At 55.8% G+C, this 56,380-nt stretch carries 59 protein-coding genes (2 of these 59 only partly in view); 37 read left to right on the forward strand and 22 right to left on the reverse strand.

What is annotated here, in order from left to right; genetic code table 11:
- From GW579_RS16340 to GW579_RS16370, 7 genes are all read left to right on the forward strand, one after another.
- On the forward strand, positions 1-365 hold the final stretch of the coding sequence (locus GW579_RS16340) for an efflux RND transporter permease subunit (protein ID WP_165060220.1). The gene continues 2,716 nt to the left of window position 1, outside the view; 365 of the gene's 3,081 nt are visible here — the last part of the coding sequence; its start codon lies off the left edge, out of view; it ends in the stop codon at positions 363-365.
- A 155-nt stretch (positions 366-520) separates the two neighbouring features.
- Positions 521-958, forward strand: coding sequence for a translesion error-prone DNA polymerase V autoproteolytic subunit (umuD, locus tag GW579_RS16345; RefSeq protein WP_152323814.1), 438 nt, complete (start codon positions 521-523; stop codon positions 956-958).
- Positions 942-2,207: a translesion error-prone DNA polymerase V subunit UmuC gene (gene umuC, locus GW579_RS16350; RefSeq protein WP_165060237.1), complete on the forward strand. Its 1,266-nt coding sequence runs from the start codon at positions 942-944 to the stop codon at positions 2,205-2,207. Before umuD ends, umuC begins: the two co-directional genes overlap by 17 nt.
- 117 nt (positions 2,208-2,324) lie before the next feature.
- Positions 2,325-2,690, forward strand: coding sequence for a copper resistance protein (locus GW579_RS16355; protein WP_152323816.1), 366 nt, complete (start codon positions 2,325-2,327; stop codon positions 2,688-2,690).
- 67 nt (positions 2,691-2,757) lie between these two features.
- Entirely contained in the window at positions 2,758-4,803 is a 2,046-nt protein-coding gene (locus GW579_RS16360; protein ID WP_165060240.1) for a protein-disulfide reductase DsbD family protein, read from the forward strand.
- The gene (locus tag GW579_RS16365) at positions 4,803-5,387 is read left to right on the forward strand and encodes a DsbA family protein (RefSeq protein ID WP_165060243.1); all 585 of its coding nucleotides are present in this window, start codon (positions 4,803-4,805) and stop codon (positions 5,385-5,387) included. The genes GW579_RS16360 and GW579_RS16365 overlap by 1 nt, the downstream gene beginning before the upstream one ends.
- Positions 5,374-5,880 carry a protein disulfide oxidoreductase gene (locus tag GW579_RS16370; RefSeq protein ID WP_165060246.1) on the forward strand — a complete coding sequence of 169 codons (507 nt, stop codon included), beginning with the start codon at positions 5,374-5,376 and terminating at the stop codon, positions 5,878-5,880. The genes GW579_RS16365 and GW579_RS16370 overlap by 14 nt, the downstream gene beginning before the upstream one ends.
- 146 nt (positions 5,881-6,026) lie before the next feature.
- Here the strand turns inward: GW579_RS16370 and GW579_RS16375 are convergent, their stop codons facing one another.
- Positions 6,027-6,914, reverse strand: coding sequence for a MurR/RpiR family transcriptional regulator (locus GW579_RS16375; RefSeq protein ID WP_152323820.1), 888 nt, complete (start codon positions 6,912-6,914; stop codon positions 6,027-6,029).
- Positions 6,915-7,368: 454 nt separating this feature from the next.
- Between GW579_RS16375 and GW579_RS16380 the strand changes: the two genes are divergently transcribed.
- The 3 genes from GW579_RS16380 (at position 7,369) to GW579_RS16390 (ending at position 11,774) form a co-directional block, all read left to right on the forward strand.
- On the forward strand, positions 7,369-9,498 hold the full coding sequence (locus GW579_RS16380; RefSeq protein ID WP_165060248.1) for a TonB-dependent siderophore receptor: 2,130 nt from the start codon (positions 7,369-7,371) through the stop codon (positions 9,496-9,498).
- 82 nt (positions 9,499-9,580) lie between these two features.
- Positions 9,581-10,645, forward strand: coding sequence for an ABC transporter substrate-binding protein (locus GW579_RS16385; protein WP_165060574.1), 1,065 nt, complete (start codon positions 9,581-9,583; stop codon positions 10,643-10,645).
- Between the two features lie 214 nt (positions 10,646-10,859).
- A complete protein-coding gene (locus GW579_RS16390; RefSeq protein WP_307803460.1) occupies positions 10,860-11,774 on the forward strand; it encodes a LysR family transcriptional regulator in 915 nt (304 codons plus the stop codon).
- 6 nt (positions 11,775-11,780) lie between these two features.
- Here GW579_RS16390 and GW579_RS16395 read toward each other — a convergent pair whose 3' ends face one another.
- Complete coding sequence (locus tag GW579_RS16395; RefSeq protein ID WP_152323822.1) at positions 11,781-12,266, reverse strand: universal stress protein; 486 nt, start codon at positions 12,264-12,266, stop codon at positions 11,781-11,783.
- Between the two features lie 179 nt (positions 12,267-12,445).
- On the opposite strand from GW579_RS16395, the gene GW579_RS16400 reads away from it, so the two are divergent.
- The 5 genes from GW579_RS16400 (at position 12,446) to GW579_RS16420 (ending at position 18,201) form a co-directional block, all read left to right on the forward strand.
- Positions 12,446-13,996, forward strand: a complete 1,551-nt coding sequence (locus GW579_RS16400; RefSeq protein WP_165060251.1) for an MFS transporter — start codon at positions 12,446-12,448, stop codon at positions 13,994-13,996.
- Positions 13,997-14,017: 21 nt separating this feature from the next.
- On the forward strand, positions 14,018-15,058 hold the full coding sequence (locus tag GW579_RS16405; protein ID WP_165060254.1) for an HlyD family secretion protein: 1,041 nt from the start codon (positions 14,018-14,020) through the stop codon (positions 15,056-15,058).
- Positions 15,055-16,482 (forward strand): efflux transporter outer membrane subunit, encoded by a 1,428-nt coding sequence (locus GW579_RS16410; protein ID WP_165060257.1) that lies wholly within the window; start codon positions 15,055-15,057, stop codon positions 16,480-16,482. Before GW579_RS16405 ends, GW579_RS16410 begins: the two co-directional genes overlap by 4 nt.
- 421 nt (positions 16,483-16,903) lie before the next feature.
- Positions 16,904-17,290: a winged helix-turn-helix transcriptional regulator gene (locus GW579_RS16415; protein ID WP_165060259.1), complete on the forward strand. Its 387-nt coding sequence runs from the start codon at positions 16,904-16,906 to the stop codon at positions 17,288-17,290.
- Positions 17,290-18,201, forward strand: coding sequence for a LysR family transcriptional regulator (locus GW579_RS16420; RefSeq protein ID WP_165060261.1), 912 nt, complete (start codon positions 17,290-17,292; stop codon positions 18,199-18,201). The genes GW579_RS16415 and GW579_RS16420 overlap by 1 nt, the downstream gene beginning before the upstream one ends.
- 54 nt (positions 18,202-18,255) lie before the next feature.
- On the opposite strand, the gene GW579_RS16425 is transcribed toward GW579_RS16420, so the two are convergent.
- Entirely contained in the window at positions 18,256-19,461 is a 1,206-nt protein-coding gene (locus GW579_RS16425) for an MFS transporter (protein ID WP_165060263.1), read from the reverse strand.
- 326 nt (positions 19,462-19,787) lie between these two features.
- Between GW579_RS16425 and GW579_RS16430 the strand changes: the two genes are divergently transcribed.
- Positions 19,788-20,804 carry a sensor domain-containing diguanylate cyclase gene (locus GW579_RS16430; RefSeq protein ID WP_165060265.1) on the forward strand — a complete coding sequence of 339 codons (1,017 nt, stop codon included), beginning with the start codon at positions 19,788-19,790 and terminating at the stop codon, positions 20,802-20,804.
- Positions 20,805-20,854: 50 nt separating this feature from the next.
- Here the strand turns inward: GW579_RS16430 and GW579_RS16435 are convergent, their stop codons facing one another.
- The 7 genes from GW579_RS16435 to nac form a co-directional block, all read right to left on the reverse strand.
- Positions 20,855-21,592 carry an amino acid ABC transporter ATP-binding protein gene (locus tag GW579_RS16435; protein WP_152323830.1) on the reverse strand — a complete coding sequence of 246 codons (738 nt, stop codon included), beginning with the start codon at positions 21,590-21,592 and terminating at the stop codon, positions 20,855-20,857.
- 9 nt (positions 21,593-21,601) lie between these two features.
- The gene (locus GW579_RS16440) at positions 21,602-22,357 is read right to left on the reverse strand and encodes an amino acid ABC transporter permease (RefSeq protein WP_152323831.1); all 756 of its coding nucleotides are present in this window, start codon (positions 22,355-22,357) and stop codon (positions 21,602-21,604) included.
- Positions 22,358-22,361: 4 nt separating this feature from the next.
- Positions 22,362-23,057, reverse strand: a complete 696-nt coding sequence (locus tag GW579_RS16445) for an amino acid ABC transporter permease (RefSeq protein WP_101077553.1) — start codon at positions 23,055-23,057, stop codon at positions 22,362-22,364.
- 65 nt (positions 23,058-23,122) lie between these two features.
- Positions 23,123-23,872, reverse strand: coding sequence for an SDR family oxidoreductase (locus GW579_RS16450; protein ID WP_152323832.1), 750 nt, complete (start codon positions 23,870-23,872; stop codon positions 23,123-23,125).
- Positions 23,873-23,989: 117 nt separating this feature from the next.
- Entirely contained in the window at positions 23,990-24,787 is a 798-nt protein-coding gene (locus tag GW579_RS16455; RefSeq protein WP_152323833.1) for a LamB/YcsF family protein, read from the reverse strand.
- Positions 24,784-25,224 (reverse strand): acetyl-CoA carboxylase biotin carboxyl carrier protein, encoded by a 441-nt coding sequence (locus tag GW579_RS16460; protein ID WP_165060267.1) that lies wholly within the window; start codon positions 25,222-25,224, stop codon positions 24,784-24,786. The genes GW579_RS16455 and GW579_RS16460 overlap by 4 nt, the downstream gene beginning before the upstream one ends.
- 140 nt (positions 25,225-25,364) lie before the next feature.
- A complete protein-coding gene (gene nac / locus GW579_RS16465; protein ID WP_152323835.1) occupies positions 25,365-26,288 on the reverse strand; it encodes a nitrogen assimilation transcriptional regulator NAC in 924 nt (307 codons plus the stop codon).
- A 60-nt stretch (positions 26,289-26,348) separates the two neighbouring features.
- Between nac and GW579_RS23910 the strand changes: the two genes are divergently transcribed.
- Together GW579_RS23910 and GW579_RS16470 are read left to right on the forward strand one after the other, a co-directional pair.
- Positions 26,349-26,471, forward strand: coding sequence for a hypothetical protein (locus GW579_RS23910; RefSeq protein ID WP_259229799.1), 123 nt, complete (start codon positions 26,349-26,351; stop codon positions 26,469-26,471).
- 186 nt (positions 26,472-26,657) lie between these two features.
- On the forward strand, positions 26,658-27,860 hold the full coding sequence (locus GW579_RS16470; protein ID WP_165060269.1) for a pyridoxal phosphate-dependent aminotransferase: 1,203 nt from the start codon (positions 26,658-26,660) through the stop codon (positions 27,858-27,860).
- A 71-nt stretch (positions 27,861-27,931) separates the two neighbouring features.
- On the opposite strand, the gene GW579_RS16475 is transcribed toward GW579_RS16470, so the two are convergent.
- The 3 genes from GW579_RS16475 to GW579_RS16485 are packed head-to-tail and all read right to left on the reverse strand — an operon-like array spanning position 27,932 to position 30,483.
- Positions 27,932-28,918 carry a 5-oxoprolinase subunit C family protein gene (locus tag GW579_RS16475; protein WP_275859032.1) on the reverse strand — a complete coding sequence of 329 codons (987 nt, stop codon included), beginning with the start codon at positions 28,916-28,918 and terminating at the stop codon, positions 27,932-27,934.
- Positions 28,919-28,929: 11 nt separating this feature from the next.
- Positions 28,930-29,640: a 5-oxoprolinase subunit PxpB gene (pxpB, locus tag GW579_RS16480; protein WP_165060284.1), complete on the reverse strand. Its 711-nt coding sequence runs from the start codon at positions 29,638-29,640 to the stop codon at positions 28,930-28,932.
- A gap of 3 nt (positions 29,641-29,643) precedes the next feature.
- Entirely contained in the window at positions 29,644-30,483 is an 840-nt protein-coding gene (locus tag GW579_RS16485; protein WP_165060578.1) for a transporter substrate-binding domain-containing protein, read from the reverse strand.
- Between the two features lie 240 nt (positions 30,484-30,723).
- Here GW579_RS16485 and GW579_RS16490 point away from each other — a divergent pair, with 240 nt between their 5' ends.
- From GW579_RS16490 to GW579_RS16510, 5 genes are all read left to right on the forward strand, one after another.
- Positions 30,724-31,650: a DMT family transporter gene (locus GW579_RS16490; protein WP_165060286.1), complete on the forward strand. Its 927-nt coding sequence runs from the start codon at positions 30,724-30,726 to the stop codon at positions 31,648-31,650.
- A gap of 238 nt (positions 31,651-31,888) precedes the next feature.
- Complete coding sequence (gene trpS, locus GW579_RS16495; protein WP_165060288.1) at positions 31,889-32,896, forward strand: tryptophan--tRNA ligase; 1,008 nt, start codon at positions 31,889-31,891, stop codon at positions 32,894-32,896.
- 189 nt (positions 32,897-33,085) lie between these two features.
- Positions 33,086-33,226, forward strand: a complete 141-nt coding sequence (locus tag GW579_RS16500) for a hypothetical protein (RefSeq protein ID WP_226790127.1) — start codon at positions 33,086-33,088, stop codon at positions 33,224-33,226.
- A 53-nt stretch (positions 33,227-33,279) separates the two neighbouring features.
- Positions 33,280-34,137 carry an MBL fold metallo-hydrolase gene (locus GW579_RS16505; protein ID WP_165060290.1) on the forward strand — a complete coding sequence of 286 codons (858 nt, stop codon included), beginning with the start codon at positions 33,280-33,282 and terminating at the stop codon, positions 34,135-34,137.
- Positions 34,138-34,531: 394 nt separating this feature from the next.
- The gene (locus GW579_RS16510) at positions 34,532-35,440 is read left to right on the forward strand and encodes an SDR family oxidoreductase (protein WP_165060292.1); all 909 of its coding nucleotides are present in this window, start codon (positions 34,532-34,534) and stop codon (positions 35,438-35,440) included.
- Positions 35,441-35,530: 90 nt separating this feature from the next.
- On the opposite strand, the gene pptA is transcribed toward GW579_RS16510, so the two are convergent.
- The 3 genes from pptA to GW579_RS16525 form a co-directional block, all read right to left on the reverse strand.
- Positions 35,531-35,761 carry a tautomerase PptA gene (gene pptA / locus GW579_RS16515; RefSeq protein ID WP_152323843.1) on the reverse strand — a complete coding sequence of 77 codons (231 nt, stop codon included), beginning with the start codon at positions 35,759-35,761 and terminating at the stop codon, positions 35,531-35,533.
- A 57-nt stretch (positions 35,762-35,818) separates the two neighbouring features.
- The gene (gene mntP / locus GW579_RS16520) at positions 35,819-36,391 is read right to left on the reverse strand and encodes a manganese efflux pump MntP (protein ID WP_152323844.1); all 573 of its coding nucleotides are present in this window, start codon (positions 36,389-36,391) and stop codon (positions 35,819-35,821) included.
- A gap of 346 nt (positions 36,392-36,737) precedes the next feature.
- Positions 36,738-37,742 carry a nitrilase family protein gene (locus GW579_RS16525; RefSeq protein ID WP_165060294.1) on the reverse strand — a complete coding sequence of 335 codons (1,005 nt, stop codon included), beginning with the start codon at positions 37,740-37,742 and terminating at the stop codon, positions 36,738-36,740.
- A gap of 115 nt (positions 37,743-37,857) precedes the next feature.
- Here GW579_RS16525 and GW579_RS16530 point away from each other — a divergent pair, with 115 nt between their 5' ends.
- Both GW579_RS16530 and kup read left to right on the forward strand, forming a co-directional pair.
- Positions 37,858-38,718 carry a LysR family transcriptional regulator gene (locus tag GW579_RS16530; protein WP_165060296.1) on the forward strand — a complete coding sequence of 287 codons (861 nt, stop codon included), beginning with the start codon at positions 37,858-37,860 and terminating at the stop codon, positions 38,716-38,718.
- A 113-nt stretch (positions 38,719-38,831) separates the two neighbouring features.
- Positions 38,832-40,706: a low affinity potassium transporter Kup gene (gene kup, locus GW579_RS16535; protein ID WP_165060298.1), complete on the forward strand. Its 1,875-nt coding sequence runs from the start codon at positions 38,832-38,834 to the stop codon at positions 40,704-40,706.
- A gap of 62 nt (positions 40,707-40,768) precedes the next feature.
- On the opposite strand, the gene GW579_RS23765 is transcribed toward kup, so the two are convergent.
- The gene (locus GW579_RS23765) at positions 40,769-41,548 is read right to left on the reverse strand and encodes a hypothetical protein (RefSeq protein WP_235937407.1); all 780 of its coding nucleotides are present in this window, start codon (positions 41,546-41,548) and stop codon (positions 40,769-40,771) included.
- 207 nt (positions 41,549-41,755) lie between these two features.
- On the opposite strand from GW579_RS23765, the gene GW579_RS16545 reads away from it, so the two are divergent.
- The 6 genes from GW579_RS16545 to GW579_RS16570 all read left to right on the forward strand — a co-directional run bounded on the left by GW579_RS16545 (position 41,756) and on the right by GW579_RS16570 (position 47,389).
- A complete protein-coding gene (locus GW579_RS16545) occupies positions 41,756-42,523 on the forward strand; it encodes a basic amino acid ABC transporter substrate-binding protein (RefSeq protein WP_165060300.1) in 768 nt (255 codons plus the stop codon).
- A 60-nt stretch (positions 42,524-42,583) separates the two neighbouring features.
- Complete coding sequence (locus GW579_RS16550; protein ID WP_152323849.1) at positions 42,584-43,348, forward strand: amino acid ABC transporter permease; 765 nt, start codon at positions 42,584-42,586, stop codon at positions 43,346-43,348.
- On the forward strand, positions 43,335-44,057 hold the full coding sequence (locus GW579_RS16555; RefSeq protein ID WP_165060580.1) for an amino acid ABC transporter ATP-binding protein: 723 nt from the start codon (positions 43,335-43,337) through the stop codon (positions 44,055-44,057). The genes GW579_RS16550 and GW579_RS16555 overlap by 14 nt, the downstream gene beginning before the upstream one ends.
- 135 nt (positions 44,058-44,192) lie before the next feature.
- Positions 44,193-45,191: an ROK family protein gene (locus tag GW579_RS16560; RefSeq protein ID WP_165060303.1), complete on the forward strand. Its 999-nt coding sequence runs from the start codon at positions 44,193-44,195 to the stop codon at positions 45,189-45,191.
- Positions 45,192-45,289: 98 nt separating this feature from the next.
- On the forward strand, positions 45,290-46,471 hold the full coding sequence (locus GW579_RS16565; RefSeq protein ID WP_420821547.1) for an MFS transporter: 1,182 nt from the start codon (positions 45,290-45,292) through the stop codon (positions 46,469-46,471).
- 105 nt (positions 46,472-46,576) lie between these two features.
- A complete protein-coding gene (locus GW579_RS16570; RefSeq protein WP_165060305.1) occupies positions 46,577-47,389 on the forward strand; it encodes a Cof-type HAD-IIB family hydrolase in 813 nt (270 codons plus the stop codon).
- Between the two features lie 90 nt (positions 47,390-47,479).
- Here the strand turns inward: GW579_RS16570 and GW579_RS16575 are convergent, their stop codons facing one another.
- The 3 genes from GW579_RS16575 to mntR all read right to left on the reverse strand — a co-directional run bounded on the left by GW579_RS16575 (position 47,480) and on the right by mntR (position 49,031).
- The gene (locus GW579_RS16575; RefSeq protein WP_165060308.1) at positions 47,480-48,019 is read right to left on the reverse strand and encodes a glycine zipper family protein; all 540 of its coding nucleotides are present in this window, start codon (positions 48,017-48,019) and stop codon (positions 47,480-47,482) included.
- A 14-nt stretch (positions 48,020-48,033) separates the two neighbouring features.
- On the reverse strand, positions 48,034-48,369 hold the full coding sequence (locus GW579_RS16580) for a hypothetical protein (protein WP_165060311.1): 336 nt from the start codon (positions 48,367-48,369) through the stop codon (positions 48,034-48,036).
- Between the two features lie 206 nt (positions 48,370-48,575).
- Positions 48,576-49,031 (reverse strand): manganese-binding transcriptional regulator MntR, encoded by a 456-nt coding sequence (gene mntR, locus GW579_RS16585; RefSeq protein WP_152323961.1) that lies wholly within the window; start codon positions 49,029-49,031, stop codon positions 48,576-48,578.
- Positions 49,032-49,219: 188 nt separating this feature from the next.
- Between mntR and GW579_RS16590 the strand changes: the two genes are divergently transcribed.
- The 6 genes from GW579_RS16590 to GW579_RS16615 all read left to right on the forward strand — a co-directional run bounded on the left by GW579_RS16590 (position 49,220) and on the right by GW579_RS16615 (position 53,978).
- On the forward strand, positions 49,220-50,161 hold the full coding sequence (locus GW579_RS16590; protein WP_152323854.1) for a metal ABC transporter substrate-binding protein: 942 nt from the start codon (positions 49,220-49,222) through the stop codon (positions 50,159-50,161).
- Positions 50,158-50,952 carry a metal ABC transporter ATP-binding protein gene (locus GW579_RS16595; RefSeq protein WP_152323855.1) on the forward strand — a complete coding sequence of 265 codons (795 nt, stop codon included), beginning with the start codon at positions 50,158-50,160 and terminating at the stop codon, positions 50,950-50,952. Before GW579_RS16590 ends, GW579_RS16595 begins: the two co-directional genes overlap by 4 nt.
- Positions 50,949-51,800, forward strand: coding sequence for a metal ABC transporter permease (locus GW579_RS16600; RefSeq protein ID WP_165060313.1), 852 nt, complete (start codon positions 50,949-50,951; stop codon positions 51,798-51,800). Before GW579_RS16595 ends, GW579_RS16600 begins: the two co-directional genes overlap by 4 nt.
- Positions 51,797-52,651, forward strand: coding sequence for a metal ABC transporter permease (locus GW579_RS16605; protein WP_152323857.1), 855 nt, complete (start codon positions 51,797-51,799; stop codon positions 52,649-52,651). Before GW579_RS16600 ends, GW579_RS16605 begins: the two co-directional genes overlap by 4 nt.
- A 57-nt stretch (positions 52,652-52,708) precedes the next feature.
- Complete coding sequence (locus GW579_RS16610; RefSeq protein WP_152323858.1) at positions 52,709-53,296, forward strand: flavin reductase family protein; 588 nt, start codon at positions 52,709-52,711, stop codon at positions 53,294-53,296.
- A gap of 109 nt (positions 53,297-53,405) precedes the next feature.
- Positions 53,406-53,978 carry a hypothetical protein gene (locus tag GW579_RS16615; protein ID WP_152323859.1) on the forward strand — a complete coding sequence of 191 codons (573 nt, stop codon included), beginning with the start codon at positions 53,406-53,408 and terminating at the stop codon, positions 53,976-53,978.
- Positions 53,979-53,984: 6 nt separating this feature from the next.
- Here GW579_RS16615 and norW read toward each other — a convergent pair whose 3' ends face one another.
- The gene (gene norW, locus GW579_RS16620) at positions 53,985-55,118 is read right to left on the reverse strand and encodes an NADH:flavorubredoxin reductase NorW (protein ID WP_165060316.1); all 1,134 of its coding nucleotides are present in this window, start codon (positions 55,116-55,118) and stop codon (positions 53,985-53,987) included.
- 11 nt (positions 55,119-55,129) lie between these two features.
- A protein-coding gene (gene norV, locus GW579_RS16625; RefSeq protein WP_165060318.1) for an anaerobic nitric oxide reductase flavorubredoxin crosses the window boundary here: on the reverse strand, positions 55,130-56,380 show its 3' portion. The gene runs 183 nt beyond the window's last position; the window shows 1,251 of its 1,434 coding nt (coding positions 184-1,434); its start codon lies off the right edge, out of view; the stop codon is at positions 55,130-55,132.

The following is a 56,380-nucleotide window of genomic DNA, read 5'->3' on the forward strand; positions in this document are numbered from 1 at the left end:
CCACCGGCACGCCGATGGGTTTTGTCGCCCTGCTGGGGATTATCGCGCTGGCGGGAATGATTATCCGCAACGCGGTGATCCTGATCAGCGAAGTGGATAATAACGTTATCGCCGGGATGGGCCGTGATGACGCCATCAAGACCGCCGCCGGGCACCGTTCAAGACCTATATTGCTGACGGCCTGCGCGGCAATACTGGGGATGCTGCCGATCGCCGAACAGGTATTTTGGGGGCCGATGGCTTACGCGATTATCGGCGGGTTAATTGTCGCCACTTTCGTCACGCTTACGCTGCTTCCGGCTGCGCTGAGCCTGATTATGCAGCGGGAGAAGGTGAGGGCGGCCGCTTGCGGAAATTCCATCTGACGCATTTAAAATCGCCAAAATTTCTTCTCTGCGAGATCAACACGATAGTCGCGCAGGCGGCGCGGGGCCTGCTGATCTGTGCTGGCAGCCATTGATCTGAGCACCTGATTAACTATACTGTATATAAATACAGTATGTTTGCAGGAACTCCACTCATGATGCTTTACAAAATCGCCGCACGGCAGCAAAAAACGGATATCCCGTTGTATTTAAACCCTATTGCAGCGGGTTTCCCCAGCCCGGCGGCGGACTATGTGGAGAAGGGTATCGATCTGGTGGCGCACCTGATTGCGCATCCTTCTTCTACCTATGTGCTTAAAGTCTCCGGCGATTCCATGCGGGACGCGGCGATCATCGATGGCTCAATGTTGCTGGTCGATTTCAGCCTGAAACCGGCTCACAACGATATCGTTGTCGCCAGTCTGGACGGAGAATTTACGGTGAAACGACTGATGCTCCATCCGTATCCTCATCTGCGGGCTGAAAACCCGTCCTACGCGCCTATTCCGCTGAATGAAGACCGGCAAGTCGAGATTGTCGGCGTTGTCACCACCGTTATCAGCACGATGCATCGCAATGTACGCACTCGCTGATGTGAACTCGTTCTACGCCAGTTGTGAAGTCGCCTGGCGCCCTGACCTGCAAGGCAAACCGGTCGTGGTGTTGTCCAATAATGATGGCTGCGTGATTGCGCTTTCGGCGGAAGCGAAGAAGCTCAAAATCAAAATGGGCGCGCCGTACTTCAAACAAAGGGCACTTTTTCAGCAACATAACGTGGTGGTTTTCAGCAGCAATTATGAACTTTACGGCGATATGAGCCACAGGGTGATGGAGACGCTGGGCGCGTTATGTCCGAAAATCGAAATCTATAGCATCGATGAGGCCTTTCTCGATCTCAGCCGGTTGCCGGGGGATCTCGATTTAGAAAGCTTCGGCAAGGAAATCAGGGACACGGTGAAACAACATACGCGGCTGACCCTTGGCGTCGGCATTGCGCCGACGAAAACGCTGGCAAAACTCGCCAATTTCGCGGCAAAAAAATGGACAAAAAGTCAGGGCGTTATCGATCTCTCTGATCCGGTTCGTCAGAAAAAGCTGATGTCGTATGTACCGGTCGAAGAGGTCTGGGGCGTGGGGCGGCGGATATCGAAAAAACTGAATGACGCCGGGATTAAAACGGCGCTCCAGCTTGCCGAATGCGACCTGTGGTTTATCCGGAAGAATTTTAATGTAGTGATGGAACGCACCGTGCGCGAGCTGCGCGGCGAACCTTGTTTAGGCTTTGACGAATTTGCGCCCGCCAAACAGGAAATTGTTTGCTCGCGGTCTTTCGGCACGCGGGTGACGGCGTATCAGGAAATGCGTGAAGCCATCTGTTATTACGCCACGCGGGCTTCTGAAAAGCTGCGCGCAGAGCATCAGTTTTGCCGGCAGATTTCCGTCTTTGTCAAAACCAGCCCGTTCGCGGAAGGGGAGATTTACTATGGAAATCTGGCGAGTACCCGGCTGATTACGCCCACTCAGGACACCCGCGACATTATCTTCGCTGCAACAAAGTGTCTGGATGATATCTGGAAAGAAGGGCACCGGTATCAGAAAGCGGGCGTAATGCTGGGGGATTTTTTCAGTCAGGGCGTGTCCCAGTTGCACTTATTTGATGAGCGCGCGCCGCGTGCCAACAGCGATGCGCTAATGACGCTCTTCGATAAAATCAATGATAAAGGAAAAGGGACGCTGTGGTTCGCCGGGCAGGGGATCTCGCGGGACTGGCAGATGAAGCGCGAGATGTTATCCCCTGCATGGACTACCCGTCTGAGCGATGTCCCGGTGGCACGTGCCTGACGGCTAAACGAGTCACGCAGCGCAGATTATTGAGCGTAAATTCTTGTAATTCATGATTCATACATCTTGTGAATGTTTGAGTGGCCGTTAGAATGGCGGCCTGCTTGCGAGGGAAATGTGAATAAACAACGGCGTTCAGCACTGCTCTATTTTTGCCTGGCCTGTCTGGTCATACTGACGTGTATGACGCAGCGCATCGCCGGGCTGAATGCGCTGTCCGCAATCGTGCATCAGGAAACGGCGACGGCGCAGGCGTCATCCACGACTTCTGAAATCGCTAAAATTCCCGCTCCCTGCGAGCTCAGCAGCAAATCGCTGCTTTCTGTTCCTCCTCTCCTCTTAGAATTTGCGTTTCTGGCGCTGAGCCTGTTGCTGGCCTTTTTGTCACGCGGCAATCTGGCGGCGATCCGCCTGCTTGTGCCGGAGGCCGTCCCCGTGCCGCGCCTGCGGGTGCATTTGCGGCTCTGTGTATTTCGGGAATAAAAACTCCGGGAATAAAACACGCCTGTTTTTCATCAGGATGTGACTTTTTTATTTTTGGAGAAAATCGATGCGAAATTTATTCAGGGTGGCCGCTGGCTGCTTACTGATGCTCTGGCTGCATACCGGATATGCTGCCGACACCGGCTGGCTGCAAAGCCCGCAAAATACCCACGCGAAAGTGCGCTTACAGGCGCAGTCTGCCGATTCTTCTGAAGAAGAAACCCGGTTGCTGATTTCTGTCAGCCTCGAAAAAGGCTGGAAAACCTACTGGCGTTCGCCGGGGGAAGGCGGCATTTCACCGTCTGTCGAATGGCAAAAACCGGTCACGGCGCAACAGGCTACAGGGTACTGGCCGACGCCCGCACGTTTTGATGTCGCGGGCATCACCACCCAGGGCTATCACGATGAAGTCACGCTGCCCGTCATCCTCAGCGGTGAAGTGCCGGGCACAATTGCCGGAACGCTGACACTGCCGGTGTGCAGCAACGTGTGCATTCTCACCGACTATCCTTTCAGTCTGGATCTCAGTTCCAGTACGGACAGCGCAGAATTCGCACGCGAGTTCGCCGCGGCAATGGGTAAAGTGCCGATAGCTGAAGGGCTGACAGACAGCGTGACGGCGGGATATCGCCCCGGCGTATTGCAGATCATCGCTCACCGCGGGCAGGGCTGGCAAAATCCGCAAGTGTTTACCGACACGCTGGAAGGCAGTTCGCTGGGCAAGCCGGTGGTGAAAGTGGACGGGCAACTGGCGCGGTTCACGCTGCCCGTGACCGACGAATGGGGCGATAAGGCGGCGGATATCACGGGCAAAACGCTGAGTATCGTGTTGAGTGACAATGGTCTGGCGCAGCAAAATTACCTGAAAGTGAGCCCGCTTTCTGCCGGCGCGCCGGGCGTTATCGCACTCTGGCAGGTGGCGCTGATGGCACTGGCCGGTGGTTTCATTCTCAATCTTATGCCCTGCGTTCTGCCGGTGCTGGGCATGAAACTCGGCAGTATTTTGCAGGTGGAACAGCGCAACCGGAAAAGCATTCGCGTGCAGTTTCTGGCGTCATCGGGCGGGATTATCACCTCGTTTCTGGCGCTGGCGTTGCTGATGACGCTGCTCCGTTACACCCATCAGACGCTGGGCTGGGGCATTCAGTTTCAGAGTCCGTGGTTTATCGGGCTGATGGTGCTGGTCACGGCCGTATTTACCGCCAATCTGCTGGGGTTGTTTGAAATTAATCTGCCCTCAAAGATGACCACCCGTCTGGCGACGCATCAGCGTTCCGGTCTCAGCGGACACTTCGCTGAAGGCGCTTTTGCCACGCTGCTGGCGACGCCCTGTTCCGCGCCGTTTCTCGGCACGGCGGTGGCATTCGCGCTGGCCGCACCGCTGCCGGTTCTGTGGGGGCTGTTCCTGATGCTGGGCATCGGCATGAGTCTGCCGTGGCTGATGATTGCCCTGTGGCCGGGGCTGGCGATGTGTCTGCCGCGGCCGGGGCGCTGGATGCTAAGGCTGCGGCTTTTCCTCGGCGCGCTGATGCTGTCGGCCTGTCTCTGGTTGCTCAGTCTGATGCAAAACCATTTCTCTGCGCTGACGGTCGCCGTGCTGGCGGGTGTCTTGCTGGTGATGCTGTTCGCCTTCTCCCTGCGCCGCTATGGCTTGCGTAATTCGGCGTTAACTGCGGGGGCGGGCGCGCTTCTGGCCGGTGCCGTGATCGTCATGGCCTCGCACTTTTCAGGCACAGGCGGGAAGCCACTGCGCGATGATATTGCCTGGCAACCCTTGTCCGAAGAGGCGATTCAGACCGCGCTGGCGGCAAATAAAGTGGTCTTTGTGGATGTCACCGCCGACTGGTGTGTGACCTGTAAAGCCAACAAATACAACGTACTGATGCGCGAAGATGTGCAGAAAGCCCTGACGGAAAACGACGTTGTGGCCCTGCGCGGTGACTGGACGTTGCCGTCAAAACCGATCAATGACTTCCTGCAAAAACGCGGCAGCGTCGCCGTGCCGTTTAATCAAATTTATGGTCCGCACAATCCTGCCGGTGAAATCTTATCGCCGTTGCTTACCCGTGACGCCGTATTACAGGGGCTGGAAGATGCCCGTGGAGCCCGATAATGAAAACGTTAATGCTGATTATGATGATGGTGATTTCTCCGGTGGTTCTGGCGATGACGCCGGAAGATACGCTGTTTAACAACCCGGCCTCGCCGTGGTTTGGCGCGAAAAACCCCCGGCTGACCATTGTGTCCTTCACCGATTACAACTGTCCTTACTGCAAGCAGTTTGATCCGATGCTGGAAAAAGTCGCGAAAGAAAATCCAGATATCAAAGTGGTGATTAAACTGCTGCCTTTTCGCGGCGCGAGCTCCATTATTGCCGGTCGTGCGGCGATGACGGTCTGGGAGCAGCATCCGGAAAAGTTTCTGGTGGTACACCAGCGGCTGATGTCTAAAAAAGGGCAGCATGATGAAGCCAGTGCGCTCGAGGCGGTGAAATATGCCGGACTGGAACCCATCCGCGTGACGCCCGCCAGTTATCTTGAACTGAAAACCAATGTGGAAATCGCCGAGGTATTGGGCATTCAGGGAACGCCTGCGACGATCATTGGCGATCAGCTGATTGCGGGTGCCATCTCCCGGGAGGATTTGCAGAAAGTCGTGAAGGAACAACTGGCGAAGGCAAAACATGATCAGGCTTAAACGCGGGGTGCGCGAAGGGGCGATTTTCGTCGTGCTGATTTTGGTCGTGATGCTGGGAATGGATTTTCTGCGCGCGCCGCAGGCACCGGCCAGTTTTGGCAGCCAGCCGTTGCAGACCCTCAGCAATCAGTCCGTGACGCTCAGCCAACAAAGTCAGAAGCGCCCGCTGCTGGTTTATTTCTGGGCAACGTGGTGCGGCGTGTGCAAAATGACCACACCTTCTGTTTCCCGGCTGGCAGAAGAAGGGGAGAACGTCCTGACCGTGGCATTACGTTCAGGGGATAACGCCACGCTGGAGCGTTATCTGCACGGGAAGGGCATTCACATGCCGGTGATTAACGATGCCCGCGGCGATTTGTCGGCACAGTGGGATATTGGCGTCACCCCGACGTTCGTTGTCATTGATAAAGGGCAGGTGATTGCCACAACGACCGGCTGGACTTCTTACCGGGGAATGAAAGCGCGGCTGTGGTGGGCGCAAATCCGTACCTGATTTGCCGTTGCTGCTATCGTCCGAAACACAAGGCCTTCACCGTGGTGAAGGCCTTTCTACTCGTTAAGCCAGGCGGCGGTGACCAGCGCGCTGCAAATAGTGTCACTGTCCGGGTTGAGATGGCCAAAAACGCCGATCATAACGCCTCACTTCTTGTTTGACGGTTTCAGTGTCCGGTATAAATCCTGAATGCGGGTCATGGTTTTGACCGTGCGGGAGGATGTGGCGGATGCGACCGATAATATCAGCATTTCCAGACAAACCAGCACGGTGCCATGCAGCGGCATCCGGCCATTTTCGCCGCCGCGTGGCACGTTGATCACGAGAGTCGCTTCTTTGGCGAAGAAAGATTCCGTGGCGTGCGTCAGCAAAATGATCGGGATCCCCAGACGTTTTGCCTCGCGAACCGTGGTCGTTCCTTCTTTGTGCGCGTTTTTTTGCGCCATCATAATCAGCACATCGCCACGTTGCAGGCTGATCAGCTGTTCCGCCAGCGCGACGCCGGAACGGTTAAGCGAAACGGCCGGAATGCCAATGCGGTTGAAAAGCCGCGCGCTGTAATCCGCCAGAATTCCCGAGGCATTAATGCCAAAAAGCCCCACCTGACGCGCGCCAATCAGCAACGCGACGGCTTCAGACATCGCCTGCCGGTTGCCGGGTTCCGAAAGCGTATCGCACGCACGTTTATGGCCATCGAGAACGAAATCGATACCGGAATTAATATCGCAGGCCAGCTCGCTGACCGTCGTGATCATCTTTTCTTCTGAATTAATCGCCGTGCCGAGCCACGCTTCCAGCGTTTTTTTCATATCACGCAAACCGGCAAACCCTAATGCCTGAATTGCGCGGATCACGGTGGCATCCGAGGTTTCCGTTGCGGCAGCAATTTCTAATGCTGTGGATTCCAGAACAGTCTCACGATTGTCATAGATATATCTCACCACGGCCTGTAAGCGTGGTGAAAGTGCGGGTGCCCGCGCACGATAACGTTCACCAAATACATCAATACGTTTTTTTAACGGAGTGGCGGCCATGGAATGAACCCGATCCCTTTGCTTTAAAAGTGTATGGGTAAGCGTCAGTGCTTCTGAGAGGAATTTTATCTTATCAAATGTAGTGATTTGTCCGCTATGAAAACGGTTCAATTCACAAGATTCAGGGCGAAAGGGTTCAGGTTGTGGAAGGTGTTTTTTGAAGTTTAATTATTTTAAATCAGTTCGTTATATTTTATTTTCAACCCGGTAACTGTGTGAGTTTTTTTAACGATTAATGTAGTAGAGAAATAAAATTGTTCATTTACTACTACGTTTTCACATGTTGGAATGATTATCAATTGCATTACAGCGGTTTTTTTTGACCCGATGAACGTGCAGGAAATAACCCATGGGGAAGTTGCGGGAATAGTTCCCTGCGAAATCGGGTGGTTTCTTAAAATATCCGGAATGAATTTACGGAAATAATAAAATAATAAACATCAGGCGTAATGAAATGAATAATAACAGGACAATTTCTTTTAAACGGAATTGCCATCCGGCAATTATGGCCGCTATTTATGGTGTTGCGTTGCTGACACCGGGGATCAGTTATTCTGCGTGGGACAGCAATACGCTCACGGTGTCCGGACAGGAAACAGACGGGCAGGGTTACAGCGCCAGCGAGACTTCCGTGGCCAGCAAAACGCCGACTTCGCGGCTCAATGAAGCGCAGTCGGTCAGCGTAGTGACGCAGCAACAATTGGAGGATTATCAGGCTTCCAGTTTGTCGGACGCGATGCGTTTTGTCAGCGGCGTCACCGAAGGCAATACGCTGGCGGGCACTGAGGACGGGTTTGTCCGCCGCGGATTTGGTTCGAACTCCGACGGTTCGATTTACCGCGACGGCGTGCGCAGCAGTCAGGGGCTGAATTTTGATGCTACCACCGAGCGCGTCGAAGTGCTGAAAGGCTCGGCATCGCTGCTGTACGGTATTCAGAATCCGGGCGGCGTGATCAACGTCGTCAGCAAAAAGCCGCAATACGACTGGCACACCAAAATCAGCGGGCGTTCCTCCAGCGAAGGTGGCGGCGCGGGCACGATTGACGTCACCGGCCCGCTCGGCAACGGTTTTGCATTCCGCCTGATTGCGGAAAAACAAAATCAGGATTACTGGCGCAATTTTGGCAGCGATAAACACACGCTGGTTGCGCCGTCGTTGCAATGGTATGGCGAAAAATCCAGCTTCCTGATCAGCTATTCCGATTACCGCTACGACATTCCTTACGATCGCGGCACGGCATTTATCAACGGCAAACCGATTGATATCAACTATAAAGACCGTCTGGACGACAAAGCAAACCGCGCCTGGGGCCATAATAAAACGCTGAACGCCCATTATGACTGGCAGTTCAGCGATGACTGGAGCACCCGCCTGACGCTCGGCTGGAACCAGCGCCGCTACAACAATGATGAAGTCAGGGTGACGGCGGTCAACACGACCACCGGCGCAGTGACGCGGCGCGCCGACGCCAACCGCGGCTTTAACCACAAAACCAAATACGTTTCGTGGGACTTGCTGGGCTCTCAGGATATTCTGGGGATGAATCACGATATCGTGCTGGGCACGGATTATGAGATGAATCAGACCTATCGCGCACACCAGTATCAGGGCAAGGCGAACAGCAGCTTCAATTACTTTGATCCGCAATACGACATCCTCTCGCCGGTCACTGACAGCACCACGGAAAACACCGCCAACGGCAATAACCTGAACCGTATTCACAGCCGTTCGGTCTATGCCAAAGACAGCATTTCGCTGACGTCGGACTGGATTGCCGTGGTCGGCGGGCGTTATCAGCATTACGAACAGCGCGCGTCGAAAGGCTTTGATCCGGTGGTTCAGACGCTCGACAGTGAAGGCAACAAATTCCTGCCGCAGGCCGGGCTTATCTACAAACTGACGCCAGATGTTTCGCTTTACAGCAGTGTCAGCAAATCCTTTACGCCGTCAACCGACGTGGATGATGACGGCAATGTCGGTAAACCGGAGCAGGGCACCAACTGGGAAGTGGGCAGCAAATGGCAGATTTCCCCGCGCCTGTTTGCCAGCGTGGCACTGTACCGGATTGACGAACGCGACATGTCGCTCAGCATTAACGGCACAACGCGGGCGATTGATAAAGCGCGTTCCACCGGCGCTGAATTTGAACTGAATGGCGAAGTGCTGCCGGACTGGGATGTGAGCGCCAATTACAGTTATGACAATGCCGAAATTGTGAATGACGGCGTGAACTCCGCCAATAACGGCAACCGCCTGCAAAATGCGCCACGCCATTCCGGCGCGTTGTATCTGAGCCATAATCTGACGTTCAGCGGCATTCCGGGTGATTTCCGCGTGGGCGGCGGGGCGCGTTATGTCGGCACGCGGGCAGGCGATCCGGAGAACAGTTTCACGATGCCGGACTATGTGGTGGCCGACAGTTTTATCGCGTGGAACAACCCGCTGTTCGGCGAGAAAACGCAGTTGAAACTTAACCTCAACAACCTGTTTAACAAACACTATTACACCTCCAGCGGCGGTAATCTGCGCGTGCGTGAAGGCGAAACCCGTAATCTGATGGTACAGGCCAGTGTTGAATTCTGATCGTGATAATCAAAAAGGCGCGCTGCGCGTGCCGGTATTTTTCAGACCGGCGCTTATCGCGCTGGTGCTGCTGAGTGCGGTGATGAGCGTGGCGGTGCAGGCGCGAACGGTAACGGATATCGACGGGAATCAGGTTGAAATCCCCGATAATCCGCAGCGTATTGTGCTGGGCGAAAGCCGGATGTTGTATACGCTGGCAATGCTCGAAACCGGCGACCCGGTGAAACGCATTGTCGGCTGGCCGCTGGATTTAAAGCGGTACGACAGCCAGACCTGGACGATATTTACGCAAAAATTCCCGCAGATGCTGAAAATTCCGGTGCTGGGCGGCGGCGGGCCTGATGAAATGAACCCCGAGAAAGTGCTGGCGCTGAAACCTGACGTGGTGATTTTGCCGAGCCTGGCGCGCTACGACGATGCGGATTTACGGCTGCTCCGGATGCTGAAAGCGGCGCACATTCCGGTGGTGAGAATCGATCTGCGTGTCCATCTGCTGAAAAATACCGCCCGCAGCGTGGAGATTCTCGGTGAAGTGTTTAACCAGACTGAACGCGCGAAGGCGTTCACGCAGTTTTATCGCTCGCATATGCAGGTGATACACGACCGGCTGGCAGCCTACCAGGGCCCCAAACCCACGGTGTTGCTCCAGCTGCATCTGGGGCGCCGCAATGAATGCTGTGTGACAGCGGTGAAAGGCAGTCTCGGCGAATTGCTGACGTTTGCCGGTGGCGACAACATTGCCAGTAAAACCGTCGGCGGAGTATTTGGTCGTCTGAATGAAGAATACGTGATCATGGCGCAGCCGGAATTTTACATCGCGACCGGTGCGGGCGACGTTAACGACAAAGACGATCTGAAACTCGGTCCGGCCATTTCCCCCGAAATGGTACAGCAAAGTCTGGCGCAATTAACCGCGCAGCAGAACGGATTGCGCATGCTGAAAGCCCTGCATAACGGCCACACGGCGGTGATATGGCAGAACTTTTACCTCAGCCCGTGGCACGTTGCGGCCACCGAGTTTATGGCGAAAACGCTGTATCCGGATCTTTTCGCCGATATCGAACCTGAGCAAACCCTCCGACAACTCTTTCACGATTACCTGCCCGTTCCGTACAGCGGAACGTATTTCGGCAAGGGCAAAGACTAAAAGTAAGATCCGGGGCTTCCGGCTAACGCTGCCTGACGGCACCCGGAGATTTTCATCTCCTCCTGAGGTTAATGGCAATTGCGTGCCACGCACGGCTCGGGTGATTGAAAGTCAGTTATCAGGCCGCACGGCGTCTTTATAATGCTTTTACGTTTTTCACTTTGCGGCCAGCGCCTTTCTGGCTATGTTATGTAACGGCTTGTTTCCAATATGAATGATGATGAAAACCCCTGATTTAAATCTGATTATTGCTCTTGATGCCCTGCTGGACGAAGGCTCGGTGATTGGTGCGGCGCGCAGAATGAATTTAAGCGCGCCCGCGATGAGCCGGACGCTGACCCGTATCCGTCATCAGCTTGGCGATCCGATCCTGGTCAAGGCCGGGCGAAAAATGGTGCCAACCCCGCGGGCGCTGGCCCTCAGGGAAGAAGTACATCAGATAATGGGCGAGGCCGTCCGGCTGTTGCAGCCGCAGTCGGTTGTGGATTTATCGCAGCTGGAACGCACGTTTACGCTGCACGCCAACGACGTTTTTATCAGCGCGTTTGGCGGGATCCTGCTCAGCCGTTTACGGCAGGAGGCGCATAACGTCGGTTTACGCTTTACCCCGGAAAATGGTAGCGACGAAGACAGTCTGCGCGACGGCAAGGTCGATCTTTACATCAGCGCGATGCGTCCGCTGGGGGATGATATTCACGTACAATCACTGTTTTCCACGCATTTTATGGGGCTGGCGCGTGAAGATCATCCGATTTTCGACCATGAAATCACCCCGGAATCATTCACCCGTTATGAGCAGATCAGCGTATCCCGGCGTGGACGCGCGCGCGGGCCTATCGATAAGCGGCTCGCAGAACTGGGCCTCGTGCGCCACATTTCGCTGGTGGTGCCGACGTTCCATTCCGGCGTGTTTTCGCTGGGGAATTCCGATCTGATTTTATCGTTGCCGGAACATGTCGTGCAGGCGGTAAAAACGATGGGGATCAGAACGCGCGCCTTCCCGCTGCCGGTGGAGCTGGATGCCATTCCTATCGTTCAGGCCTGGCATCCGCGGTTCCAGAATGATCCCGCCCATCAGTGGCTGCGGCGCACCATTCATGATTTATGTATCCATTCCGCTAGCGCGTGATCCGTGTCAGCACGACGGCTCCGTTTCCTGATTTTCCACCAGCACCGGACAGGCTGCGAGGTCGATCACTTCTTTCACGATGGAGTGTTCGACCCAGCGTTGCAGCGAGGATAAATGCCGGTGTCCCATCACGATTAAGTCCACCTTCAGTCTGGCCGCTTCCCGGATAATCACCTCCGTTGGTTCCCCGCCGACAATCAGCCCGCTGACGTGGCGGTTGTCTGCCGTCAGTTCCGTCACGGCGTGGCTCACGATGCGCCGCGCCTCGTGATATTCGTGATTCGCCGGGGGGTAAACCAGCCCGTCGCTGGCTTCGTTATTTGCGGGGTTTTCCGCTAAGAAATGATGTACGCCGGGCAGCAAATACGCCCCGTCAACCACGCATAAAATATGCAGATTGGCCGGTTTTCCGGCACTGATTTTCCGGCCCAGTTCAATGACCGCCAGCGATTGCGGCGACCCGTCGAGCGCCACGAGAATATTGGTGAACATCGCGTATCCTTTCTGTGAATGATAAAGACCCTATCTTGGGTAACCCGCCCTGGTAAATAAATGCCTCTGTATGCACCTGTCACGTGCGCCAGACGCACGCCTCGGCTGCAAACATCGCAATTCCTCCCGCTGCGCCAACTTTCTAGACTGAGCCCCTGATCATCTGGAAGGGATAAGTAATGCAAACACTTGCGCAACCTAAAGCTATGCCGCCAGCGGCGACGTTTGACCTGCGCATCATGACGGGGCTGACGGGCATTTTGCTGGCCTCGCTGGTGGCCGGATTAAACGAACACGTCACCGATATTGCGATGACCGACGTGCGCGGCGTGCTGTCTATCAGCTATGACGAAGGGAGCTGGCTCACCACGTTGTATGAAGCGGCGCAGGTGGCGGCCATGGCGTTTGCGCCCTGGTTTTCGGCCACGCTGTCATTGCGGCGTTTCACCCTCGGCGTCACCGCCGCTTTCATGGTGGCGGGCGTGCTTTGCCCGTTTGCGCCCAATCTGCCCGTGCTTTATGTCCTGCGGACGGTGCAGGGGCTGTTTGGCGGCTGCCTGCCGCCGATGCTGATGAGCGCCGCGCTGCGGTTTTTACCGCCGGGGATCAAGCTTTATGGTCTGGGCGCGTATGCGCTGACAGCCACGTTCGGGCCGAATCTCGGCATCCCGCTGGCGGCGTTATGGACGGAATACACCGGCTGGCAAATGGTGTTCTGGCAAATCATTCCACTTTGTCTGCTGGCGATTGCCGCCGTGCACTGGGGCATTCCGCAAGACCCGCTGCGGCTTGAACGTTTTGCGCAGTTCAACGGCGTGGGGCTGCTGCTCGGTTTACCGGCTATCACCTCGCTGGTGGTGGTGCTGGAACAGGGCACGCGGCTGGGCTGGCTGGATTCGCCGTTCATCTGCCGGATGTTGTTGCTGGGGCTGACGACCCTGACGCTGTTTATGGTCAACGAGTGGTTTCATCCGCTGCCATTTTTCAAAGTGCAGCAACTCGCGCGGCGCAATCTCACCTTCTCGCTGATTACGCTGGGCGGCGTGCTGGTGATCCTGGTGGCAGTACCGGGGGTTCCGGCCGGATATCTGGCGGAAATCCGCGGTTACCGGCCTGTGCAGACGGCTCCGCTGGCACTTTATGTCGCGCTCGGGCAACTGGCGGCGCTGCCGCTGGTCTCGGCGCTGTGCAATATCCGCCGGGTCGATTGTCGCTGGGTGCTGGCCTGCGGGCTGGGGCTGATCGCGGTGACCTGCTACCTCGGCAGTGCGATGACGTCGGACTGGATCCGCAATAATTTTTACGGCCTGCAAATGCTGCAAATCCTCGGGCAGCCGATGGCGGTGATCCCGCTGCTTCTGCTGGCCACCAACGGTTTACCGCCCGCCGAAGGGCCATTTGCCTCGGCCTGGTTTAACACCGTGAAAGGTATGGCGGCGGTGGCCGGAACCGGCGTGCTCGAAGGGCTGAGCACCGCGCGCGAGCATTTTCACTCCAACACGCTGGTGAATCAGTGGGGAAACAGCGGGCAGGGGCTGTCGTTTTCTCACTCCGGCAGCGAAAGCCTTCCAGCGCTGGCGGAGCAAATCCACGTGCAGGCCGTGGTGCTGGCGTCTGCTGATGTTTATCAGGTCATGGTCGTGCTGACCGTCATTCTGATCCTCTTTATTCCGTTAATGGCAACGCGCGTTTATCCACCGCGTCCGCTTGCCAGCCCTTCAATTTCTTAAGGTTTGAACATGAATTTGATCATGCGATTTAAAAAAAATGCCGTGGCGGTTTCCGGCGTGGTCATCCTGCTGGTGGCGGGGATGATTTACTTCTGGCTGCTGGCGGATAAGGCCGATCAGCGCACCAATGATGCGTTTATCCGGGCAGATTACACCGTGGTGACGCCGCGTATTACCGGCCAGATTGAGAAGGTGGCGGTGAAAGACAATGAGTATGTGGAGCAGGGGCAAACGCTGGTGGAAATCGATGACCGGGATCTGCGTGCGGAACTGAATGCGGCGGTGGCCAGTGTGAACGTGCAGCAGGCGGCGGTCGATAATGCCAAAGCCAGCCTGATGCAGCAGCAGTCGATGATCGCGCAGGCCGCCGCCACACTGGCGGCCAGCCAGGCCAGTTACGTTTTTGCCAAAGCGGATTTGGCGCGTTATCGCGATCTGGCCGCGCAAGGGGCTGGCAGTAAACAAAACGCGCAGCTGGCTCGTTCGCGCATCGATACCGCACAGGCGAATGTGGCGCGGGATAACGCCACGCTGAACGCCGCCAGAGCCAAAACCGTGGTGTTGCAGACGGAATGTCAGCGCGCAAAAGGAGAACTGGAACGGGCGCAGGCCGTGCAGGAGACGGCGAAGCTGAATTTATCCTATACGCACATTGTTGCTCCGGTTGCGGGCTGGGTCGGGCAGCGCGTGGCGCGGGAAGGTGCGTATGTCACGCCGGGCACGCCGCTGCTGGCTGTAGTGCCGCTCAATAACGCCTACGTGGTGGGGAATTTTCAGGAAACGCAGCTTGAACATGTCAGGCCGGGGCAGCGGGTGGATATCAGCGTGGACAGTCTGGGCGGAACCCTGCTGCACGGCGTGGTCAACAGCTTTGCACCGGCGACCGGCGTGACGTTTTCGGCGATTACGCCCGATAACGCCACCGGTAATTTTACTAAAGTGGTCCAGCGTATCCCGGTAAAAATTGAAATCGAGGCCGGGCAGAAACAGGCCGCACGGCTGCTGGTGGGCATGGCGGTAGAAGCGACCATTCACACCGGCACGCCAGGAGCGGATCAATGAAAAACGCAGGGTTAACATTGAGCGTTTTACTGCTGAGCGGCTGCATGGTGGGGCCTGATTTTAATGCGCCGGTTGTGAAAAGTCCGCCGACGTGGCCGCAGGGAAAGGCGGTAAGTCACGTCGTAGAACAGGGGCTTGATCCACACTGGTGGAATATTTTCCACGACGATACGCTGACCGCGTTAATCGCAGAATCTGCGCAGGGAAATCTGGATATTCAGGCGGCGGGCGCGCGGCTGTTGCAGGCGCAGGCGGAAAACAGCGTGGTGACGGGGGAAAGTTTGCCGTCCGTCACCGGATCGGCGTCGTATCAGCGCGCCCGAAATAGTCAGAACGGTTTGCAGGATATTTCAGGGCTGGGAGGCAAGGAAGCCTACAGCGTCTGGCAACCTGGCGTCGGGGTTTCGTGGGAGGTCGATATGTGGGGGCGGCTGCGTCGCGCGCGGGAATCCGCCGGTGCGCGCGTTGAAGTCAGTGAGGATTTACGCCGCGCGGTGCTGACCGGCATTCAGGCTGAAACAGCCAGCGATTATTTCCGGCTGCGCAGCGTGCAGTTACAGCGTGAAAACGCCTTGCAGGATCTGGATATCGCCCGTCACAGCCTGAAACTGACAGGCATCAGAATGGCAGACGGGGTGGCGACGCAGCTGGAAGTGGCGCAGGCGCAGGCGCAGGTGGCGGCTGTCGAGTCCACCCTGCCGGTACTGGAACAGCAGGAAGCACATCTTATCAACGCGCTGAGTTATCTGCTGGGTAAGGAACCGGGGGCATTAACGCAGCGGCTTCGCGGCGCCAGACCGTTGCCGCTGACGCCGCCGGAAGTGCCGGTCGGGTTGCCGTCTGAGCTGGCGCAGCGGCGGCCTGATATCCGCGCCGCTGAGGCACAGCTGCATGCCGCAACGGCAGACATTGGCGTCGCCACGGCTGATTTTTATCCGCGCATCACCCTGAGCGGCAATGTCGGGATACAGGCGATGCAGTTCAGCCAGCTGGGAAACTGGGGATCTCAGCTTTACAGTTTCGGCCCCGGCCTGACGTTGCCAATATTTGAAGGCGGGCGTCTGCGCGGTCAGTTAGCGTTGAAAAAAGCGCAGCAACAGGAAGCCAGCCTGCATTTTCAGAACACGGTATTAAAGGCCTGGCACGAAGTGGATGACGCGATGGTGGATTACGACACCGGGCAGCGGCAGCGCAGCCAGCTGAAAATTCGCGTGGATAATGACAGTGCGGCGCTGGACGCTGCATCAAAACAATATGTTGCAGGCGCGACGGACTTTCTCAATGTGCTGGTGATGCAAAAGGAACTGATCGCGGCGCGGCAGACGCTGGTGGTCAGCGATGCCAGCGTGTCGCTCGCGCTGGTCCGGTTGTATAAGGCGCTGGGGGGCGGATGGGGCGGGGAGTCGTCACAGACGATGAATTAAGCGTTATGAGTAAATAAGCATTCAGCACACAAAAAAGCCCCGGCTGTTGAGAGGGCCGGGGCTTTGCGGAACGCGAGCATGATTTTTAAGTTTTGCTAATTAAAACTTATACTCACCGCCCAGTTACGCATGAACTTCATTGCTCGCGTCACTGGCGACGAGTGTATTCACTTTAGCCGTGGCGCTCCAGTTTTTGCTCAGGGTTGCGTTCAGCCCGACAGCAAATCTGCCGCCGGGAAATAGGGTTTGGTTATTTTGTCATGGCATTAAAGGGATTCCGTGACGGCGAGCGTAGCCATGGTTTCATTCTGGTCGCCGGACGGCATAAATGACGCCTCTTAAAAAAGGCTTTATAGTATATAATGGATACTTAGTATCATTCAGGCACCTTTTATTCATCTGGTCTATATGAGGAAACCCTATGTCGGGTAATGCCGTGCCAAAGGCAGTTACGCAAGTGAGTTGTCGCAGTGCTTCAAACCGTTTACTGCTGGATCAGATCACCGATAAATGGGCTGTTCTGATCCTCACCGTGCTCTGTGCTAAGCCGCTGCGTTTCAATGAAATCAGACGTTGTCTGGACGGAATCACTCAAAAATCGTTAACGCAAAGCCTGCGCCGTCTTGAACGTAATGGCATTGTTGCCCGCCGCGTTATCCCTTCCTCACAAATAGCTGTCGAATACAGCATTACGCCGCTGGGGCGCACTCTGGAAGCGCCTTTTCAGGCATTGTATGCCTGGACGCTGAATCATTCCGCCGATGTCATTCAGGCTCAGGCTGCTTTTGATGAGCGGGAAGCAGAGTAATGCGCAAAACAGATCATCTGGGGGGTATCACGGCGTTTGTCACCACGGCGCAGTGCGGGAGTTTTACCGCGGCGGCGGAACGGCTGGGGCTGACGAAATCGGCGGTGGCGAAAAGCGTCGGGCGTCTCGAGGCACGGCTCGGGCTGCAACTTTTTCAGCGCTCGACGCGGCGGCTCAGCCTGACGCCGGACGGTGAGCGTTATCTGCAAAGCAGCCAGAACGCGATTGAAATTCTCGAACAGGCGGAAGCGGAACTGATGTCGCATACCGCGAAACCTTCCGGCCGGTTGCGGGTGGATTTACCGGCGGCATTCGGGCGGCAGCGGATCATGCCGCACCTGCTGGCCGTTATCCGGCAATACCCTGAGCTGGAAATGACAATTACGTTCAGCGAACGGTTTATCGATCCCATTGAAGAAGGCATCGATCTGGTGGTGCGTATCGGCGAACTGACCGACAGCAGCGGACTGATAGCACGCCGTCTGACTACGCAAAAACTGGTGATCTGCGCCGCGCCGGAGTATCTCGCGCAGTACGGTGAACTGCATGAACCGGAAGAACTCAGTCAGCACCGCTGTGTAGTGGGCGTGCGGCGCAACCAGCCAAAATTCTGGATCCTGCGCAACGCGCGCGGCGAAGTGAGCCGCTATACGCCGCCCGCGACGTACGAATTTGCCGACGGCGACGCGATGCTGGCAGGTGTGCTGGCCGGTTGCGGGTTGTCGCAGTTGCCGCTGTGGCTGGTGGGAAAATATCTGGCAAGCGGGGAACTGAAAGAGGTGCTGACAGGCCATTCCGGGGGCGAAATGCCTGTCAGCGCCTTGTGGCCGAAAAGCCGTCAGCTGTTACCGAAAATCCGCTTTGTGGTGGATACGCTGATCAAAGCCGCGGAGGATGGCCAGCTCGACTGACAAGGCTTACGCTTTTTCTTCATAGAACGGGTCGTTGGTGCCATCACCACGCGGTTAGATCATGTGATTTCCCCCCGCGTGTTCAGTTCTGTGTGTCCGGCAGGCGCGGTCACCGGCATCCACGCGCTGTTTGATGTAAATACTGAGCCACGCGGCGGCGGCGAAAATGATGCTGCTTAGCACCACTGAACGCGTACCGAATTCGGCGATAAACCAGCCGCCCGCCAGTGAACCGACGGTGATGCCCAGATTTGAAAATGACATGTACAGACTGTTGGCGAATTCCGGCGCCTGGCTGGCTTCGCGCATCAGCCATGTCTGGCTGACCACCAGCCCTGAAGAGTGGAATGCGCCCCAGAAAATCATCAGTGCGCACATGGCAAGCAGGGAATCACCGGCCAGCCAGACCAGGATGAAGATCAGGGCGTACACCACCGGATAAAGATGCGTGGTTTTGTTGGCGTTTTTTTGCAGGAAGCTGCTGAACACAAAGTTCCCGGCGAATCCGCAGACGCCAAAGACGATAAGCATCGCCGTGATCATGTTGCTGTTAAGGTGCGTGACGCGTGACAGGTAATCCGCCACGTAGCTGAAACTCGAGAACATCGCCGCGAAAATCATCGTGACCGTGACGATGGTCAGCCACAGTTTGCCGTTACGCAGCACGCTCACCTGACTGGCAAAGGACACTTTGGCCGTGGCAGGCATAGAAGGGACGAAGAAGAGGATCCCCACGAACGCGAGGGCACAGGAAATCGCCGCAAAGTAGAACGCATCGGCCAGCGATAAATGTTCCGCGATCAGCGAGCTTAACGGCACGCCGAGCACCAGCCCGATTGCCACACCGGCAAACACTTTGGCCGCCGCGCCGGCACTTTTTTCTTTCGGCACGGCCTGCGTGGCGACCACCAGTGCGACCGCAAAGAACACCGCATGTGTGAGTGCCGGAAGAATGCGGAAGACCAGCATCATATTGAAGACCTCTGTAGTGGCGTAAATCAGGTTGGAAACCACGAAGACGAAGAGAATCGAAAGCAGCACGGTTTTTTTGTTAAAACCCGACAGCAGCAGGGTAATAAACGGGCCGGTGACGGCGACAATTACGGCGTAAATGCTGACCAGAAAACCGACCTGCGTGGCGGTGACGTGGAGTTGTTCGATGAGTTTCGGCAACAATCCGATGATGCCAATTTCCGTGGTGATGACGCTGAAGACGGCGACGGAAAGTGTCAGCAGCAGGAGTGAATTTTTATTTTGCATTGAAAGCCTTGTAGAACCGAATGTGCAGATGAAAAGTTGAACCTGATCATCCGGCAGTTCGGATTATTCGGAAAGGCCTCTCCGGGCGCATCTTAGTAGACATAACTTCGCCAATGGAATACGGGGCGTGCCGTATCGTTTTTGTCCGATTTTTACAATGCGACTTAACCTAAACTTTGTGAATTTATAATTAATTCAATAGGTTGTTGTATCATTTTTTCAACACGCATCCTGCCGGCAGGGGATTACTTCGCCGGAAACTATGATAAAATGCGCGGCCCAGGGTTTCCCCGCACGACCATTAAAAGAAAGGTTTATCCCGAGTAATGTCTGACAATCTTATTGAGCGCATTTCGAGTGCGTTAGAATCTGAATACACGCTTGAAGGACTCGTTCGACAGCTTCTTGAAATGCTTGAGCTGGTGACCAACATGGAATCGACGTATCTCACCCGCATTGAGCCGGACGGCGATTACCAGCACATTCTGTTCTCCCGCAACTCACAAGATATGCAAATTCCTGAAGGGATTTCGGTGCCGTGGGGCGATACGCTGTGCAAGCGTGCGCTCGACGAAGGCCGCCGTTATACCTGCGATGTCGCCAGTATCTGGGGCGATTCCGAAGCGGCAAAAGCGCTGGGGATCATGACTTACGTGAGCACGCCGGTGACGCTGGTGGACGGTTCGCTTTACGGCACGCTGTGTGCCGCCAGTTCCGAAAACCGCGAACTTTCGGAACGCAGCGAACAGGTGTTGCAGCTTTTCGCGCAACTGATCGCCCAGCAGATTCAGAACGAACAGCTGCTGAAAAAGCTGCAAGAGGCGAATGCCGCGCTGACCGCCGTCAGCCTGACCGATGAACTCACCGAATTGCCCAACCGCCGCGCGGTGTTTGAAACGTTGCCCGACCTGTTCGACAGGGCCGCTGACAAGGCGAATTATGTTCTGGTGGCGTTTACCGATCTGGATAATTTCAAGCAGATCAATGATGTCTACGGCCACGAAACGGGCGATGATTTCCTGTATGCCGTCGGACAAAGGCTGAAAGCGGGCGCGGCGGAAGGTGAGATCCTCGGGCGTGTCGGCGGTGACGAATTTATCGTCGCCGGAGAAGGGCCGTCAGGATTTGATGACGCGCTGCGCGCGGCGGATGCGTTCAAAAACCGTCTGCGCAGTTTACTCATCGGCGAATACAAAATGCATTCCTGCACGCTGGATTACGCCGGCCCGAGCATCGGCGCTATCGCGATTAATCCTGCTGCTGTTAATCCGGATCAGGCGTTGCATGAAGCCGATCAGGCGATGTATCTGGATAAAAACCAGAGAAGAACCAAAGCACTGTAAAGCCGGATCCTGCGCCTTTGCGTTTTACCCAAAGGCGCGGTATTCAAAAATCAGTTGTGATGCAAATCGCTCAAAAACTTCTGAGCCCGGGCGTGCTGCGGGCGCGTGAAGAAGTTTTCGGGCGTGGATTTCTCCAGAATTTTCCCCTGATCCATAAACCAGATCGTGTCCGCCACTTCGCGGGCAAAATTCATTTCGTGCGTTACGCACATCATGGTCATGCCTTCCCGCGCCAGACCGCGCATCACGTTCAGCACTTCACCAACCATTTCCGGATCCAGCGCTGACGTCGGTTCATCAAACAACATCACCGGCGGTTTCATGGCTAACGCGCGCGCAATGGCGACGCGCTGTTGCTGTCCGCCGGAAAGCTGCGCCGGATAGGCATTGGCTTTATGCGATAAACCAACGCGTTCCAGCAGTTCACCCGCGTGCTGACGCGCTTCCTGACGCTTCACGCCGAGCACTTTCACCGGCGACATCATGATATTTTCCAGCACCGAAACGTGCGGGAAAAGGTTGAAGTTCTGAAACACAAACCCGATGCGCGTGCGCAGCTGATTCAGGCGCGTGCTGGTGCCGTGAATGTCGATGCCATCAAATAAAATCTGGCCTTCTTCAATCGGCTCCAGCCGGTTGACGGTGCGGATCAGCGTCGATTTACCCGAGCCTGACGGCCCGCATACCACCACCACTTCACCGCTTTTAATTTCTGCACTCAGATCGGTCAGCGCCTGGTATTCGCCATACCATTTATTGACCTGATTAAATAAGATCACCGGTCGCATCGTCGCTCCTTATTGTGATTGAGTCTTGGTCAGCAGCATCGCCTGCGCCACGTTGTCCGCTTCCGGCACGCGGTTCTGCCGTTTGCGCGTAATGCGCGCTTCGAGCTTATTGGCGAGCCACGTCAGGCTGAAACAGATGAGGTAATAGCCAATCGCGACAATCGCGAAAACCTGAAACGGCTTGGTCAGCAGCTGGTTGTTTACCTGATTGGCGGCAAAGGTCAGCTCCGGTACGTTAATCACGTAACCTAGCGTGCTGTCTTTAATGATGGAAACCAGCTGGCTGACCAGGCTTGGCAGCGTGTTGTACAACGCCTGCGGCAGAATAATCAGGCGCAGCGTTTTGAAATAACTCATGCCCAATGCGCGCGCCGCCTCGTACTGGCCGCCCGGCAGCGCCTGAATGCCGCCGCGCACTATCTCGGCGATATACGCACTTTCATAAATCACCAGCGTACACAGCATGGTGCTGAATCCGCTGATGTTGTGGCCGATTAACAGCGGGACGCAAAAGTACGTCCAGAACACCACCATCAGCAGCGGAATACCGCGTAAACCGTAAACCCAGCAGGCGGCGGGCCAGCTCAGCCAGCGGAACGGCGATAAACGCGCCAGCCCGAGTAAAACCCCTACCGGCAGCGCAAACAGAACGGCCAGCACGGAAATCAGCAGCGTACAGAGGATCCCGCCGAGCGGCCCCTGCGGGTATTGTCCCATCAGGAACAGCATCCCGTTGTCGTGCAAAATCGTGAACATTTCGAGCATGGGATTACCTCGCGTAGACCCGCTGGAACCGGCGGGCCAGCAACGCACCGGCACCCATCAGCAGCAGAGAGAAGAACAGATAACCGGCAGAGGCCACCAGATACGATTCGAAAGTGCGGAACGTCTGGTTTTCAATATCACGGGTCACGTAAGTCAGTTCAGCCACGCCAATGACCATCGCCAGGCTGGTGTTTTTGAACAGCAAAACGGTGTGGTTGAGCAGCGACGGCAGCGCGTTACGGATGCCCTGCGGCAGGATCACCGAGCGCAAAGAACGGGTGTAACTCATGCCCAGTGCACGTGATGCCTCGGTTTGTCCTTCAGGAATAGCGCGTAAACCGCTGCGGATGTCTTCGGAGAAATACGCCGCCTGACACAATCCGAGCGCAAACATCGAGAACAGAAATTCGGCGTTAAAATCGTTAATCCACATCTGCACGGATTCGGGCAGCAGCGTAGGAATGGCGAAATACCACATCATCAGCTGGATAAGCGTCGGCACATTGCGGTGGTACGACACATACGCACGGACAAAATATTCGGCGGCGCGTTTGTGCGTCAGCCGGATGACGACCAGCAGCAGGGCAATAAACATCGCCAGCAGCCAGGATCCCAGCGCCAGCTTGAGGGTGACAACCATACCATCGACGATCATCTGCCCGAACTGACCGGTCAGGACTTTGCTGAAATCGAGCGTCATCGTATTTTCACCCTCCTGAATGGTTGAACTGTCGGTTTATAAGGAAAACGGGTTTAGCGGGAAAATCACAGACCTTCGCCGGGGCGCATGGTGGAAAGGCCACCGGGAACCTGCAACGTCGGGGTGATCTCGATGTTGCCGATGTTCACGGCAACCGGCGCAGACAGGGCAAACGCCACGCAGTCGGCGATGTCTTTGGCTTCAGGCAGTTCAAAACCGTCAATGAAGCGGCGGCGGGCTTCTTCGTGATCGCCGGAAACGTTGCCGAAAATGTCCGTTGCCACGCGGCCGGGGCAGATTTCGGTAATGCGTACCCGCTTGCCGTAGCAGTCAACGCGCAGCTGGCGCGAGAGGGCGTGAACGCCGGCTTTGGTGGCGTGATAAATCGAGTTGCCACCGAAGTTATAAATCGCGGCAATTGAGGTGATGTTAATAACGTGGCCGCGATCACGTTCCATCATGCCCGGCACCAGCAGGCGGCAGAGATGCAAAACCGCGCGCAGATTCACGTCCACCTGCGTATCCACGGATTCTTCATCGGCGTTCAGGATAGAGCCGGGGCGCGAAACACCGGCGTTGTTCACCAGAATATCCACGCTGATTTCGCTGCACAGGCGCGTGACGGCGTCGAGGTCGCTGACGTCGAGTGCGTGCGCAATACAACCGGTGCGGGCAGCGAGGGCGGCCAGCTGATCGGCGCGGCGGGCGACGGCGTGAACCGTAATGCCTTCCTGACAAAGGCGTTCGACAATGGCTTCACCCATTCCGGCCGATGCGCCGGTCACCAGCGCGGTTTTGTAATCTGAAAATGGCATTGCGACTCTCCTGTTAAACCCCGGCTCCGTCATGTTCTGCCGGTGGGTGTTTTCTGACTGTATCCAGTAATTCTCAGGCGGTATAAGACATAAACTGTGTGAGGCGATAAGCGGGACTTATAACAGCGCGTTTTCCCTCGCCAGCTCCCGGCGTTGCCGGGCTGGCGGCATCAGCGCGATATCCATTTCGGCAATAATTTCCCGCAGCGTATGCACCATTTCAATGGATTCCGGCGTATCGCCGTGAACCAGAATCGACGTTGCAGTCACCGGCAGCGTCACGCCGTCGATGCTTTGTACCGTGCCTTCGCGCAGCAGCTGGCGGATACGCGCGCGCACCTGCTCTTTGTCATGAATGACCGCGCCCGGTTTCGCCCGGCTGACCAGCAGCCCGTTGCTTTCATACGCGCGGTCGGCGAGAAACGTGCAAATCACCGGCAACTCCAGCGCCCGCGCCATACGTTCAACGGCGTTGCCGGACATTGTGCTGATGATCATCTGTGCATCGAAATCCTTCACCGCCTGCAATAACACCCGCGCCAGCTGAGCGTCTTCGGAGACCATATTCCCCAGCGCGCCGTGAAAACTCATGTGTGTCAGCGGGTAATCCGCCGCTCTGGCAAACGCCGAAAGCGCGCCCAGCTGGTAAGTGACGTAATGCGCCATGACCTGCGGTTCGATGTGCATCCGGCGGCGGCCAAACCCGGACAAATCGGGGAACCCGACGTGCGCGCCGAGATCCACCTGATACTTTTTCGCCAGCGCGACGGTTTTCGCCATAATCACCGCGTCCCCGGCGTGAAACCCGCAGGCCACGTTGGCGGAGGTGATCAGCGGCATCAGCGCGGCGTCGTCGGCAAGGGTGTAATCGCCAAATCCTTCGCCGATATCGGCGTTTAAATCGATATATTTCATGCGGCCAGCTCCTCGCGGCGTAACGTGAAAATCTCCTCGCCGTATTCCACGCAGTCACCGTCTTTTACGGAAAGGGGTTCCACCACGCCCTGCACCGGGCTGCGCAGCGGCAGGTAAATCACGCCGACTTTCAGCAGGCCGAGCAGCGCGTCTTTCCCGACTTTTTCACCGGGCTGAGTAAACGGAATTTTGCTGAGCGGATGCTGTAGCAACACGATACCGGGGAAGGGCGCACGCACCGTGTCGGGGGCGGCCAGCGCGGGAAGCGCAGGCGTTTCGTCCGGCACGCGGCACGGCAAAAGAGCAAGGGAAACGGGCGCGTATTTTATGCTGACCCGGAAGCCGTTTCCGCGCAGTTCAATCTGGCTGAGGCCGGACTTGCGCATCTTCTGTGCGACAGAGCGCAACTCGCTGAGTGCTGGTGCTTTTTTTTCCATATCCATCCCGTCAAAGAGAGAGTGTCCCCGCGCAATAACGACGACAAAACGACCCGCTGAGCGGGCGGTAAACGCACTCTATCGTGTCACTGCGGACGTCAGGAAAGAGGATTTCGCTTTGCGGTAATAAGGTGCGCTTATTACCCCACCAGCGTCAGTGGCCGGTTATCTACCGTGCGGCTGGCCATCAGCGACAGCAAAATCGCTTTGACCGCTTCGGCGGGTTGGGAAAGCGGCAGATGGTCGGACATACAAAATGACAGCGCCGCCTGAATATTCGGTTTGTCGATTTTCGCCATCCACGAACCGGAGGCTTTGAGCATCGCACGGGCGGCGGATTCCGGCATGATCGTGCAGCCTAATCCTGCGGCCAGCGCGGCATTGAGGGTGGTTTGCGATTCGATTTCGCACTTCACGCGGTACGTCACTTCTTCGTGGATAAACGCGTCGTCGATGACTTTACGCATGATGTTATAAATACGCGGCAGGAACAGATCGTACTTTGCCACCTGCGCCAGACTGACGGTTTTCAGTGGTTTGCTGAGTGCGTGCGGGCACACGAAATACAACTCTTCTTTCATCAGCGGCATAAAGCGTAGCCCGTGAATTTCGCGGTTGCCGTAAATCACCGCCATATCCATCCGGCCATTCATGATGAGTTCGCTCAGCGTGGTGCCGAAGTTTTCATTAAAATACAACACAATACCCGGATATTGCCGGTGGACTTCTTCCATCAGCGGCAACGCCAGCTGTTGTGCGGCGGTGCCCGGCGCAAGCCCGACGGAAACGCTGCCCGAAAGCGCCAGCGCCGAGCCGTCAATCGCGCTCTGCGCCTGATCGCACTGGCGCAAAATAGCCTGTGCGTGGATATATAAAATTTTGCCCGCTTCGGTCGGCGTCACGCCGCGTTTGGTGCGGATCAGCAGTTGCTGATTCACTTCGCCTTCCAGCGTGGCGAGTTGCTGGCTGAGCGCAGGCTGCGCAATATGCAGGATATCTGCGGCCTGAGTGAGGCTGCCCACATCGACAATCTTGATAAAATATTTAAGGCGGCGGAGATTCACGATGGCATCCTCATCACGTAAACGAGTGGTGTTATAAGTAATGTGTATGAAGCAAGATGAGTGCCAACACGCACTGATGCGCTGATTTATGCCTGTGCGCCGGGTTTCCTTCTGATTTCACCGCCGGTTTGGTCATTGCGTAGCCGGATATTTTCGGCGTTTGCGCCGCCTGCCGGAAAATGACTTCCTCCGCCTGCACTGCACCGGTGCAAATTGCCTGATTTGCGCGTTCAGCCATTGCTTTGTGTTATGTCATCACAACAAAGCGCTATTGGTCGGCGCGGTCCGTTCCTCATTACTCTTCCCCCTGTAGTGCCTCATCGCTGTCCGTCTTTTTACGTTCGATAAAAACAATGGAACCCCAGGACCATGCCTGATATCGCCGACCGCTTAAAAAAAGTCTCTGTTTCTGCCTCCGTCGCCATGACGCAAAAGGCCCGTGATCTCGCCGCCGCCGGCGTGAACGTCATCGCGCTTTCTACCGGCGAACCGGATTTTCCGACGCCACGACACGCCACGGAAGCGGCCTACGCCGCCGCGCTCGGCGGTGATACCCGCTATCCGCCAACCGACGGAACCCCGGCTTTGCGGGCGGCTATCGCGCGTAAATTCCAGCGCGATAACCACCTCGATTACGATGTGAGCCAGATCCTCACCGCAGGCGGCGCGAAGCAAATTATCTTTAACGCGATGCTGGCGACGATTAATCCGGGCGATGAAGTGGTGATCCCGACGCCGTCGTGGATCAGCTATGCGGATATCGTCAAATTTGCGGGCGGTATTCCGGTGCCGGTGGCCTGCCCGGAAGAGAACAATTACAAGCCGTATCCGCAGGACATTGAAGCGGCGATCACGCCGAAAACCAAATGGCTGCTGCTGAATTATCCGGGCAATCCGACCGGTTCCGTGGCAACGCGTCCGGAATTGCAGGCGATTGGCGAAGTGATGCTGCGCCATCCGGGCGTGTGGATCCTGACCGATGATATCTACGAACACCTGATTTACGACGACGTGACGTTTTACACGCTGGCCGAAGTGGAGCCGCGTTTGCTCGATCGCGTGCTGACGGTTAACGGCGTGTCGAAAGCCTATTCCATGACCGGCTGGCGTTTAGGTTTTTGCGGCGGTCCGAAAGATCTGATTAAAGCCATGAGCAACGTGAACACGCAAAACAGCGGGGGCGTCACCACGCTTACGCAGGCGGCAGCGGTTGCTGTGCTTAACGGCCCGCAGGGTTTACTGAAAGAACGCGCCGAAATCTACCGTCAGCGCCGCGATTACGTGCTGGAGCGTTTAACGTCCGTGTATGAACTGCGTTGCCATAGACCGCAGGGCGCGTTTTATCTGTTCGTGAATATCGAAGGCTGTATCGGGAAAACCACCGCAGGCGGGCGTCACATCGATAATGATGCCGATTTTGTGATGGCGCTGATCGAAGAAAAGCACGTCGTCACCGTGCAGGGCGCAGCGTATGGCATGAGCCCGTACTTCCGTATTTCCTACGCCACCAGTATGGAAATTTTGCAGGACGGCTGCGACCGGATCGCGGAATTTTGTGCAGGTCTGAAATAAAACCCCTGAATTCCAACCATAAAAAAACGGGCCTTTTCCGGGCCCGTTTTCTGTTTCATCATGAGGGAAATTTAAAACCCCATCACCGTCTTCACCGGCATTACGTTATCGCGCAGGCGGGAGAACCACTGGTTGATCTGACGTGCCACGCCAATGGCTTCGCGTGCATCGCTTTTGACAAGCCGGATGCTCTGACCGGGCTGAACCTGCGCCAGACGCCACAAATCTTCTTCAATAATGCCGGCAATTTTCGGATAGCCTCCGGCAGTATTAGCGTCGGCCAGTTGAATGATGGGCTCGCCCGCAGGCGGAACCTGCACGATGCCGGGGATTAACCCGTAGGAACGCATTTCAATGACTTTCGACGGCGTGACCGGTTCGCCGGACAGCCGGTAACCGGTGCGGTTGCTGTGCAGGGAAACCTTCCAGGGCTGCGACCAGAAGCGGGGAAGATCGGCTTCAAACAGCGCATATTCACCGGCGGGAATGGCGCGCAGTTGCACCAGTCCCTCAGTGCTGGTCGGGAACACGTTGGCCAGCGCAATCTGCGGCGGCTCGATACCCATGCCTTGTGCAGGCAAAGGTGAGATGAAAGAATCGCCTGCCGCAAGACGATCGTTTTTCGCCAGCGGTCGCCCGTCTGTTCCGCCGAAACCGCCGCGCAGGGCGGTACTGCGCGAACCCATGACGACCGGCACGTCAATGCCTCCGGCGACGCACAAATAGCTGCGCGCGCCGGAACGCGGAAACTGCATTTCCAGCTCCTGTCCGGCGCGGACGGAACAGGCCCACCAGGGCGGAAGCTCTTCGCCGTCGAGCTTCGTGCGGCAATCCGCGCCGGTAACGGCAATGCTGGTATCGGCAAGAAACCGGACTTTAAACGGGAACATCTGCACTTCAATGCAGGCGGCGTTTTCGTCGTTGCCCAGCAGGATATTGCCCGCGCGAAACGCCAGCGGATCCATCACGCCGCTGACGGACACGCCGATATCCCGAAATCCGCTGCGGCCCGCGTCCTGAACGGTATTCAGCGGGCCGGTTTTCACAATTTCAATCACAGCTTTTGGGGTCACAGTTCTATCCTTTCTGGCAGGAACCGCACGCTGTCACCCGGTGCCATCAGCGCGGGATTCTCAGCGCACGGGTCAAACAGCGTCAGTTCGGCGAATCCGATGGCGTTCCAGCCGTTGGGCCCGGTAAGCGCGGAAACGCCGGTCTGCGCACCGCCGATGGTCACGGTGCCTTTGAGCATATTCAGCGAGGGGACTTTTTTACGCGGCGTAGCGAGAGACGGATCCAGCCCGTGGAGATAGCCAAAACCCGGCGCGCTGCCCAGTGAAAATACCGTGTAGCTGCCCTGAGAGTGGCGGCGGATGACGTCGCGGGGCGAAAGCCCGGTATGCTGACAAACCGCATCCAGATCCGTGGCATGTTCGCCGCCGTAAATCACTGGAATTTCAATCAGTTTGCCTTGCGGATGAACGGCCTGCGCCTGTTCCCACGCGCCGACCAGCAGGGCGAAAGTCGCGTCATAATCTTCCGGCGTCTGGCGAAACAGCACCAGCAGATTGGTGACGCCGGGGATCAGCGATTCGACGTCATCGCGCATGCGCAGTGTGGCCGCCAGCGACCAGATGCGGCGCTGGGCGGGCAGGTCGAAATCACCCGGTGCTTCAATCAGCCACGCACGGCTGCCGATGGTGGAGATTTTGATGTTGTCGCCCTGACTGGCAAGAATATAAGAGACGCGGGAAGGCACCTCGTGCGACACAATGGTCATCGGCTATTCCAGAGGTTCGAATTTAAGGCTGGAGAGCGGCTGAACTTTGTCTTCGCGCACCATTTTGTATTCGGTATTTGGTCCGATCCAGTTTGCCCAGATTTTATCGATGGTGCCGTCGTCATCCATCGCTTTCAGGCTGCCGTTCACTTTTGCCAGCAACGCCGGTTCGTCCTTTTTCATACCGACGCCAATCGGTTCCAGCGCCATCGGTTCTTTGATCATCCCCAGTTCGATGCCGTCTTTTCCGGCCTGAGAAATCATCTTGATAGCGGTCATGGTGTTGGTGACAAAGCCCACGGCTTTATTCTGTTCGAGTGCCAGAAACGCCGAGGCGGCATCCTGGAAGGTCACGGCTTTCGCGCCCGCCAGATAAATGGATTGCTCTGACGTCGTGCCCTTGGTGGCGCTGATGCGTTTGCCTTTAAAATCCGCACGGGTTTTATTGACGTTCGGCTTTTTCACCACCAGCACTTCTTTCGCCACGTAATACGGGTCGCTGAACTGAATCTGCTGGCCGCGCGTTTTAGTGTACGCCAGATTGGCAATCAGCACGTCGGCGCGGCCGGTTGCGATCACCGCGATGCGCGCTTCAATAGAGGTCGGCATCAGATTGAGTTTTACGCCCATCTGTTTGGCTAACGCCGTGCATAAATCGACGTCCATTCCGGCCAGCTGGCGTGTTTTCGGATCCGGCGAAGAGAAAGGCGGCACATCGGAATACACGGCACAGTTAAGCGCGCCGCGCGCCTGAATATCAGAGAGAACATCGGCTTTCGCAGAGGAAAAGGCCGCCATCAGTGGCAATGTCAGCAAAGAGCAAGACAGTAACTTCAGTTTCATCATTCATTCTCCGGGTCTTTTAATTAGCGGTGTGTGACGACAACTTCCCCTGGCTCACTGTGAGCAAAACTGGCTGCGGTTTCTTATGAGGTCAACCCGACTATATAAGCTCAATCTGGCGTTGTATAAGAAGTAAACCCTGTATGGCGATACGCTTTTTGTATGACCGCAAAAAAGGGGGCTCTGCCAGAATAGTGGTCAGTTTCAGACCGCTAATCTCAAAGAGTAAAAGGGTAAAACATGAACGCCAGAATGGGTGTTTCGCTGAAAATATTATCCGCCCTGTGCGCCACGCTCATGCTGGCCTGCGTAAAAGGGTTGGGGGGAAATATTCCTACCGGAGAAGTGATATTCTTTCGCTCTTTCGTCGCCTTATTCCCGCTGCTGATCTGGCTAAAATTGCAGGGGCCGGTTATTGCGCAAATTAAAACGAAGAATATATTCGGCCATTTAATTCGCGGATTTTCCGGCACCGGCGGCATGTATTTTAACTATCTGGCGCTGGTGTATATCTCGCTGGCAGATGCCACAGCAATCAGCTACGCCGCGCCGCTGTTTACGGTGATCATGGCCGCTATTTTGTTGCGAGAAAACGTGCATGCCGCCCGCTGGATGGCGGTGGTGGTCGGTTTCACCGGCATTCTGGTGATGCTGTGGGCGCATCTGCGTGACAGCGGTTCGCTGCTTTCGGGCGGGTTTACGCAAGTTTCAGCCGGATTTGGCGTGATTCTGGCGCTGCTGGCGGCAATGTGTACGGCGGTGTCGTCGGTGCAGATCCGTTTTCTGAACGGTATCGAAAGGCCGGGTGCGATCGTCTTCTACTTCTCGCTGATGACCATGCTGATCGGGCTGGCGACGATTTTCTTCGGCTGGAAAATCCCCGATACCCGACAGCTTTTGCTGCTGACGGGCTGCGGATTTTTCGGCGGAATGGCGCAGATCCTCATTACGCTGAGCCTGCGCTACGCCGATGCCTCGCTGCTGGCACCGTTCGATTACACCACGATGGTCTGGTCGATGATGATTGGTTTCCTGTTCCTCGACAGCCTGCCGACCGTTTCGACGCTGGTTGGCGCATCGGTGATTGCCGCCGCCGGAATACTGGCCGTATTGAGCGAAAGACGCCGGGGAAAAGCGTTGCTCATCAAACCGGTAAAAGCCGAATAGCCGCGCAACGCCCGCAGTGAGCGGCTTGCAAAGAAATTCGTGATTTACCTTTCGTGCTAAGTAATGATAAATTACCGCCATGAAAACTCAGATACACACCATGACCACATCACGTTGTTCCTGGTGGCTGCCACTCTAAAGGCGGCTGAATTCCTGTATCTGTTCACAAAGCCGCCGGAAGGCGGCTTTGTTGTTTATCAGACTCCTTTCCGGCGTAAAAAACCAAAAAGGAACTCTCATGAATAACGCAAAAACCATTCTTACCGGCGACCGTCCTACCGGTCAGCTGCATTTAGGCCACTTTGCTGGCTCCCTGCGCCAGCGGGTGGCGCTGCAACACGATAATCAGCAATACATTTTGATCGCCGATCTTCAGGGGCTGACCGACAACGGCAATTCCCCGCAAAAAGTCGCCGGTAATATTCCCGAAGTGATGGCGGATTACCTGGCGGTGGGCATCGACCCCACCAAAACGGTGGTCTGCCTGCAATCTGCATTGCCCGCGCTGGCCGAACTCACCCTGCTGTACATGAACATCGTGACCGTGGCGCGTGTCGAGCGTAACCCGACCGTGAAAAGTGAAATTACTCAGAAGGGTTTTTCCCGTTCGCTGCCGGTCGGTTTTATGACCTACCCGATCAGCCAGGCGGCGGATATCACGGCGTTTCAGGCGGATTTAATTCCCGTCGGCGATGACCAGTTACCGATGATTGAGCAGACCAATGAAATCGTCCACAAGATGAACAGCCTGACGGGTCAGCCGTTGCTGCGCCATTGTCAGGCGCTGCTGAGCAAAACGGGGCGTCTGCCGGGCATCGACGGCAAGGCCAAAATGTCGAAATCCCTTGGCAATACGCTGACGCTTTCCGCCAGCGAAGAAGACATTCATCAGGCGGTCTGTGCGATGTATACCGATCCGAATCACCTGCGGGTTAACGATCCGGGTCAGGTCGATGGCAACGTGGTGTTCAGCTATCTGGACGCATTCCACCCGGACGCAGAAAAAGTCAGCGCGATGAAAGCGCATTATTTGCGCGGAGGATTAGGCGACCGGGCTTGTAAGGACGAACTGGAAGGCTGTCTGCAAGCCCTGCTCGCGCCGATCCGCAGCCGCAGGAATGCGTTTATTCAGGACAAAGGTCAGTTGCTGGCGTTGCTGCGCCACGGCAGCGAACAGGCGCAAAACGTCACGCAGCAAACGCTGGTGCAGGTAAAACGCGGGCTCGGGTTGCCGGTGATGTTCTGATTTAGCCTTGCCCGCCGTCCGCGAACTCAGAAAATTTGAGTAAAGGTTCGGTAAAAAAAACAAACTTTTATCAAATTATGCCGTTAACCTAAAAACAGTATTTTATTTTCAGGCGTGATGGAGTTTGCTATGCGAGAGTCCGGTCAGATTTTTGAAGAGGCCTGCAGGATGGTGGGTGAATGTTGTTTGATGCTTGCTCAGAACTGTGAGGAAGTCAGCCGCAGGCGCATTGTTTTTTGTCTCGAACGTGCGCAGGAAGAGGCGTTAGATTTCCACGGTGAGCCGAACTCGGCGCTCCAGCTGGCGATCAAACACATCAAAGGCTTATGAGTTGCTAAACCACAATGTTGCAGCCTCATGCACGTAATTAACCTGAGGTGATTATGAACAATCCGTCTTTTGCGTCCCGCCAGATTGGGGATTTTACTGTTACTGCCCTGAGCGACGGAAACATGGCAGCAAGCCTGGATCTGTTGTCCGGCATTGAGACGGCAGATGCCGCGAAAATACAACGTGACGCCGGGCTGGCAGAGCCCGGCAATATTCATATCAATTGTTACCTGATCCGCGGGCCGGGGCGCACCCTTCTGGTCGATTCCGGCACCGGCGGGCTGAATAATTCCGGCGGAAAGCTCGGTGAAAATCTGCGATCTGCGGGCGTGGCTCCCGAAGATATCGATACGGTTCTGCTGACGCACGCGCACCCGGACCACATCGGCGGGCTGCTGGACGCGCAGGGGCAACCGGTTTATCCCAATGCAGAAATTCATATTCACCCGCTCGAAGCCCAATACTGGCGCGATGACAGCAAAATGATGCAGGTCGCGGAGCACCGGCAGCGTAATTTCTTGCTGGCGCGCCGGATGCTGACGGCTTACGCGGCGAAGCTGAAGTTTCTTGATGGCGCGGAGATTGTGAAAGGCATTCGTTCCGTCTGGCTGCCCGGTCATACGCCGGGGCACAGCGGATACCGCATTGATTCGGGCAATCAAAGCCTGCTGATTTGGGGCGATATCGTACATTTCCCGCACATTCAGTCCGCGCAGCCCGGCGTTTCCATCGCCTTTGACTGCGATCCCGTTCAGGCGGAAAACACCCGTAAAACCATCATGGCGCAGGTCGCCCGCGAAAAACTGCTGGTGGCAGGTATGCATTTCGGCGAACCGGGTTTTGCGCATATCGTGCCGGTGACTCCGCCGGACAACACCGACGGCTATCATGTGGCTTATCCGGAAAGCTGAGAGAGGTTAACCGCTGACGCTGAAGCACCCAAAAGCCTGATCCCCACTCAGTGAAAGGTCGGGTACCGTGAATCTTCGAATTTTGCGAAATGGACGTCGCTCTCCAGAAGGGGCGTGATTTGAAAGCAAAAAAGCACTATCAGGCTGGATGAGGATATCTGCGTTCATATTTTTAGGGTTTAGGGCGCAAGCGGCGATGATTGGCGTCTGAATTACGGTTGCCGGAATTTTTCAGATCATCACGACGTTACGAAAAGAAGGGACGCGGGGCGATGACATTCACCTGATTTCCTCTCAATGCTTGCCGGCCTCAACTCGGAACTGTCCGTAACACACCTCGGGCAGGCTGAGGTGTTCTACCCTTAATACTACGTTTTTAGTTTAAGGAGCCATCATGAGCAGTCAGAAACCCCTTCCTCCGTCCCTCAATCAGCCACATGTGGATGCGTATCCAAAGCCCCCTTTTGAAAGGCAGAAACAGCCGTTCCCGGGTCTGGCGAGCAAAATGGTCCCGGTTCCGGATCACGGTGAAACCTCTTATCAGGGGAGTTCCAGGCTTGAAGGCCGCAAGGCACTGGTGACCGGCGGTGATTCGGGTATTGGCCGCGCTGTCGCGATTGCATTTGCCCGTGAAGGCGCTGATGTCGCGATTAACTATTTGCCGGAAGAAGAACCGGATGCCCGGGAAGTCGTCGATTTACTGCGCAGTGAAGGGCGCAAGATTATTGCGATCCCGGGTGATCTCCGTGATGAGCAGTTTTGTCAGAGGCTGGTAAAAGAAGCCGCGGAACAGCTCGGCGGGCTGGATCTTCTGGTGAATAACGCCGGGCGTCAGCAGTTCTGCAATTCGATTAAAGATCTCACGACCGAGGCGTTTGACGCGACGTTTAAAACCAACGTTTACGCGATGTTCTGGATAACCAAAGCGGCGCTGGATTATCTTCCGCGCGGCAGCTCGGTGATCAACACAACCTCGGTTCAGGCATTTTTGCCGAGTGAGAATCTCCTCGACTATTCGCAAACCAAGGCTTCAATCGTGGCGTTTACGAAATCGCTCGCCAAGCAGCTTGCGCCTGACGGAATTCGTGTGAATGCTGTCGCGCCTGGCCCGTACTGGACGGTTCTGCAAACCTCGGGGGGGCAGCCCCAGGAGAAAGTTGAAAAATTTGGCGAGCAGGCACCGCTGGGGCGCCCCGGCCAGCCTGCGGAAATCGCGGCGCTGTATGTCGCGTTTGCATCGCCGGAAAGCAGCTATTCCTCCGGACAGGTCTGGTGTTCTGACGGCGGGACGGGAACACTGTAAGTAGCGCTAAAAGTAATGAGTACTAAAAAGTGACCCCGTCACGTTAGCCGTGACGGGGTCTTCAAATGGGGGATGACGCAGTGAGGGAGATTACAGGGTATAACCGGGTTTTTTCGCCATCTGATCTAATGCCGGTCTGATGACCGGATCATACACATCGCTTTTCCACGCCTCTGGCTGAACTTCCGTCAACATCACGGAGATGGCTTTGTCCGTCGTCCCCAGATGATTAATCAGCACGGCGGAAAGGTCATCGACCAGTTTTTGCGTCGCTTCTTCTGAAAGCCCGCGCGGATAAAATTTCAAATCAATATGTGGCATTACGGTGCTCCTGTCGGATTGGCTGAACCATTTCCCGTAAAGCTACCGTAATTCACGTCAGCTCAGCAAACCTAAATGCTCGACCAGAATCGACGTACCGATGCCAATCAGCACGATACCGCCCAGCACTTCGGCCCATTTACCGATGGCCGCGCCGAGAAAACGGCCCAGCAGCATGCCGGAGGTTGCCATAATGGTGGTCGCCGCGCCAATCGTCAGCGCCATCACCAGAATATTCACTTGCAGGAATGCCAGCCCGACACCGACGGCCATCGCATCCAGACTGGTGGCAATTGCGGTGGTCACCAGCAGCCAGAAACCGTGACGGCGCGGCGCTTCAACTTCTTCGGCCTTATCTTTTTTGAAGGCTTCGGAAATCATACGGATCCCCAGAACCAGCAGCAGGGTGAACGCCACCCAGTGATCCCAGCTCATAATAAACTGGCTGGCCGCCAGCCCGATAGCCCAGCCGATCACCGGCGTTATGGCTTCAATCACGCCAAAAATTAATCCGGTACGCAGTGCCTCTTTCAGCGGGGGACGGTGCAACGCGGCACCTTTGCCGATAGCCGCCGCGAAGGCATCCATAGACATACCAAAAGCCAGAATGAGGATAGTATAAAGTTGCATAAAAACGGACCGGTCATGCCTTTGGTGACAAAAAGGCGGGTTATCAACAGAAGCGCGCAGTCTGCCACAAAAAACAAAATAAAAAAACCATAATATTCAACTAGTTATAGTGTTGGTTAAGAATGTTAGCCTTGGCTATATTTGTATGAAAAGGCTTCATTTGGCCTGAAATTCATCCGCAGAGGGGCAAAAAAGCCTGTAATCCTAATCCGTTAGGTTCTGAGGGGGGATTCACTAATTCTCAGCGGGTGAGGCACAGTCTGCACGCGGTTGAATAAACACGGTGAAAGAATGAATGCCGGGACTTGCACATCACCGGCTTCCACAATCATTACGCTATGACACGTTAAACTTTACGCGATGCCGGCCCCGTCGCTTCCTCGGAAAAACGTGCGGTGATGGCGTCGCGCTCGTAGCCCTGACGCTCGGTGAGAATGGAATACAATTCCGGGCGTCGGCCGTAGATCCAGCGGCGGCCCGAACTCAGGGGGATCAGCGTTAAATCCAGTTCGGCGCTGACCATGGCGTCAGCGGCAACCCAGGTTTCGCTGATGATCCGGCCATAGGGGTCGAGGATCATCGCGTTGCCGGTGCGGACTTCATCCGCATCGGCGCCCACGCCGTTGCTGAATAAAATGAACAGTCCGTTATCATGCGCACGCGATGGCAACCAGCGCAGGATCCATCCGCGGCCACTTTCCCCTTTAAACGCGGCGGTGATTTCTTCCTTTCTTTGCGCACGTTGTTCCCACAATTCCAGCGGAATGGGTTTCATGCCGTGCGGGCTGCGCGAATGGGTGCCGCCGGTCTGATGCGGTGCCAGCAGGATATCCGCGCCAAGCAGCGTGGTCGCGCGTACGTTTTCCACCAGATTATTGTCCCAGCAAATCAGGATCCCCACCTTCACGCCCCACGGCGTATCAAAAACGGTAAAACCGTCACCGCAGCTAAACGCAGGATGTTCAAACGCGTGAAGTTTGCGGTGCGCGTGATAAGAACCGTCCGGCATGCAGGCCACGTAGGTGTTATAAATCCGGCCATCTGTCGCGCGTTCGATAAGGCCCGCGCCAATCAGCATCTGATTTTTCGCCGCCAGCGCCCTGATCAGTGCCAGCGACGGGCTGGTTTCAACCGCTTCAGCCAGCGCATTCACTTCTTCCGCCGAAAGACCCGGCACGTGCCAGTAACCGGTGATGCACATTTCCGGGAAGGCCAGGATCTTCACACCCTGCGCGGCGGCCTGTTCAATGTATTTCTCCATAATCAACAGGTTATAAGCCTTATTGCTGGCCTGATGCTGAAACTGAACCACTGCCGTTTTTATCGATTTTACTGCCGTGACTTCGCTCATCGCCGTTCTCCGTAAAGGGTCACAAAGGGTGACTTTCACTGGCATTACAGCAATCCGGCTGATAACTTTATAATGAATTGTTTTTCATTTTTGATAACCAAACGGAATGCAAAATATGAATACGCGACTGCTCAAGGCGTTCGTGGTGCTGGCAGAAAAAGGAAATTACGCCCTGGCAGCAGAGGCGCTGGCGATATCGCAACCTGCGCTCACCAAACAGATCAATCTGCTGGAATCCCGGGTAAACCTGGCGCTGTTTACGCGTGGCCGCCACGGCACCGCGCTGACGGCGGGCGGGCAGCGGCTGTTGCCGGAAGCGAAAAAAGTCGTCGCGCAGGCGGAGCTGTTTTTGCATCACGCAGAACAGGTGGCGAAAGGGCGCGAAGGTTTTCTGGCGGCAGGTTTCGGGCTGTCCAGTTTTTATTTTGCGCCGGAATGTATTGCGCAGTTCCGGGCGCAGTATCCCGGCGTTGACATCACGCTCGAAGATCTGCCCTCGGCGCAGCAATACGACATGCTGCAAAGCGGGGCGTTGCAGGTCGGGTTCGTCCGTGTGCCACCGGCGAAACCGCTCAGTTATCACAGCCTGTTTGACGATAATCTGGTGCTGGTCACGCCGGAGAATAATGGCCTGAGCATCGAAGACTGGCTGCAAAAATTCCCGTTGCTGCGTTTGTACCCGGCGCGCGGCGGCGGTCTGGATACGCAGACGACGCTGTTCCTGCACGAGCAGCACATATTTCCGGGCGCCACGCAGCAGGTGGAAGATATTCAGACGATTGTCGCGCTGATTATTGCCGGTACCGGCGTGGCCCTGTTGCCGCAAAGCGTGGTGCATATCGCGCCACCGGGGTTGAATATTGTGCCGCTTTCGGGGGGAGCAACCCGCTGGCAGGTGGGCATCGCCTGGGACCCGCGCTATGACGATTCTGTCCGCGATAATTTTATTGCGATTGCAAAAGGCTTTGTGCGTTAAATGTTTCTTTTATGTAAAGAAAATGAGGGTTGTTGAGGCGGCGAACAGGTGGCAGCAGCTATACTCTGAAAATGGGACAACAAAGGTTGTCCTGAGACATCGCGAAGCCACTTATGACACATATAAAAAAGAAATCATCCCTGCTTACTGTGACTGTGGCCTGTATTGGTGTCGTGTATGGCGACATCGGTACCAGCCCGTTATATACCCTGCGGGAATGCCTGACCGGCCAGGCGGGCATCACCCTGACACAGAGCTCTCTGTTCGGCTTTCTGTCGCTGATCTTCTGGCTGCTGATGCTGGTCGTTTCGGTCAAATACATCAGTTTTGTGATGCGCGCCGACAACGACGGCGAAGGGGGAATTCTCACCCTGATGTCGCTGGCCGTGCGCAATCTGAGCCCGCGATGGGTGCCACTTATCATGTTTCTCGGGCTGGTGGGCGGCAGTTTCTTCTACGGCGACGGCGTCATTACCCCGGCGATTTCGGTGCTTTCCGCCATTGAAGGGCTGGAAATCATCGAACCTTCCCTCGATCGTTTTATCATTCCGTTTTCCATTGCCGTTCTGACGCTGCTGTTTTTCATTCAGAAAAATGGCACCGGCAGCGTCGGGAAAATCTTTGCGCCGGTAATGGTGCTGTGGTTTGTCACGATTGGCGTGCTGGGCCTCAGCGGGATCTTGCGTAATCCGCAGGTCTTGCACGCACTGAACCCGTACTGGGCGGTGCACTTCTTTGCGGAATACAAAACCGTTTCGTTTTTCGCGCTCGGCATGGTGGTGCTGTCCGTGACCGGCGGGGAGGCGCTGTACGCCGACATGGGGCATTTCGGTAAAAAGCCGATCCGCATTGCGTGGTTTATTCTGGTCGGGCCATCGCTGGTGATGAACTATTTCGGGCAGGGTGCGCTGTTACTCAGCAAACCTGACGCCATCCAGAATCCGTTTTTCCTGCTGGCACCCGGCTGGGCGCTGATCCCGCTGCTGATACTGGCGACGCTGGCGACGGTGATTGCCTCGCAGGCGGTGATTTCGGGCGTATTCTCCCTGACGCGTCAGGCCGTGCGGATGGGGTATCTGCCGCCGATGCGCATCATCTACACCTCTGATGAAGAGTCGGGGCAGATCTATATTCCGGTCGTCAACTGGCTGCTCTATTTCGCGGTGCTGATTGCCATCCTCAGCTTCAAACACTCCAGCAATCTGGCGTCTGCTTACGGCATTGTGGTGACGGGTACGATGGTCATTACTTCACTGCTGATAGGCATTGTGATGGTGAAAAACTGGGGCTGGAAAAGCGGGGTGGGCGGCCTGATGATGGCGGTCATGCTACTGATTGATGTGCCGTTATTTGCCGCGAATCTGGTCAAACTGTTCTCCGGCGGCTGGCTGCCGGTGGTGATCGGCCTGACGATTCTGCTGATTATGCTCACCTGGAAAACTGAACGTAATCGCCTGGTGAGGCGTTTACGTCAGGATCCGGAAGCGCTCGAAGCGCTGATTGTGTCACTGGAAAAATCGCCGCCGAAACGTGTACCCGGTACCGCCGTGGTGATGTCGCGCGGGCAATATGAAGTGCCGCTGGTGCTGCTGCATAATCTTAAACATAACAAGATATTGCATGAGCGCGTGGTGTTACTGACGGTCGCCACGGAAGATGTGCCGTACGTGCACAACGTCCGGCGTGTGACGATTGAGCAGCTTTCGCCGTCATTCTGGCGTGTTATCGCCAGTTATGGCTGGCGGGAAAAACCTAATGTCACTGATATTTTGTACCGCTGCGGGCTGGAAGGGCTGAAGTGTACGATGAATGAAACGTCGTTCTTTATGTCGCGGGATACCTTTGTGCTGGGCGATCCGCGTCCTTGGTATCTCAAAGCGCGGGGGAAACTGTTCCAGGTGTTACAACGTAACTCCCTGCGTGCGCCGGAACATTATCATATTCCGCCAAACCGGGTGATTGAGCTGGGTGCGGTGGTGAAATTCTAAAAGCAAACGGCCCGTTTCCGGGGATGAAATCCGGAAACGGGCCGTGCGGAAAGCAGAACAGTTTAGCTCTGCGGATCCTGAAGTTCAGTGATGTTAGCTGCCTGAGGCGATGACGTCGTGGTGTCCGTCTGCGACTGCAACGTGGTGACAGGCACAGACTGCGTAGTGGTCTGGGTTGCCGGTGTAGTCGTGGTTTCAGTCTGCGTGGTGGTAGACGGAGTCGTGGTTGCCGCAGCCGGCGTTGTAGTGGTTTCGGTTTTGGTTGTCGTCGCCGGCGTTGTAGTGGCTGGCGTTGCTGTTGCGGTTGCTGCTACAGGTGCTGTAGTTTCTGCTGGCGTCGTTGCTGATGCCGCCGCAGGCGTTGTGGTTTGCGCCTGAACGTCCGTTGCCGGTGCCTCAATTTGCGTTGGCAGGGCCGGGATCGGTTCTAACGGCACCGACTCTGACTTAGGTTTCGGGATCGGGGTTGTCGCGCGAACCAGGAATGTCGGCTTGAGATTCGCAACGGAATAGGTCACATGGCTGATATCGTTGCGTGACGTTGTCACATCGACAGGCGCAATAGTCACGCGTCCGATCAGTGAACGGGCGTAACCGCCGACCTGATGTTTCCCTTCCGGAAGCTGCACTTCCACGCTTTCGCCAAGCCCCAGCGCCCCGGCATCTTTGCCATCAATGGTGACGTAAATCTGGGTGCCATCGTCAGTTTTGGTCGGAACGTGTGTGACGGTCAGACGCGTGGAACCGAGATCGAACGCCGGTTTTTCAGCGGTTTTGGTGTTTGCGCATCCTGTGAGTGCGAAAACGGCCGCAACGGCGGCCAGGGTGAAACGATAACTCATAGTGCGACGTCTTCCTTTAAGGGATTTTTGTGATCTGCGTACCAATATACCCGATATCAGGATTGAGATGAATGTCGCCGCGGGGAACTCGGAGGATTCTTCTTATCTGTCTGTCACCCTCACCAAATTTTCGGTTGAAGCGCTTCGTCAATTTGTGTATTTTTATGCAAATTATCTGCATAAAATAACAAACACACAGGAGTGTCCATGTTCAAGTCTTTAGTTCTCACCGGGTGCCTGCTTTCTTCCTTAATCACTTCCGCCTACGCCGCGCAGACCACATATGTGGTCGGTTCCGGCGGCACGTATCGCCCTTTCGAATATGAAAACAGCCAGAAACAGCTGGAAGGTTTTGATATCGACATCATCAAAGCTATCGCTAAAGCGGAAGATTTTGACATCAAACTGGTCAATACGCCGTGGGAAGGGATTTTCGCCACCCTGAATTCCGGTGATCGTGACATCATTATTTCCGGCATCACCATTACCGACAAACGTAAAGCGATGGTCGATTTCTCTGCGCCGTATTTCCCGGCAGAACAATCCATCGTGGTGCCTGCGGATTCCAAAGTGGATTCCGTTGCTGCGCTGAAAGGCCTGAAAGTCGGCGTAGTGAACTCCAGCACCGGCGACATCGTGGTATCTGACGCACTGGGCAAAAACAGCACGGACATCAAACGTTTTGATAACACGCCGCTGATGTTGCAGGAACTGGCGGAAGACGGCATTGGCGCAGCGGTTGGCGACGTCGGCGTGGTGAAGTACTACATCAAATCCCATCCTGAAAAAGCCCTGAAACTGGTGCCGGACAGCAAGTTCGAACGTCAGTATTTCGGCATTGCGGTCGCCAAAGACAACACGGAATTGTTGGGTAAAATCAACGCCGGTCTGAAGAAAATCGTGGCTGACGGCACCTACGCAAAAATCTACGAAACCTGGTTTGATAAGAACGTGCCAACGCTGCCAGCGCAATAAATCCCCCCAGAAAAATATTGATATGCAGGGGCGTGAAAGCGCCCCTGAACAAGGACAGGTATGACCGGATTTCGCTGGGAGATAATCTCAGAATATGCGCCGCTGTTTGTACAGGGCGCGCTGATGACCATCAAATGCACCCTCATTTGCGTCATTTTAGGCACCACCTGGGGCCTGCTGCTCGGCCTCGGACGCATGGCCCGCGCCGACGACGGCCCGTGGAAATATGTTCTGCGCTTCGCCGTGCAATGGCCGGTGCGCATTTACGTCAGCGCATTTCGCGGGACACCGCTGTTTGTGCAGATTATGGTGGTTCACTTCGCGCTGGTTCCGCTGTTCATCAATCCGCGTGACGGGATTTTAGTGACCAACGGCCTGATGTCTTCGGATTTCGCCCGTGCGTTACGCTCCGATTACGGCGCGTTTTTATCCTGTGTCGTCGCGATTACGCTGAACGCGGGCGCTTACGTTTCCGAAATTTTCCGCGCCGGGATCCAGTCGATTGATAACGGCCAGATGGAAGCGTCACGTGCATTAGGGATGGGCTGGGGCAAAACGATGCGCAAAGTGATTTTGCCGCAGGCGTTTCGTCGTATTCTGCCGCCGCTGGGCAATAACGCGATTGCGATTGTGAAAGATTCTTCGCTGGCGTCCGCCATCGGCCTGGCCGATCTGGCTTACGCGGCGCGAACTGTTTCCGGCGCTTACGCCACCTACTGGGAACCCTACCTGACGATTTCGCTGGTGTACTGGGTTCTGACTTTCCTGCTCTCGCTGCTGGTTCAACACATGGAAAAGAGGTTTGGCAAAAGTGATTCACGTTAAGGATTTACAGAAACAGTTCGGTGAAACCCACGTTTTGCGCGGCATCTCGTGTGATATCGCAGAGAAAGAAGTGGTGTGCATCATCGGCCCGTCCGGTTCGGGGAAAAGTACCTTCCTGCGTTGCCTGAACGCGCTGGAAAAACCGAACGGCGGCGAAGTAGTGGTAAACGGTTTCGCGGTTCATGACCCGAAAACCAATCTGAATACGCTGCGTTCCGGCGTCGGAATGGTGTTCCAGCGCTTTAATCTGTTTCCGCACATGACGGTGCTGGAAAACCTGATTATGGCGCCGATGTCGCTGAAAGGGTTGTCGAAAGCCGAAGCGGTTTCACGTGCTGAGAAGCTGCTGCAAAAAGTCGGGCTGATCGACAAAATCGACGCCTGGCCTTCCAGCCTTTCCGGCGGTCAGCAGCAGCGTGTGGCGATCGCCCGGGCGCTGGCGATGGAACCTTCGATCATTTTGTTCGACGAACCGACATCTGCGCTCGACCCCGAGCTGGTCGGCGAAGTGCTGGCCGTTATGAAACAGCTGGCGCTCGAAGGCATGACGATGGTGATCGTGACCCACGAAATGGGCTTTGCCCGTGAAGTGGCCGATCGCGTGGTGTTTATTGATCAGGGTGTGATCCAGGAAGAAGGGCCGCCAGCGCAGCTTTTCACCGCACCAACCAATCCGCGTACCCGCGAGTTCTTGAGTAAGGTGCTGTAATCCGTCATCCGGAGGTGACTTGCCTCCGGATACTTCCTCCTTCTAAACACTTCCCCCTCTGAGTTTTATCGGCCAAAAGTCCGCGCCCTGATTTTGTGCTAAATTACCCTCAAATTCCCCGCATCCCGAGGCACCATGATTACCCCGCAAAACCGTACAACCCGCGAAATGAAGATCAATAACGTGGTGCTGGTCACTCAGGCGTTGAAATCACTGGGCTCGGCGACCAAAGCGGAAGTGGCGGCGCAAACGGGGCTGAGTATTGCGACCTGCGGCGCGGTGCTTAATGAATTACGTCTGACGCGTGAAGTGCTGGCGCTTGAGCTGGAAGAATCCCGCGGCGGGCGGCCTGCGCAGCGTTACGCGTATAACCCCGATTATTTCTCCGTGCTGAGTCTCTATGCGCAGGGCAGCGATGCGGCGGCGCAGATTATCTGGTCGGTGAATTCGGCCACGGGCGCGAGCCTGGCGCAGGGCGAAGTGCGCTTTCTGCCGCTCAGCCTGGAAACGTTTTATCAGCAGATTGCGGGGTTGCTGGCGGATTACCCGAACATTAAAGCCCTCGGTATCGGCCTGCCGGGCGTGGTGGTGAAAGGGCGCGTGGCGACCTGTGATATCAGCGCGTTCGCCGGTGTGGATATCGAACAACAGCTGCGCGAAAAATTCGGTATCTACGTGCAGGCTGACAACGACATGAACTACACCGCCTATGGTTTTTACCGCAGCAGCTGCGCGGGAGAAACCGCGCCGGTAGCCTACATTTTCAAGCCTGACGTGCCTTGCCTCGGCTGCGGAATGGTCATCAACGGGCAGGTGTTGCAGGGTGCCAGTCAGTTTGCGGGCGAGGTGTCGAACCTGCCGTATAAAGATCTCGATAAGCTGCCTGTGGCGGAAGAAATGGCCAAGGTCATTGTCTCGCTCAGTGCCATTATCAACCCGGCGACAATTGCGCTCTCCGGCCCGAAAATCAGCGATGCGCTGATCCCCGAACTTACCGAGCGGTGTCAGGAGCATATTCCCGCGCAGCATATGCCCGCGCTGATTTATCGCCCGTCGATGCGGCAGGACTATCTGCAAGGCATCACTGAACTCACGCTGAATAACTACAACCTGCATATCGCTTTCGGAAACTAATCGCGCCTCAGGCGTTGACTTTGCGTTGTCCTGATCAATATACTGCGCACTTATTAAAAGTCTTTTAATAACTATCCAGTACGGCACAGGAGCGCACTTTGTCACTGTCACCTGAATTAGAAAAACCCGCTGAGTGGGTCGGCGCACCGGGCCGCCGTGTGGCTACGCGGATGATATTTTTTGTCACCGGCATGGCGATGGGATTGTGGGGCGCGCTGGTGCCCTACGCGCAGCTGCGAACGCATTCCGAAGCCGGTGCGCTCGGTATGCTGCTGTTGTGTCTCGGCGCAGGATCGTTGTTGTCGATGTTGGGCTCCGGCCGGATCATCGGCCGATTCGGTTGCCGCGCGGTGATCCTCGCCGCCGTGGTGATGTATTGTCTGATGATGCCGCTGCTGGCGACATTCAGCGATATCCGGCTGATGGCGCTGAGTCTGTTCATTTTCGGCATGGGCATCGGGCTGGCGGATGTGGCGGTCAATGTGCAGGGCACGATGGTTGAACAGGCCGCGGATAAACCGCTGATGTCGGGTTTTCACTGTCTGTGGAGCGTCGGCGGGATTGCGGGCGCGGGTGGCGGTGCGTTGTTGCTCAGCGCCGGTATCACGCCGGTGGGCAGCACATTTTTCGCCATCGTGCTGGTGATTTTGGGGACGGCGTTTTCGTGGCGCAGCCTGCTGCCGTTCGGGGCGCACGAGGAAAGCTCGCACGAAGGTAAAGCTAAAGCACGGCCTAATTTCCGTCTGATCCTGATGGCGGTTATGGCGATGATTTGCTTTATGGCCGAAGGCGCAGTGCTCGACTGGGGCGGCGTTTTCCTGACCCGCGAGCGCGGGCTGGCGCTTGAACATGCGGGATGGGGGTTTGCGGTGTTTGCCATTGCGATGTCCGTGATGCGTCTGACCGGCGACGCGATTGTCAGCACGCTGGGCCGTAAACGCGTTCTGGTGATGGGCGGAATCCTCGGGATTGCCGGTTATCTGATGGTGATCCTGCTGCCGGGCTGGTTCCTGCCGGTTTGCGGTTTTGCGCTGGTCGGGATTGGTGCGGCAAACATTGCGCCGGTGCTTATCACGCTGGCCGGTCAGGAAAAAGTGATGCCGGTGAACATGTCAGTGGCGTTTGTCGCAACGCTCGGGTATCTCGGAATTTTGGGTGGTCCGGCGCTGATTGGTTTTGTCGCGCACCAGTCGAGTTTGTACGTGGCGTTTTCCGCCGTCGCTGCCGCATTTCTGATCGTGACGTTCGGCGCGTACAAATTAAAATATCAGGCTGATTAATAAAAGTTTATAACTGAGTGGCATCTTGCCAGCTGGTGTGCAGAACCCCGCCAGCCTTTTTTGTTTATGATGATTGTTTCAAATCCGACCCTGTAAGGAGCTGTAATGGCCGTAAAACTTATTGCCGTCGACATGGATGGCACTTTCCTGGATCAGAATGGTGAATATAACAAAGCCCGTTTTCGCGGGCAGTATGCGCAAATGCTGGAGCGCGGGATCAAGTTTGTCGTCGCCAGCGGTAACCAGTATTACCAGCTGAAATCCTTCTTTGATGACATCGATGAAGAGATCGCTTACGTGGCGGAAGGCGGCGGTTACGTCGTCGATAAAAAGCAGGAAATCTACTGCGGCAAGCTTGAACCTGAACAGGTCACGCTGGTGCTGGACTGGATCCGCCGCACGCCGGGGATCAACACGATTGTCTGCGGCAGGCTGGGCGCGTATGTGCTGGAAGGCACGCCCGAAGCGTTTATCAGCCGGATGCGTCGCTACTATCATCGTCTGACCAAAGTGCAAAGTTATGCAGAAATCAGCGATACGATTTTCAAATTCGCGCTGAGCTACGTGGAAGACGACGTTTACCCGCTGATGGGGCAAATCACAGAACAGCTCGGCGGGATCGTCGCGCCGGTGACCAGCGGACATGGATCCGTTGACCTGATTATCGCCGGGAATCATAAAGCCAGCGGGCTGCGCAAAATCCAGCAGATTTACGGTATCCGTGATGATGAAGTGCTGGCGTTCGGTGACAGCGGTAATGACCTGGAAATGCTGAGTTACGCGGGCTACGGTTTTGCGATGGAAAATGCGTCCGCCCCGGCAAAAGCCGCAGCGAAATATCGCGCGCCTTCCCATGAAAACGAGGGGGTACTTGAGGTGATTGACGATGTATTCAATGCGCGTCCGCCGTTCGCATGACTGACGCAAACCGGCGCTAAATCCGGTTAAAACGAAAAGGCTGCCGCAGATACGGCAGCCTTTTTTATTATTGGTGTTATTGCTTAGTGTTTACTGAACGTAATCAGGCGGAACGCCGTTGTCGCCCGGCTGAGACGGATAGTAATCCGGCGGTACCGGGCTTTGCGGCGCAGAGTCCTGACGGTCGCTGTAGCTGGCGTCCACCGGCACTTTGTTGCCTTTGGCGTACATGCACTGGGTGTAAACCGTATCGTACTGATCCTGCAAATCGCCGCTGCTGGCACCGGCACTGTTGTTGCCCATCGCGCTGCCGATTAGCAGCCCGCTGCCTGCGCCAATCAGCGCGCCAGCACCCGCCTGATGTGACGCCGCGCCCAGCAAAGCACCGGCTGCGGCGCCGACCGCCGTGCCTGCCGCCGCAGTATTCACCGCAGTATTATTGGCCGTTTGCGCACCGCCGTTCACGCTGGCGTAGGCCGCATTCCGGCAGGACATTTCATCTCTCTGAAACTGCTGATAATCCTTTCCCGTACCCGGTAAAACCATTACATCCGGGCGGGTCGGGGGAGATACGCAGCCGGAAAGCGCTGCGGCCAGGGCAATAACCGCCAGCGGAGTAAACCTGTTCATGACATTATCGCCTGTTAACGTGGAGCGGAATCACCCACAACGACCTTCATCCAGCCGCGCGCACAGCGTGGAACTTGCGGGTAATATCCCGCCGGATTCTGGCAGTAGTAAGCATAATTTGGTGTTTTCTCGACGTAAGTCTGCGGTTGCGCAGGCGCAACATAGACAACCGGCGGTGGCCCGTAATACACCGGCGGCGGCGGGCCCCAGGGAATACCGACAACAACACGCGGTCCGCCATACCAGCCGCGGCCGTAATAGCCATGACCGTAATACCCATAGGCGAAAGACGCAGAGCTGGCTGACATCAGCGCGCCAGCGGTAAGCATCAACAACAACAGCCTTTTCATAACCACCTCGAAGCACATTGACCGGATGCACGGAGCGGAAAAAATGACACCACTCCTGAGGCTAAAGATACGCTTCAGGGGTGTAAAAGGTTGGCAGGAGAACTGGGGGAATGTGACAAGAGTTTGGGTGTAATTGTGTATAAAAAATTCAGGGAGATACGTTTGTTGACGAACTGCCCGCTGCCTTGCGCAGACGGGCCAAAAAGTCACTTTTTCGCGCTGATTTCCTGGCTTGCGGTAAAGCGCCGGAAAGCGGCCAGCGTTTCGTCGCTGACATGATGTTCCACCCCTTCCGCATCAAGGCGCGCCGTTTCTGCGCTGATGCCCAACGCGATGAAAAAGGCTTCAACGACGTTATGACGTTCGCGGTTTTCCGCCGCCAGTTTCTCACCTTCCGGCGTGAGGAAAGTGCCGCGATACGGCAGCTGATGAACCAGCCCGGCGTTAGCCAGACGTTTCAGCGTTTTCGCCACAGTCGGCTGCGAAACGCCCAGACGTGCGGCCAGATCGACCTGTCTTGCTTCACCAAATTCATGAATTAAGTCTGAAATCAGCTCAACGTAATCGTCCATTAATTCGCGGCGATGCGCCTCGCGCACCTGTAAAAAACCCTGAGCGTGTTCTTCCACATCCAGTAATGGATTTATTTTTTTATCTTTCACTACGCCTGCCTCTTTCTTGCTCAACGGTTTTCCACCGCAGCCGCGCTCACCGCAGCAATCCGTGCATTGTAAACCAAGTGCACACATCTACCAATTTCTGAAAACTTTGCCTTGGCTATGGAGTATAGCCTGTGCTATACCTGAATAATAAACCGCCGGTTGTTGTGGTGTTTCACAGGAGAACGTTGATGGGAAATGGACAGAGCCTCTTAAAATTATTCAGTTATTCACCGTTTCGTTTGCGTCTGATGCTGATCGGTATGATTGTTGCGCTGATCACCGGAAATGCGACGGCGGCAGAGAAAGACAAAAAAAAGTTCAAAGTGGTGACGACCTTCACGGTGATCCAGGACATCGCGCAGAACGTCGCCGGTGATGCGGCGACCGTAGAGTCGATCACCAAGCCGGGCGCGGAGATCCACGATTATCAGCCGACGCCGCGCGATATCGTCAAAACGCAGTCTGCGGATCTGATTCTGTGGAACGGTTTTAACCTCGAACGCTGGTTCGGGCGCTTTTTTGCCAATATCAAAGATGTGCCATCGGCGACGGTCACGGACGGCATTACGCCAATGCCAATTCAGGAAGGGCCGTATCTCGGTAACCCGAATCCGCACGCCTGGATGTCCGCGAAAAACGCACTGGTCTACGTCGAGAATATCCGCGCCGCGCTGGTGAAATATGATCCGGAAAACGCCGCGACCTACGACCGCAATGCCAAAGATTATTCGCAGAAAATCATGCAGCTTGATGCGCCGCTGCGCGAACGTCTGGCGAAAATCCCGGCCGGTCAGCGCTGGCTGGTGACCAGCGAGGGCGCATTCAGTTATCTGGCGAAAGATTACGATCTTAAAGAAGCGTATCTGTGGCCGATCAACGCCGAAGAGCAGGGCACGCCGCAGCAGGTGAAAAAGTTGATTGATTTGGTGCGTCAGCAAAATATCCCGGTAGTTTTCAGCGAAAGTACGATTTCGGATAAACCGGCGAAACAGGTCAGCAAGGAAACCGGCGCGAAATACGGCGGCGTGTTGTATGTCGATTCGCTGTCCGCCGCGGACGGCCCGGTGCCAACGTATATTGATTTGCTGAAAGTGACGGTCGGCACGATTGCGCAAGGGTTCGGGCAATGAATGACTCGCGGCTTCACCTCAGGGTTGATGATGTCACCGTGACCTACAACAACGGTCACACCGCCATTGAAGACGCGAGTTTTACGCTGCACGGCGGCTCGATTTGCGCGCTGCTGGGCGTTAACGGCAGCGGCAAATCCACGTTATTCAAAACCATTATGGGCATTATCCGGCCGACGCACGGCAGCGTGACGCTGGATGGCCTGAACGTCGCTAAAGCGCTGAAGCAGAATCTGATCGCTTACGTGCCGCAGTCCGAAGAAGTGGACTGGAATTTTCCGGTGCTGGTTCGCGACGTGGTGATGATGGGGCGTTACGGCAAAATGTCGTTTCTGCGTATTCCCTCGCAGGAAGATAAGGATCAGGTCGCGTCGGCGCTGGCGCGTGTCGGGCTGACCGATCTGGCGCATCGTCAGATCGGTGAGCTGTCCGGCGGCCAGAAAAAACGTGTTTTTCTCGCGCGCGCGCTGGCTCAGCAGGGGCGCGTTCTGCTGCTTGATGAGCCTTTTACCGGCGTGGATATCAAAACGGAAAATGCCATTATCGAACTTCTGCGCCAGTTGCGTGAGGAAGGGCATCTGATTCTGGTGTCCACGCACAATATCGCCAGCGTGCCGGATTTCTGCGATCGCGTGGTGCTTATCAACCGGACGGTGATGGCCGCCGGTGAGCTGGAAGCCACGTTTACGCATCAGAATCTGGAAAACACCTTTGGCGGCGCACTGCGCAATATCGGCTATTTAGTGCAGAAAGAGAGCCTGCCGGAGACAGCGGTAAGGCGGGTGGTATGACCGAACTGCTGCTTGAGCCGTTTCAGTATAATTACATGGTCAAAGCCATCTGGGTCAGCGCGGGCGTGGGCGCGGTGTGCGCATTTTTGTCGGCGTATCTGATGCTCAAAGGCTGGTCGCTGATGGGGGATGCCTTATCCCATTCGGTCGTTCCGGGCGTGGCGGGCGCGTATGCGCTTGGATTCCCTTATGCCGTCGGTGCTTTCGGCACCGGCATTCTGGCCGCGCTTTCCATGACGCTGCTGCGCCATTTCACCAAACTGCGCGAAGACGCGATTATTGGTTTCGTCTTTTCCACGTTCTTCGCACTCGGCCTGCTGCTGGTGTCGCTTAACCCGACGTCGGTCAACGTCCAGTCGATCCTGTTCGGCAATATTTTAGGCATCGATGACGCGGATATTTTGCAGGTGCAGATCATCGTTGGCATTTCGCTGGTGGTGCTGTGCGTTATCTGGCGGGATCTGCTGGCGGTCTTCTTCGATGAAGCGCACGCCGTGTCGGTCGGGCTTTCTCCGCTGAAGCTGAAAATCATTTTCTTCACTATTTTCAGCGCGTGCAGCGTGGCCGCATTGCAAACCGTCGGCGCGATTCTGGTGATCGCGATGGTGATTACCCCCGGCGCAACGGCGTATCTGCTCTCTGACCGCTTCTCACATTTGCTGATTATTTCGGTGATTATTGGCGCGGTCACCAGTGCGGCGGGCGCGTGGCTGAGTTATTACCTGGATGGCGCGACCGGGGGCGTTATCGTCTGCCTGCAAACCGTCGTCTTCCTGCTGGCGTTTCTGTTTGCGCCGAAACACGGCTGGCTGGTTAATCACTTCCGGCTCCGCAGGAGCCGCGTATGATGAGCTGGCTGGATGTTTTGCTTGAGCCGATGGGCTTCGAATTTATGCAGCGCGCGCTGCTGACCGCGGCGGCGACCAGTATCGTCTGCGCGATTTTTTCCTGTTTTCTGGTGCTGAAAGGCTGGTCGCTGATGGGCGACGCCATTTCTCACGCCGTTTTACCGGGCGTGGTGCTGGCCTATCTGGCGGGTATTCCGCTGGCCATCGGGGCGTTTGGTTCCGGGCTTTTCTGCGCCGTCGCCACCGGTTTTATTAAAGAGCATTGCCGGGTAAAAGAAGATTCAGTGATGGGCATTGTGTTTTCCGGAATGTTCGCCGCCGGGCTGGTGCTTTTCTCGCGGGTGAACACCGGGCAGCATCTCAGCCATATTTTGTTTGGCAACGTACTCGGCGTAACGGACAGCGAAATGCTGCAAACGCTGATTATCGCGGCAGTGGTGACGCTGGCTATCCTGTTCAGATTTAAGGATTTGGTGCTGTTTTGCTTTGACCCGGTTCAGGCCAAAGTCATCGGGTTACCGGTTCGTTTTTACCACTACGCGTTGCTGTGCATGCTGGCGATGACCATTGTCGCGGCGCTTCAGGCGGTCGGCGTGGTGCTGGTGGTGGCGATGCTGATCACACCGGGTATTACCGCATTTCTGCTGTGTAAAACATTGCCGAAAATGGTAATGATTGCAGTGACGGTGTCACTTTCCGCGGCAGTGTCAGGCACGTTTATCAGCTTTTATATTGATGCCGCGACGGGGCCGACAATTGTGCTGATTCAGGCGCTGTTTTTCCTGCTGGCGCTCACGGCTAATTTACTGCGAAAATCCCTAAAACCGCGACAGTCCGCACCGATTGCGTAGTGCTGGCCGGGCTGATTTGCCATGCTGTTTTCTGACATTTTTTGCTGAGAGATTCTGATGACCCCACAATTTGCGCCCGTCGAACTGGAAAAAGCCTACCGCCTGATCAACCACGGAGCCACCGCGCTGGTATCCGCCCACCACGCGGGCGTGGACAACGTGATGTCAGCGTCCTGGGTGTGCGGGCTGGATTTTAAACCAGCAAAACTGACGGTGGTGATCGATAAAATCGCCCGTACCCGCGAGCTGATTGAGCAAAGTGGTTATTTCGTGATTCAGGTGCCAACGGTGGCGCAATTGCAGATGACGTACGATCTGGGCACCAGAACGCTGCGTAACGATCCGGATAAATTACAGCATTGCGGCGCAGAGCTGTTTCGTATGGAAGGGCACGGCGACCTGCCGTTTGTCGCCGGTTGCTCTGCGTGGCTGGCGTGTAAGCTGATCCCTGAGCCGCACAACCAGCAGGCGCATGATCTGTTTATCGGTGAAATTGTCGGTGCCTGGGCGGATACCCGTGTATTCAGCAACGGTCACTGGCATTTCGAAGACGCCGATCCGTCCCTGCGCAGCTTGCATTACATCGCAGGCGGCCAGTTCTATGCCACCGGCGAAGCCCTGAACGCCAATACCGATCTGGGCTGATATTTCTGAGGGGGCATATTCTTCGCCCCGTTTTCCCTCTGCGCGCCAATCCTCCAAACCTTTGCCATAATCACACCTTAAAAAAGTCATCAACAGGAAGATGAGACGCATGCAAATTACGAAATCCGATCATCATGACATTGCTGAGATCCTCAGTATTTTAAGCGGATCCAGAGGCGATAATCTGACGGCGCAGCAGCGCGGAGAAGAAGGATTTACGCAAGGAACGATGGACGCTGAATTGCTGGCAAAATTCCAGTCAGGCAGTGGCGTGTTTGTCAGCCGTGATGAACATGAAGGACAGCCGGTGATTACCGGTGTGGCGATGACCACGCACGGCAGTCTGGCGAAACACGGCCCTGCGCAGGCAGCGTATAACGCGATACTTGCCTCCGGTGTGGCGACGGCGGAACAGATTTTTCTCTATGGGCCTGTCAGTGTCAGAAAGGCATATCGTGGTACAGGATTACTGACGAAACTCCTTTTACATATTTGCGATGCGCTGAAAGAGGACTTTGCGCTGGGTGTGGCTTTTGTTGATAAAGAAAATCATAAATCCCTGCTCATTCACCGGCATTACCCGATGACAGAAGCGGGCGAATTCTCGCTGAACGGCAGGGAATATGTCATTTTTTCTTTCGAACCGCGTCACGTGCTGGCGTGTTATCAGCATCGTGCGTGATCGGGTTTACACGCTCAGTTCACGCAACAGCAGGAAAGCCTGTTTGGTGTGTTCCTCGCTGGCGATAAACGCCCGCAGCTGATTCTGGCCGTCCCGGCCTTTCGCCATCATGCCCTGACCGTTGAACGTGATGCCCCAGCTCAGGTCGGTGCGTGTGGTTTCACCGGCAAAGAACAGGGGTAAATCTGGCGTTTTGACCTTCACCAGCATGGCGGGAAGATTCAGCGTTTCTGCGCCGCCCATCAGGTTTTTCGCCAGCGTCATTGCGCCAATTTGCGCCGGTTGCAGGAAAGGCAGAATTCGCCCTTCAATTTCTGCGCAGTCGCCAAGAGCGTAAATGGCCGGATCCGACGTTTGTAACTGACCGTTGACCACGATGCCGCGCTGCGTGTGCAAACCGGCGTCTGCGGCGAGGGCGGTTTCCGGTTTCAGGCCGATAGCGGCGATCACGGCGTCAGCACGTATTATCAGGCCATTTTTCAGCGAAACATTCAGGCCATCAGCCGTTTTAGCCACCGATTCCAGTTCGTTATTTAACGCCAGCTGAATGCCCATCTGGCTGAATTTATGCTGTAACCGGCTGCTGATTTCCGCAGGCATCACCGAAGCCAGCAGGCTGTGGGAACGATCAACCATCGTGACCTGTTTTCCGGCGCGGTGTAAATCCATCGCCAGTTCGCTGCCAATCAGACCCCCGCCCAGTACCACAATCTGTTTCGCCGACTGCAACGCGTCCTGATTCTGCCGGTACTCATTCTGGCTGTTAAACGTGAAAATCCATTCGCTGCCCGGCAACGCAGGCAATATCGCCTGCGCGCCGGTCGCCAGCACCAGTTTCTCATAATCAAAAAACCGGTCGCCGCACACCACGCGTTTATTCCTGCGATCGATAGCCGTGACCCGCGTGTTTGAAACCACCGTGAGATTATTTTCCGCGGCAAACTGCGCCGCACTCTGGCGCGTCAGGTCATCCGCGCCTTGTTTTTGCGTGAAAACATGGCTCAGATCCGGTTTGTTGTAATCGTCTGCGCTGTCTGCGGCGATCAGCGTGACCGGTACCTGTTTATCGGCGCGGCGGATGTTTTTTATCAGCTGGCGCGCGGCAAATCCGGCGCCAATAATCACAATGTTGTGTTCCATCTGGCCTCCTTTCACAGCGGATCAAAGACGGATTTACCCAGCGCACAGCCCGGGCAAAGGAAGGATTCCGGTACGTCAGACCACGCGGTTCCCGGCGCGACATCCTGCAACGGCTCACCCAGCTCCGGGTCATAAACCCACTGGCACACGGTACAAATCATTGAAACACCGGCGTCGGCTTTCGACTCAGCATTGCATCCGCAGGCAGATTCAACGGGCTGCACCGGCACGCTGGTTTCTTTGAGCGGATGCAAAGCCCATTCGCGGTCGATTTTGCGGCCATGTTCACGGCATTCTTCCAGCGCTTTGCCGTCCGGGCGCCATTTAGCTTTCAGTGACAACGCGATATCAAAACCGGCATCCATCAGCCGGGTCTGAATGCGGTCAACCGCGCCGCCGGTCCAGCCAAAGCTGCCAAACGCGGAGGCTTTTTTGTTGCGAAAACGCAGACCGGCCAGCTCTTCCAGCATGCCTGCCACTTTCGGCATCATCACGTTATTCATGGTGGATGAACCGACCAGCACGCCTTTGGAGCGGAAGATTTGCGTCAGGATCTCGTTCTTATCGTGGCGGGAAATATTGTAGATTTTCACCGCAACGGTCGGGTCTGTGTCGTGAATACCCTGTGCAATGGCGTCGGCCATCATGCGGGTGTTTGAGGACATGGTGTCGTAGAAAATAGTGATGCGGTCTTCCTGATAATCCGCCGCCCATTCAAGGTATTTCGCCACAATTTGCGTCGGATTGTCGCGCCATACCACGCCGTGCGAGGTGGCAATCATGTCCACCGGCAAATTAAAGCCGAGGATCTCGTTAATTTTTGGCGTCACCAGACGGCTGAACGGCGTCAGAATATTGGCGTAATAACGGGCGCACTGCTCGTAGAGCTCTGTCTGATCGACCTCATCGTTAAACAAATGCTCGTCGCAATAGTGCTGGCCAAAGGCATCATTGCTGAACAAAACGGCGTCTTCCGTCATATACGTCATCATGCTGTCCGGCCAGTGCAGCATTGGCGTCTCCACAAAAATCAGCGTTTTGCCGTTACCGATATCCAGCGAGTCGCCGGTTTTCACAGTGTGGAAATTCCATTCAGGGTGATGATGATGGCCGTTGATGGAATCAATCGCGTTGGTGGTGCAGTAAATCGGGGTGTCGGGAATGCGGGACATCAGTTCGGTTAGCGCACCGGCGTGGTCCTCTTCGGCATGGTTGATAATGATGTAATCGATCGCCGCAAGGTCGATTTCTTTCTCGAGATT

This window comes from Rahnella contaminans, from assembly GCF_011065485.1.
GTDB classification, from domain to species: domain Bacteria; phylum Pseudomonadota; class Gammaproteobacteria; order Enterobacterales; family Enterobacteriaceae; genus Rahnella; species Rahnella contaminans.

Coding starts and splice junctions, on each gene's coding strand:
- GW579_RS16545 (WP_165060300.1), top strand. CDS start 41,756: ATGTTCAAGTCTTTAGTTCTCACCGGGTGCCTGCTTTCTTCCTTAATC.
- GW579_RS23765 (WP_235937407.1), bottom strand. CDS start 41,548: ATGAGTTATCGTTTCACCCTGGCCGCCGTTGCGGCCGTTTTCGCACTC.
- GW579_RS16395 (WP_152323822.1), bottom strand. CDS start 12,266: ATGTTCACCAATATTCTCGTGGCGCTCGACGGGTCGCCGCAATCGCTG.
- GW579_RS16525 (WP_165060294.1), bottom strand. CDS start 37,742: ATGAGCGAAGTCACGGCAGTAAAATCGATAAAAACGGCAGTGGTTCAG.
- GW579_RS16370 (WP_165060246.1), top strand. CDS start 5,374: ATGATCAGGCTTAAACGCGGGGTGCGCGAAGGGGCGATTTTCGTCGTG.
- GW579_RS16455 (WP_152323833.1), bottom strand. CDS start 24,787: ATGAAATATATCGATTTAAACGCCGATATCGGCGAAGGATTTGGCGAT.
- GW579_RS16415 (WP_165060259.1), top strand. CDS start 16,904: ATGTCGGGTAATGCCGTGCCAAAGGCAGTTACGCAAGTGAGTTGTCGC.
- GW579_RS16550 (WP_152323849.1), top strand. CDS start 42,584: ATGACCGGATTTCGCTGGGAGATAATCTCAGAATATGCGCCGCTGTTT.
- trpS (WP_165060288.1), top strand. CDS start 31,889: ATGAATAACGCAAAAACCATTCTTACCGGCGACCGTCCTACCGGTCAG.
- norW (WP_165060316.1), bottom strand. CDS start 55,118: ATGGAACACAACATTGTGATTATTGGCGCCGGATTTGCCGCGCGCCAG.
- GW579_RS16570 (WP_165060305.1), top strand. CDS start 46,577: ATGGCCGTAAAACTTATTGCCGTCGACATGGATGGCACTTTCCTGGAT.
- GW579_RS16375 (WP_152323820.1), bottom strand. CDS start 6,914: ATGGCCGCCACTCCGTTAAAAAAACGTATTGATGTATTTGGTGAACGT.
- kup (WP_165060298.1), top strand. CDS start 38,832: ATGACACATATAAAAAAGAAATCATCCCTGCTTACTGTGACTGTGGCC.
- umuC (WP_165060237.1), top strand. CDS start 942: ATGTACGCACTCGCTGATGTGAACTCGTTCTACGCCAGTTGTGAAGTC.
- GW579_RS16390 (WP_307803460.1), top strand. CDS start 10,860: ATGATGATGAAAACCCCTGATTTAAATCTGATTATTGCTCTTGATGCC.
- GW579_RS16505 (WP_165060290.1), top strand. CDS start 33,280: ATGAACAATCCGTCTTTTGCGTCCCGCCAGATTGGGGATTTTACTGTT.
- GW579_RS16530 (WP_165060296.1), top strand. CDS start 37,858: ATGAATACGCGACTGCTCAAGGCGTTCGTGGTGCTGGCAGAAAAAGGA.
- umuD (WP_152323814.1), top strand. CDS start 521: ATGATGCTTTACAAAATCGCCGCACGGCAGCAAAAAACGGATATCCCG.
- GW579_RS16430 (WP_165060265.1), top strand. CDS start 19,788: ATGTCTGACAATCTTATTGAGCGCATTTCGAGTGCGTTAGAATCTGAA.
- GW579_RS16420 (WP_165060261.1), top strand. CDS start 17,290: ATGCGCAAAACAGATCATCTGGGGGGTATCACGGCGTTTGTCACCACG.
- GW579_RS16595 (WP_152323855.1), top strand. CDS start 50,158: ATGAATGACTCGCGGCTTCACCTCAGGGTTGATGATGTCACCGTGACC.
- mntP (WP_152323844.1), bottom strand. CDS start 36,391: ATGCAACTTTATACTATCCTCATTCTGGCTTTTGGTATGTCTATGGAT.
- GW579_RS16425 (WP_165060263.1), bottom strand. CDS start 19,461: ATGCAAAATAAAAATTCACTCCTGCTGCTGACACTTTCCGTCGCCGTC.
- GW579_RS16360 (WP_165060240.1), top strand. CDS start 2,758: ATGCGAAATTTATTCAGGGTGGCCGCTGGCTGCTTACTGATGCTCTGG.
- GW579_RS16560 (WP_165060303.1), top strand. CDS start 44,193: ATGATTACCCCGCAAAACCGTACAACCCGCGAAATGAAGATCAATAAC.
- GW579_RS16490 (WP_165060286.1), top strand. CDS start 30,724: ATGAACGCCAGAATGGGTGTTTCGCTGAAAATATTATCCGCCCTGTGC.
- GW579_RS16470 (WP_165060269.1), top strand. CDS start 26,658: ATGCCTGATATCGCCGACCGCTTAAAAAAAGTCTCTGTTTCTGCCTCC.
- GW579_RS16445 (WP_101077553.1), bottom strand. CDS start 23,057: ATGACGCTCGATTTCAGCAAAGTCCTGACCGGTCAGTTCGGGCAGATG.
- GW579_RS16405 (WP_165060254.1), top strand. CDS start 14,018: ATGCGATTTAAAAAAAATGCCGTGGCGGTTTCCGGCGTGGTCATCCTG.
- GW579_RS16600 (WP_165060313.1), top strand. CDS start 50,949: ATGACCGAACTGCTGCTTGAGCCGTTTCAGTATAATTACATGGTCAAA.
- GW579_RS16400 (WP_165060251.1), top strand. CDS start 12,446: ATGCAAACACTTGCGCAACCTAAAGCTATGCCGCCAGCGGCGACGTTT.
- GW579_RS16450 (WP_152323832.1), bottom strand. CDS start 23,872: ATGCCATTTTCAGATTACAAAACCGCGCTGGTGACCGGCGCATCGGCC.
- GW579_RS16440 (WP_152323831.1), bottom strand. CDS start 22,357: ATGCTCGAAATGTTCACGATTTTGCACGACAACGGGATGCTGTTCCTG.
- GW579_RS16365 (WP_165060243.1), top strand. CDS start 4,803: ATGAAAACGTTAATGCTGATTATGATGATGGTGATTTCTCCGGTGGTT.
- GW579_RS16385 (WP_165060574.1), top strand. CDS start 9,581: ATGAGCGTGGCGGTGCAGGCGCGAACGGTAACGGATATCGACGGGAAT.
- GW579_RS16380 (WP_165060248.1), top strand. CDS start 7,369: ATGAATAATAACAGGACAATTTCTTTTAAACGGAATTGCCATCCGGCA.
- GW579_RS16460 (WP_165060267.1), bottom strand. CDS start 25,224: ATGGAAAAAAAAGCACCAGCACTCAGCGAGTTGCGCTCTGTCGCACAG.
- GW579_RS16410 (WP_165060257.1), top strand. CDS start 15,055: ATGAAAAACGCAGGGTTAACATTGAGCGTTTTACTGCTGAGCGGCTGC.
- GW579_RS16485 (WP_165060578.1), bottom strand. CDS start 30,483: ATGAAACTGAAGTTACTGTCTTGCTCTTTGCTGACATTGCCACTGATG.
- GW579_RS16435 (WP_152323830.1), bottom strand. CDS start 21,592: ATGCGACCGGTGATCTTATTTAATCAGGTCAATAAATGGTATGGCGAA.
- GW579_RS16575 (WP_165060308.1), bottom strand. CDS start 48,019: ATGAACAGGTTTACTCCGCTGGCGGTTATTGCCCTGGCCGCAGCGCTT.
- GW579_RS16510 (WP_165060292.1), top strand. CDS start 34,532: ATGAGCAGTCAGAAACCCCTTCCTCCGTCCCTCAATCAGCCACATGTG.
- GW579_RS16615 (WP_152323859.1), top strand. CDS start 53,406: ATGCAAATTACGAAATCCGATCATCATGACATTGCTGAGATCCTCAGT.
- GW579_RS16590 (WP_152323854.1), top strand. CDS start 49,220: ATGGGAAATGGACAGAGCCTCTTAAAATTATTCAGTTATTCACCGTTT.
- GW579_RS16580 (WP_165060311.1), bottom strand. CDS start 48,369: ATGAAAAGGCTGTTGTTGTTGATGCTTACCGCTGGCGCGCTGATGTCA.
- pxpB (WP_165060284.1), bottom strand. CDS start 29,640: ATGACCATTGTGTCGCACGAGGTGCCTTCCCGCGTCTCTTATATTCTT.
- GW579_RS16500 (WP_226790127.1), top strand. CDS start 33,086: ATGCTTGCTCAGAACTGTGAGGAAGTCAGCCGCAGGCGCATTGTTTTT.
- GW579_RS16610 (WP_152323858.1), top strand. CDS start 52,709: ATGACCCCACAATTTGCGCCCGTCGAACTGGAAAAAGCCTACCGCCTG.
- pptA (WP_152323843.1), bottom strand. CDS start 35,761: ATGCCACATATTGATTTGAAATTTTATCCGCGCGGGCTTTCAGAAGAA.
- GW579_RS16605 (WP_152323857.1), top strand. CDS start 51,797: ATGATGAGCTGGCTGGATGTTTTGCTTGAGCCGATGGGCTTCGAATTT.